Origin of the sequence: Leeia oryzae DSM 17879, assembly GCF_000376945.1 — a bacterium.
GTDB lineage: Bacteria > Pseudomonadota > Gammaproteobacteria > Burkholderiales > Leeiaceae > Leeia > Leeia oryzae.
The window spans coordinates 57672-115342 of record NZ_AQXU01000014.1 but is presented as its reverse complement, the minus strand read 5'-3'; the positions used below and the strand labels follow the sequence as shown (position 1 = coordinate 115342).

General features: G+C 52.8%; 56 protein-coding genes and 2 tRNA genes (2 of these 58 cut by a window edge). 27 read left to right on the top strand and 31 right to left on the bottom strand.

The genetic code is table 11. The features are described 5' to 3' along the window. From flgA to F552_RS0102710, 3 genes are all read left to right on the top strand, one after another. Positions 1 to 192, top strand: partial view of a flagellar basal body P-ring formation chaperone FlgA gene (gene flgA / locus F552_RS18315; protein ID WP_018150180.1) — the 3' end only. Its footprint begins 543 nt before the window's first position; the window shows 192 of its 735 coding nt (coding positions 544–735); its start codon lies off the left edge, out of view; its stop codon occupies positions 190 to 192. Positions 193 to 373: 181 nt separating this feature from the next. Beyond that, a complete protein-coding gene (flgM, locus tag F552_RS0102715; RefSeq protein WP_018150179.1) occupies positions 374 to 703 on the top strand; it encodes a flagellar biosynthesis anti-sigma factor FlgM in 330 nt (109 codons plus the stop codon). Position 704: 1 nt separating this feature from the next. Further along, positions 705 to 1175, top strand: a complete 471-nt coding sequence (locus F552_RS0102710; RefSeq protein ID WP_018150178.1) for a flagella synthesis protein FlgN — start codon at positions 705 to 707, stop codon at positions 1173 to 1175. 42 nt (positions 1176 to 1217) lie between these two features. Here F552_RS0102710 and motD read toward each other — a convergent pair whose 3' ends face one another. After that, a complete protein-coding gene (gene motD, locus F552_RS0102705; protein ID WP_018150177.1) occupies positions 1218 to 1997 on the bottom strand; it encodes a flagellar motor protein MotD in 780 nt (259 codons plus the stop codon). A 336-nt stretch (positions 1998 to 2333) separates the two neighbouring features. Here motD and trxB point away from each other — a divergent pair, with 336 nt between their 5' ends. After that, positions 2334 to 3287 carry a thioredoxin-disulfide reductase gene (gene trxB / locus F552_RS0102700; RefSeq protein ID WP_018150176.1) on the top strand — a complete coding sequence of 318 codons (954 nt, stop codon included), beginning with the start codon at positions 2334 to 2336 and terminating at the stop codon, positions 3285 to 3287. Between the two features lie 54 nt (positions 3288 to 3341). Then, the gene (locus F552_RS18310) at positions 3342 to 3875 is read left to right on the top strand and encodes a Smr/MutS family protein (protein WP_033374566.1); all 534 of its coding nucleotides are present in this window, start codon (positions 3342 to 3344) and stop codon (positions 3873 to 3875) included. An 8-nt stretch (positions 3876 to 3883) separates the two neighbouring features. Here the strand turns inward: F552_RS18310 and F552_RS0102690 are convergent, their stop codons facing one another. Continuing rightward, complete coding sequence (locus F552_RS0102690; protein ID WP_156802207.1) at positions 3884 to 4330, bottom strand: hypothetical protein; 447 nt, start codon at positions 4328 to 4330, stop codon at positions 3884 to 3886. A gap of 98 nt (positions 4331 to 4428) precedes the next feature. Here F552_RS0102690 and ygfZ point away from each other — a divergent pair, with 98 nt between their 5' ends. Next, on the top strand, positions 4429 to 5460 hold the full coding sequence (gene ygfZ, locus F552_RS0102685; RefSeq protein WP_018150173.1) for a CAF17-like 4Fe-4S cluster assembly/insertion protein YgfZ: 1032 nt from the start codon (positions 4429 to 4431) through the stop codon (positions 5458 to 5460). Further along, positions 5457 to 5768, top strand: a complete 312-nt coding sequence (locus F552_RS19900) for a DUF4936 family protein (RefSeq protein ID WP_051078244.1) — start codon at positions 5457 to 5459, stop codon at positions 5766 to 5768. The genes ygfZ and F552_RS19900 overlap by 4 nt, the downstream gene beginning before the upstream one ends. An 87-nt stretch (positions 5769 to 5855) precedes the next feature. On the opposite strand, the gene F552_RS0102675 is transcribed toward F552_RS19900, so the two are convergent. The 6 genes from F552_RS0102675 to rluC all read right to left on the bottom strand — a co-directional run bounded on the left by F552_RS0102675 (position 5856) and on the right by rluC (position 9692). Further along, positions 5856 to 6065 carry a hypothetical protein gene (locus tag F552_RS0102675; protein ID WP_018150171.1) on the bottom strand — a complete coding sequence of 70 codons (210 nt, stop codon included), beginning with the start codon at positions 6063 to 6065 and terminating at the stop codon, positions 5856 to 5858. Positions 6066 to 6122: 57 nt separating this feature from the next. Further along, positions 6123 to 7088, bottom strand: a complete 966-nt coding sequence (locus F552_RS0102670) for a S49 family peptidase (RefSeq protein ID WP_018150170.1) — start codon at positions 7086 to 7088, stop codon at positions 6123 to 6125. A gap of 75 nt (positions 7089 to 7163) precedes the next feature. After that, entirely contained in the window at positions 7164 to 7544 is a 381-nt protein-coding gene (locus F552_RS0102665) for a Rieske (2Fe-2S) protein (RefSeq protein WP_018150169.1), read from the bottom strand. 5 nt (positions 7545 to 7549) lie between these two features. Next, a complete protein-coding gene (locus tag F552_RS0102660; RefSeq protein ID WP_018150168.1) occupies positions 7550 to 7936 on the bottom strand; it encodes a VOC family protein in 387 nt (128 codons plus the stop codon). 36 nt (positions 7937 to 7972) lie between these two features. Beyond that, complete coding sequence (locus F552_RS0102655) at positions 7973 to 8647, bottom strand: HAD-IA family hydrolase (RefSeq protein WP_018150167.1); 675 nt, start codon at positions 8645 to 8647, stop codon at positions 7973 to 7975. Beyond that, on the bottom strand, positions 8637 to 9692 hold the full coding sequence (gene rluC / locus F552_RS0102650) for a 23S rRNA pseudouridine(955/2504/2580) synthase RluC (protein WP_018150166.1): 1056 nt from the start codon (positions 9690 to 9692) through the stop codon (positions 8637 to 8639). The genes F552_RS0102655 and rluC overlap by 11 nt, the downstream gene beginning before the upstream one ends. Positions 9693 to 10794: 1102 nt before the next feature. Between rluC and F552_RS0102645 the strand changes: the two genes are divergently transcribed. Beyond that, the gene (locus F552_RS0102645; RefSeq protein WP_033374527.1) at positions 10795 to 13680 is read left to right on the top strand and encodes an Rne/Rng family ribonuclease; all 2886 of its coding nucleotides are present in this window, start codon (positions 10795 to 10797) and stop codon (positions 13678 to 13680) included. A 162-nt stretch (positions 13681 to 13842) separates the two neighbouring features. On the opposite strand, the gene F552_RS0102640 is transcribed toward F552_RS0102645, so the two are convergent. The 6 genes from F552_RS0102640 to F552_RS0102610 all read right to left on the bottom strand — a co-directional run bounded on the left by F552_RS0102640 (position 13843) and on the right by F552_RS0102610 (position 20142). Next, a complete protein-coding gene (locus F552_RS0102640) occupies positions 13843 to 15249 on the bottom strand; it encodes a PAS domain-containing protein (RefSeq protein ID WP_083917408.1) in 1407 nt (468 codons plus the stop codon). A gap of 393 nt (positions 15250 to 15642) precedes the next feature. Next, positions 15643 to 15727: transfer RNA gene (locus F552_RS0102635), tRNA-Leu, on the bottom strand. A gap of 64 nt (positions 15728 to 15791) precedes the next feature. Continuing rightward, entirely contained in the window at positions 15792 to 16784 is a 993-nt protein-coding gene (locus tag F552_RS0102630) for a bile acid:sodium symporter family protein (RefSeq protein ID WP_018150163.1), read from the bottom strand. Positions 16785 to 16868: 84 nt separating this feature from the next. Further along, entirely contained in the window at positions 16869 to 18356 is a 1488-nt protein-coding gene (locus tag F552_RS0102625) for a GGDEF domain-containing protein (protein ID WP_083917407.1), read from the bottom strand. Positions 18357 to 18607: 251 nt separating this feature from the next. Then, the gene (locus F552_RS0102620; protein ID WP_018150161.1) at positions 18608 to 19372 is read right to left on the bottom strand and encodes a dimethylarginine dimethylaminohydrolase family protein; all 765 of its coding nucleotides are present in this window, start codon (positions 19370 to 19372) and stop codon (positions 18608 to 18610) included. 137 nt (positions 19373 to 19509) lie between these two features. Next, entirely contained in the window at positions 19510 to 20142 is a 633-nt protein-coding gene (locus F552_RS0102610; protein ID WP_156802205.1) for a hypothetical protein, read from the bottom strand. A 446-nt stretch (positions 20143 to 20588) separates the two neighbouring features. Between F552_RS0102610 and F552_RS0102600 the strand changes: the two genes are divergently transcribed. From F552_RS0102600 to F552_RS18300, 6 genes are all read left to right on the top strand, one after another. Continuing rightward, entirely contained in the window at positions 20589 to 21014 is a 426-nt protein-coding gene (locus F552_RS0102600; protein ID WP_018150157.1) for an Hsp20/alpha crystallin family protein, read from the top strand. Positions 21015 to 21126: 112 nt separating this feature from the next. Continuing rightward, positions 21127 to 21342 (top strand): DUF3820 family protein, encoded by a 216-nt coding sequence (locus F552_RS0102595; protein ID WP_018150156.1) that lies wholly within the window; start codon positions 21127 to 21129, stop codon positions 21340 to 21342. Between the two features lie 118 nt (positions 21343 to 21460). Next, positions 21461 to 22039 (top strand): helix-turn-helix domain-containing protein, encoded by a 579-nt coding sequence (locus F552_RS0102590; protein ID WP_051078243.1) that lies wholly within the window; start codon positions 21461 to 21463, stop codon positions 22037 to 22039. Positions 22040 to 22068: 29 nt separating this feature from the next. Beyond that, positions 22069 to 23376, top strand: a complete 1308-nt coding sequence (locus tag F552_RS0102585) for an NAD(P)/FAD-dependent oxidoreductase (RefSeq protein ID WP_018150154.1) — start codon at positions 22069 to 22071, stop codon at positions 23374 to 23376. Positions 23377 to 23408: 32 nt separating this feature from the next. Continuing rightward, positions 23409 to 24353, top strand: coding sequence for a LysR family transcriptional regulator (locus F552_RS0102580; RefSeq protein WP_018150153.1), 945 nt, complete (start codon positions 23409 to 23411; stop codon positions 24351 to 24353). 138 nt (positions 24354 to 24491) lie between these two features. Further along, the gene (locus tag F552_RS18300; protein ID WP_018150152.1) at positions 24492 to 25115 is read left to right on the top strand and encodes a LysE family translocator; all 624 of its coding nucleotides are present in this window, start codon (positions 24492 to 24494) and stop codon (positions 25113 to 25115) included. Positions 25116 to 25183: 68 nt separating this feature from the next. Here F552_RS18300 and F552_RS0102565 read toward each other — a convergent pair. The 4 genes from F552_RS0102565 to rlmF all read right to left on the bottom strand — a co-directional run bounded on the left by F552_RS0102565 (position 25184) and on the right by rlmF (position 28777). After that, positions 25184 to 25268: transfer RNA gene (locus tag F552_RS0102565), tRNA-Tyr, on the bottom strand. Between the two features lie 97 nt (positions 25269 to 25365). Continuing rightward, positions 25366 to 25746 (bottom strand): cytochrome b562, encoded by a 381-nt coding sequence (locus F552_RS0102560; RefSeq protein ID WP_018150151.1) that lies wholly within the window; start codon positions 25744 to 25746, stop codon positions 25366 to 25368. A gap of 117 nt (positions 25747 to 25863) precedes the next feature. Further along, positions 25864 to 27606: a diguanylate cyclase gene (locus tag F552_RS19895; protein ID WP_169333558.1), complete on the bottom strand. Its 1743-nt coding sequence runs from the start codon at positions 27604 to 27606 to the stop codon at positions 25864 to 25866. 196 nt (positions 27607 to 27802) lie between these two features. Further along, positions 27803 to 28777 (bottom strand): 23S rRNA (adenine(1618)-N(6))-methyltransferase RlmF, encoded by a 975-nt coding sequence (rlmF, locus tag F552_RS0102550; RefSeq protein ID WP_018150149.1) that lies wholly within the window; start codon positions 28775 to 28777, stop codon positions 27803 to 27805. Positions 28778 to 29093: 316 nt separating this feature from the next. Between rlmF and F552_RS0102545 the strand changes: the two genes are divergently transcribed. Further along, positions 29094 to 29756, top strand: coding sequence for a class I SAM-dependent methyltransferase (locus tag F552_RS0102545; protein ID WP_026182331.1), 663 nt, complete (start codon positions 29094 to 29096; stop codon positions 29754 to 29756). A gap of 43 nt (positions 29757 to 29799) precedes the next feature. Here F552_RS0102545 and F552_RS19890 read toward each other — a convergent pair whose 3' ends face one another. Next, positions 29800 to 31713, bottom strand: coding sequence for an ATP-binding protein (locus tag F552_RS19890; RefSeq protein ID WP_018150147.1), 1914 nt, complete (start codon positions 31711 to 31713; stop codon positions 29800 to 29802). A gap of 2 nt (positions 31714 to 31715) precedes the next feature. After that, positions 31716 to 32360, bottom strand: a complete 645-nt coding sequence (locus F552_RS0102535) for a glutathione S-transferase family protein (RefSeq protein WP_018150146.1) — start codon at positions 32358 to 32360, stop codon at positions 31716 to 31718. A gap of 291 nt (positions 32361 to 32651) precedes the next feature. Here F552_RS0102535 and F552_RS18285 point away from each other — a divergent pair, with 291 nt between their 5' ends. Continuing rightward, entirely contained in the window at positions 32652 to 34268 is a 1617-nt protein-coding gene (locus tag F552_RS18285) for a methyl-accepting chemotaxis protein (protein WP_018150145.1), read from the top strand. A 95-nt stretch (positions 34269 to 34363) separates the two neighbouring features. Here F552_RS18285 and F552_RS0102525 read toward each other — a convergent pair whose 3' ends face one another. Together F552_RS0102525 and F552_RS0102520 are read right to left on the bottom strand one after the other, a co-directional pair. Then, a complete protein-coding gene (locus tag F552_RS0102525) occupies positions 34364 to 35353 on the bottom strand; it encodes a cation diffusion facilitator family transporter (protein WP_018150144.1) in 990 nt (329 codons plus the stop codon). Beyond that, on the bottom strand, positions 35353 to 35655 hold the full coding sequence (locus F552_RS0102520) for an ArsR/SmtB family transcription factor (RefSeq protein WP_245546645.1): 303 nt from the start codon (positions 35653 to 35655) through the stop codon (positions 35353 to 35355). The genes F552_RS0102525 and F552_RS0102520 overlap by 1 nt, the downstream gene beginning before the upstream one ends. 162 nt (positions 35656 to 35817) lie before the next feature. On the opposite strand from F552_RS0102520, the gene F552_RS0102515 reads away from it, so the two are divergent. Together F552_RS0102515 and F552_RS0102510 are read left to right on the top strand one after the other, a co-directional pair. Beyond that, the gene (locus tag F552_RS0102515) at positions 35818 to 36510 is read left to right on the top strand and encodes a DUF1345 domain-containing protein (RefSeq protein ID WP_018150142.1); all 693 of its coding nucleotides are present in this window, start codon (positions 35818 to 35820) and stop codon (positions 36508 to 36510) included. A 134-nt stretch (positions 36511 to 36644) separates the two neighbouring features. Then, complete coding sequence (locus F552_RS0102510; RefSeq protein ID WP_018150141.1) at positions 36645 to 37781, top strand: type III PLP-dependent enzyme; 1137 nt, start codon at positions 36645 to 36647, stop codon at positions 37779 to 37781. A gap of 108 nt (positions 37782 to 37889) precedes the next feature. Here F552_RS0102510 and F552_RS0102505 read toward each other — a convergent pair whose 3' ends face one another. The 5 genes from F552_RS0102505 to F552_RS0102485 form a co-directional block, all read right to left on the bottom strand. Further along, entirely contained in the window at positions 37890 to 38663 is a 774-nt protein-coding gene (locus tag F552_RS0102505; protein ID WP_018150140.1) for an ABC transporter permease, read from the bottom strand. Further along, entirely contained in the window at positions 38663 to 39475 is an 813-nt protein-coding gene (locus F552_RS0102500; protein ID WP_018150139.1) for an ATP-binding cassette domain-containing protein, read from the bottom strand. Before F552_RS0102500 ends, F552_RS0102505 begins: the two co-directional genes overlap by 1 nt. 36 nt (positions 39476 to 39511) lie before the next feature. Further along, a complete protein-coding gene (locus F552_RS0102495; RefSeq protein WP_026182330.1) occupies positions 39512 to 40120 on the bottom strand; it encodes a glutathione S-transferase family protein in 609 nt (202 codons plus the stop codon). A gap of 34 nt (positions 40121 to 40154) precedes the next feature. Beyond that, entirely contained in the window at positions 40155 to 40562 is a 408-nt protein-coding gene (locus tag F552_RS0102490) for a DUF3224 domain-containing protein (protein WP_018150137.1), read from the bottom strand. A gap of 156 nt (positions 40563 to 40718) precedes the next feature. Beyond that, the gene (locus tag F552_RS0102485; protein WP_018150136.1) at positions 40719 to 41621 is read right to left on the bottom strand and encodes a LysR family transcriptional regulator; all 903 of its coding nucleotides are present in this window, start codon (positions 41619 to 41621) and stop codon (positions 40719 to 40721) included. 98 nt (positions 41622 to 41719) lie between these two features. On the opposite strand from F552_RS0102485, the gene F552_RS18280 reads away from it, so the two are divergent. The 6 genes from F552_RS18280 to F552_RS0102450 all read left to right on the top strand — a co-directional run bounded on the left by F552_RS18280 (position 41720) and on the right by F552_RS0102450 (position 48138). Further along, complete coding sequence (locus F552_RS18280; RefSeq protein ID WP_018150135.1) at positions 41720 to 42940, top strand: MFS transporter; 1221 nt, start codon at positions 41720 to 41722, stop codon at positions 42938 to 42940. Between the two features lie 353 nt (positions 42941 to 43293). Further along, entirely contained in the window at positions 43294 to 43917 is a 624-nt protein-coding gene (locus F552_RS0102475; protein WP_018150134.1) for a hypothetical protein, read from the top strand. Between the two features lie 89 nt (positions 43918 to 44006). Next, the gene (locus tag F552_RS0102470; protein WP_156802203.1) at positions 44007 to 45332 is read left to right on the top strand and encodes a hypothetical protein; all 1326 of its coding nucleotides are present in this window, start codon (positions 44007 to 44009) and stop codon (positions 45330 to 45332) included. 235 nt (positions 45333 to 45567) lie between these two features. Next, a complete protein-coding gene (locus tag F552_RS19885; protein ID WP_169333557.1) occupies positions 45568 to 46320 on the top strand; it encodes a restriction endonuclease in 753 nt (250 codons plus the stop codon). Positions 46321 to 46695: 375 nt separating this feature from the next. After that, on the top strand, positions 46696 to 47406 hold the full coding sequence (locus tag F552_RS0102455; RefSeq protein ID WP_245546644.1) for a restriction endonuclease: 711 nt from the start codon (positions 46696 to 46698) through the stop codon (positions 47404 to 47406). 78 nt (positions 47407 to 47484) lie between these two features. Further along, the gene (locus F552_RS0102450; RefSeq protein WP_018150129.1) at positions 47485 to 48138 is read left to right on the top strand and encodes an OmpH family outer membrane protein; all 654 of its coding nucleotides are present in this window, start codon (positions 47485 to 47487) and stop codon (positions 48136 to 48138) included. Positions 48139 to 48290: 152 nt separating this feature from the next. Here F552_RS0102450 and F552_RS0102445 read toward each other — a convergent pair whose 3' ends face one another. After that, positions 48291 to 49346, bottom strand: coding sequence for an RNA methyltransferase (locus tag F552_RS0102445; protein ID WP_018150128.1), 1056 nt, complete (start codon positions 49344 to 49346; stop codon positions 48291 to 48293). Positions 49347 to 49506: 160 nt separating this feature from the next. On the opposite strand from F552_RS0102445, the gene F552_RS0102440 reads away from it, so the two are divergent. The 3 genes from F552_RS0102440 to fliD all read left to right on the top strand — a co-directional run bounded on the left by F552_RS0102440 (position 49507) and on the right by fliD (position 52405). Then, positions 49507 to 49917 (top strand): lysozyme inhibitor LprI family protein, encoded by a 411-nt coding sequence (locus F552_RS0102440; protein ID WP_018150127.1) that lies wholly within the window; start codon positions 49507 to 49509, stop codon positions 49915 to 49917. Positions 49918 to 49922: 5 nt separating this feature from the next. Then, positions 49923 to 51050 carry a hypothetical protein gene (locus F552_RS19880; protein ID WP_018150126.1) on the top strand — a complete coding sequence of 376 codons (1128 nt, stop codon included), beginning with the start codon at positions 49923 to 49925 and terminating at the stop codon, positions 51048 to 51050. 341 nt (positions 51051 to 51391) lie between these two features. Next, positions 51392 to 52405 (top strand): flagellar filament capping protein FliD, encoded by a 1014-nt coding sequence (gene fliD, locus F552_RS0102430; protein ID WP_018150125.1) that lies wholly within the window; start codon positions 51392 to 51394, stop codon positions 52403 to 52405. A 352-nt stretch (positions 52406 to 52757) separates the two neighbouring features. On the opposite strand, the gene F552_RS0102425 is transcribed toward fliD, so the two are convergent. The 3 genes from F552_RS0102425 to F552_RS0102415 form a co-directional block, all read right to left on the bottom strand. Then, the gene (locus F552_RS0102425; protein ID WP_156802202.1) at positions 52758 to 54461 is read right to left on the bottom strand and encodes an NACHT domain-containing protein; all 1704 of its coding nucleotides are present in this window, start codon (positions 54459 to 54461) and stop codon (positions 52758 to 52760) included. 69 nt (positions 54462 to 54530) lie between these two features. Then, complete coding sequence (locus F552_RS0102420; RefSeq protein ID WP_018150123.1) at positions 54531 to 55694, bottom strand: ribonucleotide-diphosphate reductase subunit beta; 1164 nt, start codon at positions 55692 to 55694, stop codon at positions 54531 to 54533. A 661-nt stretch (positions 55695 to 56355) separates the two neighbouring features. Then, a protein-coding gene (locus tag F552_RS0102415) for a ribonucleoside-diphosphate reductase subunit alpha (protein WP_018150122.1) crosses the window boundary here: on the bottom strand, positions 56356 to 57671 show its 3' end. 1585 nt of this gene lie beyond the right edge of the window; 1316 of the gene's 2901 nt are visible here — the last part of the coding sequence; the start codon falls outside the window, past its right edge; its stop codon occupies positions 56356 to 56358.

Sequence of the window (57671 nt, the reverse complement as noted above, 5' to 3'; positions counted from 1 at the left end):
GCGGCCTTTGCCGTTCTACAAAACCAGAGCGTGCGCGTCATTGCCCAAAACAGTGCATTTCGTATCGAGACCCAGGGCAAAGCGCTAAACAATGCCATGCCTGGTCAAGTCGTCAATATCCGCACCAGTAGCGGTCAGACGATTCAAGGCATCGCCCAACCCGGCGGAATAGTCCTGATCGAGATTCCCTGACCATGGCTTTCAAACGGGAAGCCCCCCAAACGGCCCATCCATGCGGTTTTAGGCCTAAGTCCTCGTAATAGATGATTTTTTTTTCAAAAACAGCTAAAGTCTTGTCATGTTTTGTCGATAAAGACTACGAGTAGTAGTGTTTTCGAAATTATGGCACTACTGCAAAGCTTGGAGAATCACCATGAAAATCGATAACTCGGGGCGTCTGACCGGCCAGATTGGCAACCAGACAACACCGGTTCGTGACCGTAGTGAGTCTGTCGACACCAAAACAACGAATACCAGCAAGACAAACTCTGTGCCGCAAGACACGGTCAGTTTGTCCCAGACATCGCAGTTGCAATCCGTCAACAAGAACCTGGCGAATGTACCTGTTGTGAATGCTGATAAAGTAAAAGAGATCAAAGAAGCGATTGCACAAGGGAAGTTCAGTGTTAACCCCGAAGCAATTGCAGATGGTCTGATCGACAGTGTTCGCGACTTGTTGGCGGACAGAAAAGCCAACTACTGACATGACCGGTAATCAAAAAGAACTGCTAGCCCGCCTGCTCCAAGAGCAGATCAGTGGGCTACAGCAGCTTGTATCTACCTTGCAGCAAGAACAGCACATGCTGGTGACACACGATGGCACCGGCCTGGAAGCCATTTCTGCTGGCAAGTCCGCACAGATCAACGCCTTGCAGTCGCTGAGCGAAGCCTTCAGACAACAGCTTTGCAACCTCTGTGGCAGCCAGGATATTGATGCGCAAAAGGCTTGGCTGGCATCGAACTTGTCGGATGATCCTGACTGGCAAACATGGAACCAGCTTGCCCGCCAGAGCCAGCAGCTGAATGAGCAAAACGGCAAACTGATTGAGCAAAGCCTTCAGTTTCAGGCACGCCAACTGGCGGTGCTTGTTCCCCAGGAAGAAAACAAGCTTTATAACGCCACCGGGTTTGCAGACTTCAAACCAACCCTGACCCGCAAAAGAGACATCGTCTAACGCCTGTCAGCGGGCTACACACCCGCTGATTGACTGGCCAGATCAGAATGCCGGCATGGATGCCGTCTGCTCCGGAGTTTCTGCCAGAATAGTCACCTGAACACGGCGGTTTCTGGCACGACCTGCTTCTGTCGTGTTATCGGTCAGCGGCCGGTTTTCTCCATAACCAATGGCAGACAGACGTGACTGGTCTACACCATGCTCCATGAATAACCTGACCACACTGCTTGCACGGGCTGACGACAACTCCCAGTTGGACGGGTACTGACTGGACTTGATCGGTACGTTATCGGTATACCCTTCAATCTGGACCGAATTTTTCTCTTTGGCGAGCAAATCCGCTACAGCCCCAAGTGCCTTGGTAGAACTGTCTGCCAGCTTGGCATCCGCTGGAGCAAACAACACACTGGCATTGATCTCCACGGCAATCCCCCGCGCCGTCTGATTTACCCTGACCTGACCTTCATCCACCAAGGGTTTCAGAATATCCTGCAAATTACCCGCCAAGCCACTCATATGCTGTTTCACGGCCTTCGCCTGCGGCGTCTCTGACGCTGGCACCGGAACAATCTTGACCTTGCCTTCCACTCCTTTTGCCGACTGGCCTCCCGGTTTTTCTATCGTGATAATCCGCATCGGACCACCATCGTTCTGAAATGCCTGAACCAGTGAGTCTGAAAGCACCCGGTACTTCCCTTCATTCACTTGGGAAATCGCATACATGACGACAAAGAAAGCAAATAAAAGCGTAATAAAGTCTGCATAGGACACCAGCCATCTTTCGTGGTTTTCGTGCTCTTCTTCTCTGCGACGACGAGGCATGGCAGCTCTCTCCAGAACGTATTTTTATGGCCCCATTATAATGTGGTTAAGGATGCTCAGGCAGTATTGTCAGTGTTTTATGCGCAGGAAACATGCAATACACCACATCTAATTAGTAAAAAGCTATCGCATGCATTAACACAATCGATTGCAACAATACCGCAAACAAACTAAGCTAAAGTGCTAAAGAAATTGCCCCAAGACTGTTAAAATATGACCCGTATGTGACAGGCCAGATAACGGATAAGCGCTTTTTTGCGCGCATCTCCATCGCAAGTACTACCCGAATTCATTGCTGGCCGCACAATAAACCCATCGCTCACAAGGTATACCTTCATGTCCAATACTGCAAAACATGTTCCGCTCTTAATTCTTGGTTCTGGCCCCGCCGGTTACACAGCCGCGGTTTATGCTGCACGTGCCAACCTGAAGCCGGTCCTGATTACCGGCATGGCACAAGGCGGTCAGTTGATGACAACAACCGAAGTGGATAACTGGCCAGCCGATGCCGATGGCGTGCAAGGTCCGGAACTGATGCAACGCTTCTTGCAGCACGCAGAGCGCTTTGGCACAGAAATCATTTTTGACCACATCCATACAGCCAAAGTCACTGAGAAACCGATCCGTCTGATTGGTGACGCCGGTGAATACACATGCGATGCATTGATCATCTCTACCGGTGCATCAGCACAATACCTTGGCCTGCCTTCCGAAGAAGCCTTTATGGGCAAAGGCGTGTCCGGATGTGCCACCTGCGACGGATTCTTCTATCGCAACCAGAAGGTTGCCGTCGTTGGTGGTGGCAATACAGCAGTAGAAGAGGCGCTGTATCTGTCCAACATTGCCAGCCATGTCACCCTGATCCACCGTCGTGACACCTTCCGTGCAGAGCGCATCCTGATTGACCATCTGATGGAGAAGGTTGCCGAGGGCAAGATCAGCCTGGAACTGAACCACACGCTGGACGAAGTGCTGGGCGATGCAACTGGCGTAACCGGCGTGCGTGTAAAACACAACAACGGCGAAACCAAGAACCTGGAAGTTTCCGGCTGCTTTATCGCCATTGGCCATAAGCCGAATACGGATTTGTTTGTTGGTCAGCTGGAACTGGAAAACGGTTATATCGTCACCCAGGGCGGACGTAACGGCAATGCAACAGCCACCAACATCCCCGGCGTGTTTGCCGCAGGTGATGTGCAAGACCATATCTACCGCCAAGCCGTTACCAGTGCTGCGTCCGGTTGCCAGGCCGCGCTGGATGCTGACCGCTATCTGCAAAATCTGCGTTAATCCCTAGCAAGGATGGCCAAGCCTCGATTTCTTCCGCATACAGTCAGACGTGCATTGACTGAGGAAGAAATCGAGCTTTTCCGCCATACGGTATCAGATGTCGCCCCGCTGGCAACCGAAGCCAGACACAACCTCCAGCGCAAGCCTGCGCGAAAAATCATTCCGCCCCACGTACTACCAGACGAACCGGACTTCCCCATGCATGGCCTCAGTGCGCCGGAATGGCTGGATGTTGACAGCCTTGAAGGTCTGATCAATTATCGTCAGCAAGGGGTGAGCCAACGTTTGCTGGCAGAGTTACGCCGCGGGAACTGGTCTATCGGTGCAGAAATCGACTTGCACGGCATTACCCGCGATGAAGCGCGCCTGGTATTGCATGCCTTTGTGGTTGAGGCCGGACAGCGTGGCATCCGCTGTATCCGGATTATCCACGGCAAAGGGTATCGCTCGCCCAACGGCCAATCCATCCTGAAGCATCAGGTCCGCCATTGGCTCACACAACTACCTCATGTACTTGCTTATTGTGAAACCAAAGCCGCAGAAGGTGGCAGTGGTGCCGTCAAAGTACTGTTAAAACGCGCTATCTGACGCCAATATTATTGGGGCACCGCTTCCCCACCCCGTCCCCAGCCTGCTTTCAAGGCGCACAGTAATGCAGACCATTCTGCCCGGGCACATTCCAGCACACTGAAATACAGACTGCCACGCACACCGTCTTCGTTTTCCAGGTGCAGGATAACCAGCCAGCTCCAGCATACGCTGTCAGGCAATACTAACCAGCGGGAAGCGCCACCCGTATGGTCAATCGCGGTTAGCATTGTTTCATTCAGGACAATCGACACGGGCAACGCACTTTCCCGCCAGATGGCCTTCCGATACCCCCAATAAGCACTGGCAGCAGTAATCACAAACAAGACCGACAGCGCGCCATACCATGGCCAAAAGGGTAACAGGGCAATGGCGGTACCCGCCAGTAACCCCTGCAATAGGGCCAACCAGCGCCACATGCGATGTGGAAAAATAGATAACAAAACAGATGGCATCCGGTACAATACCCTACTAATTTAATCAAGGATTATGCGTATAGTTAAGCTATATTAAACTATTCGCCGCCATATCACTTTGCTATAAAGGTCAAAGCATGAATCCAAACTGGCAATCATTTCTAGCAAGTCAAGGTGCTGTTATCGAAAACGATGTCGTGAATCACTTTGGCGCATCGCCTACCCTAGCCTCCCTTGATGAAAACACAACCTACCTGTGCGACTTGTCCGGATTTGGACTGATTCATTTTACAGGCGACGATACCGCAACGTTTCTGCATGGGCAATTATCCAGCGATATCAATAACCTATCCCCAGACGCCAACCAGTACAGCAGTCAGTCCACGCCCAAAGGCCGTGTACTGGCCAACTTTCTTGTCTGGCGGCAACAGGATGGCTACATGCTGCAATTGAGTGCTGACCTGACAGCAGGCGCCCAGAAGCGGCTCTCGATGTATATCTTGCGTTCAAAGTCCAAAGCAACCGATTTGCCCGCCTCACTGGTCATGCTGGGCCTGACCGGCCCCCAGGCAGCAGAGCTGATTGCTTCGCTGACCAACGGTCAAACCATGCAAGAACACAGTACGCTGCACCATGACGGACTCACCATCCTCCGGACCACCGCAAACCGTTACCAACTGGTGGTTAATGCAGAACAGGCGCCCGCCCTTTGGGATGCGCTGGCAAAAACAGCCACGCCTGCCGGATTTGCAACCTGGCAACTCAGTGAGATCACGCATGGCACACCATGGATCACCACGCCGACACAAGATGCCTTTGTGGCCCAGATGCTGAATCTGGACAAATTGGCAGGGGGCATCAGCTTTACCAAAGGCTGCTATACCGGTCAGGAAATCATTGCCAGAACCCAGTATCTGGGCAAACTGAAACGCCGCACCTATCGCCTGCACGCCGATCAGGCCATGCAAGCCGGTGACTCGGTATTCAGCCCGGAAATGCATGGTCAGGCCAGCGGAACCGTAGTGAATGCCGTCCAGACAGCGACAGGCTGGGAGGCACTCGCTGTCGTGCAAAGCAGCAGCGTACCGCTTGGTCTGCATTTGGCAGATGCCAATGGCCCCGTCGTCAGCGTGCTTGACCTGCCCTACTCGCTGGAAACTGCCGCGTGAACCTCTATGTGTATTACCGGATACAACCGGCAATGCATGCAGACGGGCGGCAGATGGTAGCGCAATTGTTGCAGCAGATGGCACCTTATTGTGAGCGAATGCAACTGGCACACCGGGTGGATGACCCGGACACCTGGATGGAAGTGTACGAAAACATCGGGGATAGAGCAGAATTTAGCCGAATCATGGCCAGTTGCCTTCAAACCATGAATCTGGAGTCCTGCCTTGTAACCATACCGGGCAAGGCAGCCAGAATGGAAGAATGGTTTCAGCTGATGCCTTGCGAGACGCCAAGCGTAACGGATTGACGCAATAAAAAAACCACTCGAACGCGAGTGGTTTTTTTATTGGATAAACAAGCAGGCGACCTTTGGTCTGACCCTACCGCTCGTCAATTATATTTTGATATCAATATTCTGACCCAGATTATCCGGGTTGACATACTGTGGCGCTTCTTGCGCTTGCGTCTGTGTCGAGCCAGATGAAGATGGCAAGCTTTCCAGCAGCGTCTTAACCTGGCTGGCCGATGCGGCTTCAGCCTGCTTGAACGCATAAATCTGGGCTGCGCTTTGGACAGTGCCCAAGTCAGCAGTAATTGTACTCATAGCCGTAACTCCATCGGGTATAACAGTTCTTGCCTTTAGTCTAGCTCAAAGACAATATTAACGCAAAGTCCGTTGGTCGGATAAACTCTGTACCCCTTGACTGAACCTTACCCCAGCCTGTTTGGCCAGGCGCGCAGCCAGAGAGTCCTTTGGCGTGTAATCCACCAGATCAGCCGCCTTGATCACATCGCGCGATACCGATCCCACATTCCCCAATCCGTCAGCCAGCCCAAGCTCGATACTCTTGGCACCATTCCAGACAAGGCCACTGAAAAGCTGAGGGTCGTTCTTGAGGCGATTCCCTCGTCCTTCTTTCACAACCCCGATAAACTGCTGATGAATTTCCGCCAGCATCTCTTTGGCATACGTCTGCTGTTTGGCACTCAAGGGCGAAAACGGATCCATGAACCCTTTGTTTTCACCTGCCGTAATCAGACGACGCTCTACGCCCAGCTTATCCATCGTGCCCGTGAAGCCAAAACCGTCCATGAGCACGCCGATGGACCCGACCAGACTGGCCTTGTCGACATAAATCCGGTCTGCAGCCACTGCCACATAATATCCGCCCGACGCGCAGATATCTTCGATGACAGCATAGAGCGGAATCGCCGGATGCAATTTGCGCAAGCGCAGGATTTCATCATGAATCATTCCCGCCTGTACCGGGCTGCCGCCTGGGCTGTTGATCTTGAGAATCACCCCTTTGGTATTGGGTGCATCAAATGCTTTTTGCAGTGCCTTGCCAATAGACTCTGCATTGGCCTCTTCATTGGCGGCGATCACCCCATCCAGCCGGACAACCGCAGTATGTGCCTTATATGTCACCGGCGCATCCGAGTCTGACATGGCACCAAACACCATTAACGCAATCAGCCCCAGAAACCCCAACCAAACCAGCCGAAAGAAAATCGACCAGCGCCGTTTGGCTTTTTGCTCTCTGACCAGGTCCTGAACCAGATTTTCCAGGACTTTACGCTCCCATGACGATGGCTGACCTTGCTCAGGTGTTTGTTCATTCAACATTGCGTCTGTTTTTCCCGATATCCAAATAGGTTGTTTTAACAGCGATGATCTTGGTCATGTCATGCCAACCGCTGATCAGCAGGCAGTTGCATGGTCTTCCGTCACTTCCCACTCACAATAAATCTGGCCGTCTTCTTTTTGCAGCACCGGCACCTGTATCAAACGTGCGCCTTTGCAAGGCCCCATGATGCACATGCCGCTATCGGGCAAATAACCGGCACCATGCATGGAGCACACCAGCGTCGCGTGATCCAGTCCCCAGAACTCGCCCAACTGCCAGTCCATCTCCACAGGCTGATGGGCGCACTGGTTCAGGTAGCCGTACACTTGCCCATGGTAGCGAATCACAAAAGCAGGCTTGATTTTCCCCTGGTAAGCCACCATAAACCGGACGGCCTTACCCTTTTCCTTGACGTCTTCCGACAGACACACAACGTGCAAAAAAGATTCCGACATACGCATTACTCAGGATGATGGCAAACCACTTCGATATTGTGGCCGTCCGGATCCAGTACAAAAGCACCATAATAGTCTGGATGATAATGGGGCCTTAAACCAGGCGCACCGTTATCTTCGCCACCAGCAGCCAACGCAGCAGCGTAAAACGAATCCACTTGCAACCGCGTTGCTGCGGTAAAGGCAATATGGATTCTTGGTGAATTCGGCGTCCCTTGGCTGATCCAGAAGTCGGGTTTGGGCGGTTCGCCAAAACCGGCCACATCTGTATGACCAGTCACCGACTTTGGAAACTCCATCAGCAAACGGTAGTGAATCGGAGCTAGCGCCTCCTGATAAAACAGTTTGCTGCGCTGCAGATCGCTGACAACAACACCGGTATGATCAATCATGGCACGCCTCCTTTGAATATGGTTAAGCTGCGCTGTTCAACCCGGGCGGTAAGCCTTCAGCCACTGTTGAATGGCAGGCAGATCATCCAGTATGGCCAGATGTGGCACAGCTTGCAATGCCGCCAGATCATGCGCACCATGCGTTAATCCAAGTGCAGCGGTTCCCGCAGCTTCTGCCATGCGCAAATCGTGGGTCGTATCCCCAATCATGATCGTTCTGGCAGATGACACACCCACCCGGTCCATGACATCAAACAGCATGGCCGGGTTGGGTTTGGAAAAGCTTTCATCTGCACATCGCGTGGCATGAAACCGGTTCTGCAGCCCGCTCACCTCAAGTGCTTCATTCAGCCCGCGACGGGACTTCCCGGTAGCAACCGCCAGATAATAGCCCTGTTGCTCCAGCTCATCTAATAGTGCGTTAGCCCCATCGTACAACACCAGAGTTTGCGAGGTTGCAAAATAGGCTTCCCGATAATGCACCGCAATCTGCTTGTGGTCTGTCTCGGCCAGGGCAGGTGCCAGATAAGCCATGGCATCAATCAGCCCCAGTCCGATCACATGCTGGCATGCTTTCTTCTCCGGTACTGGCAGCCCCATGCGCTCAAACGCAAGCTGCAATGCCTGCACAATGGCGGCTGTAGAGTCCATCAGCGTGCCATCCCAGTCAAAAACGACCAGATCAAAAGGACGATGCGTATCAGCCGGCATGATGCTCCTCTTTTGCACGGTCGAGTTTATCGACAAAACTTTGTAACTCAGGCGGCAAGGCAGCCTGGAACACCATCGGCTCTCCGGTGACCGGATGCTTCAGCTTCATTTGCCATGCATGCAGGAACATGCGTTTCAGCCCCTGTTTTTGCAATTGCTTGTTCAGGGTGAAATCGCCATATTTGTCATCCCCGGCGATGGGATGCCCTTCGTGCTGCAAATGCACCCGGATCTGGTGCGTACGGCCGGTTTTCAACTCGGCCTCCAGCAATGCAAAATCGGCCCACTTCTTTTGCAAGCGAAACACAGTATGGGACGCCTGGGCGCCAGCCTCCACCCGAACCCTTCGTTCACCGTTCGGTAACAGGAACTTATGCAAAGGTGCTTTGACATGGACGGTCTGCTTTTGCCACTGGCCGATCGCCAGTGCAAAATATCGCTTGTCGGTTTCGCCCTGGCGAATCATCTCGTGCAGCTTGACCAGCGCAGACCGCTTTTTGGCAACCAGCAAGATACCGGATGTCTCTCGGTCCAAACGATGCACTAGCTCAAGGAATTTCGCCGTCGGGCGTTGCTGGCGCAGTTGTTCGATCACGCCGCGGGAAATACCACTGCCACCATGCACGGCCAGGCCAGCCGGTTTATTGATCACCAGCAGCGCCTCGTCTTCATAGAGGATATCAAAATCCACCGTTGCCCCGGTATGCTCGGCCGGTTTCTGGCCAGGTTCTGCTACGCGCACAGGCGGAATCCGTACCTCGTCTCCCTTGGCAATGTGGTAACTCACATCCGAGCGCTTACCGTTAATCCGCACCTCGCCACCCCGGATAATCCGATAGATACGGCTCTTGGGCACGCCCTTCAAACGCTTCATCAAAAAGTTGTCCAGACGCTGGCCAGCTTCTTCCTCGTCGACCACCACATGGGAGACCACAAGGTTTTCTTTACGCGGTAATGACTTATTGCTTATACTATGGTTCGCAACAGTTTTCGGTTTATCCGCCTGTTTGCGACGCTCTTTGATTTCTCGACTGGTATTAGCCATTTATATTTCTTGAAATGTCTGCTGTAAAATTGGGGACAGTATACAACTGAACCCATGTAGTGCCTTAGGTAAAATTTGCCATTTTGCAAATAACAGGCTGATGATTTTCGCGATTTGTCGGTTCATCCCCCTGCAGCTCAGGTTCTTATAGCTTGGAAATCAGGAATTTTAAATTCGCTAGGCCAGTAGCTCGCACGCTGCTAAACGAGCATCGTCTCGAAGACCAGAAGTTTTCAGAGACGACCCCAACCGGGGAATACGCATGCAAGGCTAACGTCACTCGCCTGCACTGATTGAAGTAGTGATCGTAATATTTTGCGCGCTAACGCACCCGCGATAATTCATTGCGCGGTTGATGGTCTGGTTGAGACACCAAGCGCATCATGGGCATGTTTGGCCTATGGTTTAGAGTTGTTTAAATTTTTCTCTACTAAATAGAGACCAGCCGGTTTACCGGCCTGATCCGATCTTGATTTCAAGACCTGTTTGTTCATCTCCGTGTTGCTCTGCGCCGGAAAAAGACAAGCAATGATGTCAGGCCCTGCCCTCTTGCAGGTAAATCGAGCATGGCTCGAACAAACGGCCACACTGTGGTGACGGATACAGGTTGATTGCTGTGGTATAGCGCCCTGTGAAAGAACAAAGAGAAAGATACACTCCGAAACTGGCCCCTGCAGCTCTGGCGATGTCCTTTTGCCGCCAGAACGGCTTGATCATGTTTCAATTGCCGGTTGTTCCAGTCTCTGGAAAAACCGGTACATGATGTGTTCTCGTTAAAGACTGACAACCGCAAGACTGATGCAACTCAACCTGTCCATCAGTCATGCATTGCTGCTTCGCTACACCTGAATGACAAGACCGCTGCGCAACATCACTTTGGTGATTGTCCTGCCTTCGCGTACATGCATCAGCCTGATACGGCATCGCTGCCGGATTGTTGTGTAGGGAATGACAGATACCAGGATTGTTATCACGTTTTATTTGATTGTCGTGCCGCGATACGTGGCACCGAGTCTGGTTGTCGGTAGTGCCAGTTGCCTCTGCAACGGCCAGAACAGTCGGTAGCAATCCGCCCGTGCAAGATTAGCGCGCGGGGAAACACATGAAAAGAATGTTATTTAACGCAACGCAAGCTGAAGAGCTGCGCGTTGCCATCGTTGACGGTCAGAAACTGATCGATCTTGATATTGAAACCGTTGGCAAAGAACAACGCAAAAGCAATATCTACAAGGGTGTTATCACCCGCATCGAGCCTAGTCTGGAAGCTGCATTTGTAGACTACGGTCAGGAACGCCATGGCTTCCTGCCATTCAAGGAAGTGGCCCGTTCGTATTTCCTGCCAGGTACAGATCACCGCGCCCGCATTCAGGATGCCTTGAAAGAAGGCATGGAAGTCATTGTCCAGGTGGATAAGGACGAGCGTGGCAACAAAGGTGCCGCACTGACGACCTTTATCAGCCTGGCCGGCCGTTATCTGGTCTTGATGCCTAACAACCCGCGTGGTGGTGGTGTTTCCCGTCGTATCGAAGGTGAAGAGCGCAACGAGTTGCGCGCCTTGCTGGATCAGCTGGAATCACCAAACGGCATGAGCGTCATTGGCCGCACTGCTGCCATTGGCCGCAATCTGGAAGAACTGCAATGGGACTTGAACTACCTGCTGCAATTGTGGAGCGCCGTTGAAGGTGCCGCCCATGCCCAGAGCGGCGCATTCCTGATTTATCAGGAATCCAGCCTGGTTATCCGTGCGATTCGTGATTACTTCCAGCCTGAAATCGGCGAAATCCTGATTGATACCGAAACCCTGTACGAACAGGCGCGCCAGTTCATGAGCCATGTCATGCCTGGCAATGTGAACCGCGTCAAACTGTACAAGGACGACGTCCCACTGTTCTCCCGTTTCCAGATCGAACACCAGATTGAAACCGCGTATCGCCGTGAAGTGAGCCTGCCGTCTGGCGGCGCCATCGTGATCGACCATACCGAAGCACTGGTATCGATTGACGTGAACTCTGCACGTGCAACCCGTGGTGGTGACATTGAAACCACCGCGCTTAACACAAACCTGGAAGCGGCAGACGAGATTGCCCGTCAGCTGCGTCTGCGCGATTTGGGCGGTTTGATCGTGATCGATTTTATCGACATGGAAAACCCGAAGAACCAGCGCGAAGTCGAAAACCGCCTGAAAGATGCGCTGCATCATGACCGTGCCCGTGTGCAATACGGCAAAATTTCCCGTTTTGGCCTGCTGGAACTGTCTCGTCAGCGTTTGCAGCCAAGCTTGGGTGAGTCTGCACACATGCCTTGTCCGCGCTGTCATGGTACCGGCTTTATCCGTGGTACCGAGTCTTCCGCACTGCACATCTTGCGTATTCTGCAAGAAGAGGCCATGAAGGAAAACACTGGTGCCGTGCATGCACAAGTACCCGTTGATGTGGCTACCTTCCTGCTGAATGAAAAACGCGCCGAGATCTATGCGATTGAAGCCCGTTTGAAGGTCAATGTGGTGCTGATTCCGAATACGCACCTGGAAACGCCAAACTACAAGATCAACCGTCTGCGTCATGATGACCTGAACCATACAGACGATGATCTGCCAAGCTACAAACTGATGGAACGCCCATCTGAAGACGTAGAAGCGCCAGTGAGCCAGAAACAGAAAGTGGAAGCTCGCCAACAAGCTGCGGTACAGCACTTTGCACCAGACCAGCCGGCCCCTGTAATGGCTGACCGTGCTCCACGTGCAACTGCCAGTGCTGCTGCCACGCCTCAGAAACCAGGCTTCTTTGCACGTATCATTAACTGGCTGAAAGGCGAAACGGCTGCCATTCAGGAAACCAAACCCGTCGCCAAACAGGCTGAACCAGCCCGTCGTGGCCGCAATAATGGCGAACGTAACAACCGCAATGGTCGTGGTGAACGTGGTGACCGCAACAACCGTGGCGAACGCGGTGAGCGTGGTGAACGTGAAAACCAGAATGCGGGTGGGCGTAACAACCGTCAGGATGAGAACCGCAATCGTCAGAACGATGAGAATCGTGCCAATAAAGGCGAAGAAGGCAATAACCGTCGCCGCGAACCTCGTGCAGAACAAAACACTGACCGCGAAAATGCGGGTAGCGGTAATAACCGTAACCGCAATAATCGCCAGGATCGCGAAAACCGGGATCAAAAACAGCAACAACAGCAGCAAGAAGCCGCTAATGCCAAAGTGGCAATAGACGAAACGGCCATTGCCCAAGGTAATGAAGCCGGTCAGGCCCAGCAGGATCAGGAAGGCCGTACCGGAAGCCGTCGCCGCCGTAACCGTCGTGGAGATCGCAAGGATCGCCCGGCAGAAGGTACGACAGCCAATGTACAAGCATCTGGCAATGAAGCACCTGAAGTGCAAGCAGCAGAAGCCCCTGCGCCCGTTGTCGCCGCGCCAGTGGTAAAAGCAGTGACAGAAACTGTCGCCGCAGAACCGGCCAAAGCCGCTGAAGTGGTTGTGTCCGAGGTAACTGCCGAGGTGGTTGCCGTGCCTGCAGAAGCCCCTGCACCTGTAGTTGTAAAAGCCGAGCCAGTGGCAATGCCTGCACCAGTCGTGGTGGATGAAACCCCGGTGGTTACCGAAGTACCTGTCGCTGTGGCTGTACCTGTTGCAGAGGTTGTGGCAGAAACACCGGCGGTAACGGAAGCGGCTGCACCAGTTGCTGAAGAAGTCGTGACAGTAGCATCTACCGTGGCAGCTGAAGCAGTGGTTGCAGAAGAAGCGCCTGCCAAACCTCGTCGCACCACAACCCGCCGTCGCCCACAGAAACCGGCTGAACCGGTAGCAGAAAGCCTGCAACTGGTGGAAACCGATACGGCGAAGAAAGTTGAAGTGGTTGAAGAAGTTGTGGTGGTGCCGGTTGCCAAACCTAAAACACCACGTCGTCGCCCTCGCCAGCCTAAAGCCGAACAGGATACGACACTGCAGCAAGTTGAAACTCAAGCCGGTGATGATGCCTGATTGCTAAGAGCACCAGATTTGCCACTGGGGGTTTGCCCCCTTGGCTGATCTTGGTCAATTGGCACAGACAATACCGAGCATGAACAAAGGCCTCCCGGATATCCGGGAGGCCTTTGTTTTAGGGCTTACTTCAACAGCGTGTAGCGGCAGGTTTATCTGCTATTACCAGATAACAACATGATGCAGCGGCATACCGTTTGCGTCCGAAATTACCCGGATGGCAGGCTCCCTGACGATGTGTTCCTCTTTGGCCAACAGGTTTGCCACACTGGACACACTCGCACCCAGCACCCTGCCGATATCGATGTTCACAAGCTGCTCAAAACGGGGGTTAACGGCAACGACAATCTTGTCTGCGTCGGCAATTGCAACCGGATCACTGGTGGTCTCGAACAATAACGCGGCGAGTGACAGCTGCTCATTCAAGGCGCGCTGCTTGGTAACCTCCTGAAATGTACCTATGACTTTGACAATGCGGTTGTCACGCCACTCAGGCGCACCGGTTACATGTAACCAGTTTCCTTCTACCTGTTCCTTGACCAGTTTCAGGTCCATCTCGAACGGAGTACCCTCGGTCATGCACCGGTTGACTAGATCGGTAAATTGCCTTGCATGCCGGGGTTCATAGAACAGTTCGGCACATGCGAGCGAAGGAATGATGCTGTTGCTTGCCAATCCATGTAGCTGATACGTCATGTCATCCCAGAAACCGTTTTCCAGGCTGGGGAACAGCAGCCATGAACCTATTTTGGTTAATTTCTGAATCTGCCCCATCATCCGCAGACGTTGTGTCGATTCGGTGATGTCACGAATGGAAATCACCACTCCGTCCATCTCGCCGTTCATGCTGAATGAAGGGGTAAACCGGATATCCAGACAACGTGAGCCCAAACGGTTGATTTCATTCCAGCTGACCACGTGCTGCGAACTCCCGGCATAAACTTTGGTCAGCGCAGCCTGAATCTGTTGCCAGGCATGCTTGTCCAGCCATATGTCTTGCAATGGCAAACCGATAATTAACTGGCTAGGTTGCCAGAACATACGATCACATGCCCGGTTGGCAAGACAAATCTTTTGTTCTTTATCCAGCAACATGACCGCATCTGTAGAGGCCGAGGCCAGCAAATGACTGCCTTGCATGCGCGCCTGATCGGCTACGCTTCGCTCCACAGGGCGAATCACGGTTAAAAAGGATAAGGGTTCTGCTACCGAATCGGATGTATGCAGCTCGGCATACATTTCATACCAGCGCGCAGCCTGACCTTCTGTCATGCACGAGATCAGCCGGGTGGGCTGGTTTTGCTTATGCTTGACGCACAAGTTGCCAGGCAATAGCTCTTTGCTCAGGGCTCGACCTACTTCATCTGTCAGGAAGGTATTGGGCGGGAAATCTGCTGACCCCACAATGGCAGAAACATGATTGCCGAACCATGCAGTGGCTAACTGATTCCAGGCATACGCGGCACCATGTGCGTCCTGCAGAATCATCCCAAGGCCCAGCTTGTCTCCACTATCAAACATTTCTTTGCAACTGTCAGGGTACGTCATTACCGGTTCAACCTGAGTCATATACACGCCTAATTATCCTCTGAGGATATCCAATAAATACACAAGGCGCGCAATCTCACACACCAAAGCCCTATTAGATATAGCACACCCAATCAAGATTACCGGATATTTTTGGAGGGAGTATGCGCTCGCTCAAACATTGAGCATATCGGCAGTCTGGGCTAGTGATTGGCTGCAAATCCGTACCTTGGCAAGGCCATGCTCGCCCTTGCCAAGCCAGGCAAATGAGAAATGCAGGTACAAGACTTTTTATGGGGGCTAGTTAGCGGAAACATGACATCAGATGACACATGTCAGGAACGGCACCATCGAAGCACAAAAGTAAACCAGGCGTAATGACAGAACAGGGTAGAAAGACAAGCAGAGGAGCTTATTGAAACAGGCGTGAATCCTTGGTGCGTCTGGCCGGAATCGAACCGGCACGGCCGAAGCCGAGGGATTTTAAGTCCCTTGCGTCTACCTATTTCGCCACAGACGCCCAAGACCGCGGATTATGGCAGAAAGGGGCAGGACGGTCTAGTCCCCTGCCCCATATTCCGCGTCTACTCTGCGTCTTGTGCAGCTGGCCGCTGCGCGTATTTTCTGGCCAGCATGGCGCAGAGAATCAGCTGAAGCTGGTGGTAGATCATGATTGGCAGCACGATCGGGCCAAGCGGCATGGCACTGCCAAACAGCATTTTGGCCATGGGCACACCATTGGCAACACTCTTTTTGGAGCCACAAAAAACAGCGGTAATTTCATCTTCTTTATTGAACTGCAAGCGCCGGGATAACCAGGTTGTGAGCGAGATCACCAGTGCCAGCATGATGCTGGCAAGCAGTGCAGCCTGTCCGACCAGATAAAACCCTTGTGCCTGCCACAGGCCAGAGAGGGTGGAATCACAAAAGGCATTAAAGACAATCAGCACAATGACGGTCTTGTCGATTTTGTTGATCCACTTCATCCATGGCTTGAGATAAGGCAGCAGCAATGGGCGCAACACATGCCCGACCACAAACGGTAACAGCAAGTTGGTGGCGATGGCGAAAAAAGCATGACTGATCGAGAAATGCGTAGCACCGGTTTGCACATAAAAGCTGACAATCACCGGCGTCAGCAGCATACCAAGCAACGTGGAGAGCGTGGCATTGAAGACAGCACCGGTAATATTGCCTCTGGCAATGGTGGTCATGGTGACAGATGACGAAACCGTGGAAGACAGGGCACACAGATAGATGACACCCAGCATCAGGTCTGACGGTATCCAGCGGCCCAATAGCCAGGCAATCAACACCCCTAGTAGCGGAAACAGGCCATAAGTACTCAGTTGTACAAACGCATGCAAACGCCAGTTAAGTGCGCCGGCTTTCAGTTTGTCTGTGGGCAACAATGCACCATTGAGGAAAAAAACCAGCCCTACCCCCCAGGTCGTTACCTGATCCATGTACAAAATGCCATGGCTGGCCCCCAGCGAAGGAAACACGGCAGCGAGCAGGATAGCCCCCAGCATGGAGGAGATAAAGCCATCAAATGGCCATTTGCGCAGAATAAGCATAATGGGGATGATCTGGTTGTTATTGGCGTATGGGTGGTAACTTACTGCCGGAGATGCTCCGGCCCAGTCGTATTGTACGCCAATTTAGCAGGAAGCTTTATGAACCCGGTTGCGCCCTTCGGATTTGGCCTGGTACATGGCCATATCGGCACGGTGCAATAACTTATCCAGACTCTCTCCGGGTTGCAACGCGGCCACGCCGATACTGGCGGTGATCGGTATAAAGCGATACAGTACGACGGCCGGATTCTCTGCCAGCAAAATACGGATACGTTCAGCCAGGATAACCCCTTCTTCGATGGTGGTTTCCGGCGCCAGAATGACGAACTCTTCGCCACCGTAACGGGCAATCGTATCACTGGACCGTGCCGCCGTATTCAGTAGCTGGGCAAAGTGGCACAGCACCTGATCTCCGGCAAGATGGCCATACAAGTCGTTGATGGACTTGAAATGATCCAGATCGAGGAGCAGCATGACCATCGGATGCGGATAGCGTCCGCTCCGTTCGCACTCCCCGAGCGCAATTTCATAAAACGCACGCCGGTTGTATAGGCCGGTCAGTGCATCGGTTTTGACAAGCCTGGATAACTCGTCGTTAGCCTGATTCAGGGCATGGGTGCGATCTGCCACTCTGGATTCGAGCTTATAGGCATTTTCGCGAATCTGGCTCATCAGCGCAGAGAACACCAGTGTCAGAATGCTGATCATCAGGATGAACTCTTGGCCTAGCATCAATTCCTCAGAGGAAGCCAATCCGCCAAAAGGTTTATGGCCTTTGGCAATCAGAATCGCAACAATAATGGCAGCAAAGCAGGTTGCGATCGCTGAAAAAACCGGCCGGTACCGGACGGCAACATACAACAGGGGAGGTAACAGTAGCGTGGGCGTGACAGACACATGATAGATACTGCCAGCATGTGCGAAGGCCAGTAGCACAAGCACGGCACAGGTATAGAGCCCCATCATGATGGTCGGTGTTCGGCTAAACCAGACATTAGGCAACATCTCACGCTCGTCCTGCATCACAAGGAGGAGCATCAGCGGAGTTACCAGCATCATGCCCAATGCATCGCCAAACCACCAGATGCGCACCAGCGCCTGATATGGTTCGTGTGCGAGATCCAGCAAGGTCAGTGCGGCGCCCCCCATCAACCCGCCCAGCAAGGTGGCCAATACCGGGCCAGCCAGGATGTATCTGGACAGATCATTCAGGGTAACCAGTGGCAGTTTAATTTGCATGCGCCGGATGAGCAGATAGGCAATGGTTGCCTCGGCGACATCGACCATGCCGAAGATGGCACCTTGCCACCAGTTATAGTAGGGCCAGTCACCGACCGCCTCTGCTGCAATCGCCAGCAAGGCAAACCGCCAGTACCCTTTCCCCTGATAAATCAGCAACATGCCCAGCACGATGGCATTGGGTGCCCAGATGACCGCCATGCCTTCGGGTGAGGTGGTGAAGGCTCCGCCGAATTTTGCGGCGACAAAATACAAAATGGGCAACAAGAGATAGGCCTGCCAGCCTGGCGCCTGAGATACGCGCATAATCCTGTCGCTAGCGTCCTTTGACATGCTTATCCAGTCTGCCTGATCACCAAGGCCCAGTCACCGGCCTTGCCCCTTGGGAATATTAAGATAAAGTACATGTCTTGCCTGAGATTGGCCTGTACGCTGCGGCCCTTTGGCAAGCCATGAATTGAAAGACTATATCAACAGCATAGCCTATTTATTTTGAGATTTTATGAAAATCATGCGATTGCATGAATAATTTTAGGCGTACGGCATACTGTCGCCCGGCCACTGAGACCGGGCGCGGGGGGAGATTAGCGGGGAACGACCAGGCTCATGCAAGTCAGTCCGGCTTCCATTTTCATGAATTCGCTGATATCGGCACTGTGGACGTCAAACCCGGCCGCGCGCACTTTTGCCTGGGTTTTCTGGCTGGCAGCATTCATCACGATTTGCTGGCCCAACCGCAGGACATTGGCAGCCCATGGCTCATCCGGCTCTGCCATGATATGCGTAAAACCTGCAAAAGCAGAGACATCCAGCCAGGCCGGGTTTACCAGCACGGTTTCATCATCCAGCGCCGTAATGCCGGTTTTCAGATGCAGGCACCCGGTGACCTCGACTGGAATCACGGTATAACCGTACTCTGACAAAATGGCAGCCAGCTGCTCAATACCGGCCTGGTTGGTCCGGGTAGTCAGTCCGACAAACACCAGTTTGTCGACACGCAGTACATCACCACCTTCCAGCGTGGCTGGTGCTTCAATACGGGCGACATTGCCCAGTGCCTGCAGTTCCTGCTCGATCAACGCGACTTCTGGCTGGCGCGAGATGGCCCCCGGGCGTGTCAGGACAGAAACTTCCGGAAACAAGACGGCTACGTCTTCCACAAAAATACTGTCGGGCAAATGATCGGCCGTCGGCAAGACCTTGACCTCATGCCCCAGGCTGGCCAGCAGCTCGCCATAGGCTTGGTGCTGTTTTTCTGCCTGAACCGGATCCGGGCTGTCCCTGTCGACAAAGGTCACTTCAAAGCCACTTAACTCTTTTGCGGGCTGGCGGGTAAAAATCAGGGACATACAAGCTCCAACGTTGACGGAAAGACATGATCGTGCCACAAAACCCGTTCAAGGTGGCAGAGATGCACATGGAATGGCGCGATGTCGTCAAAGCATGTCGTCTTTCGAAAGCGCATGCCTCTGGCTAACGCTTTCGCTTATTGCAGATCGTCGGGCAAGGGGTAATCCGGATAGGCTGACTTGAAACGTTGCAGGCTACTGGCGACTTCCTCCATGTGTCCGGCTTGTTTCAAGGCCTGAATGTCACTGAGCCATTGGTCTGCAGGCAGTTTTGCATCTGCTGGTTTTTCTTTGGGCTTATGGTCCTGCACATTAGCTGGCGCTGAGGCAGGGTCAGCGACAGGCGCCGCAGAAGCAACCGCCTTATCAGGTGCCGGCGTCACAAGTGGCGTGACATCCGGTGCGGTTGAGGCAGCGGGTTGACTGGCGATAGGTGGCGTTTCTTTTTGCAACAGCACATCCGGGCTGCTGGCCACGACGTCCGGCGGATTGTTATCCAGCCGGGTATCCAGTTTGTAGGTTTCTGGTACGGCCACCGGTTTTTTGACTTGTGGTGACATATGCACACGGGCAGGTAATGGTGCGGAGGCTGCCGCCATACGTCGCATTCTGGCCAGGTCTTCCGGCATATAAATCTGGGCACGGTTTTTCTGTGTCGTCTTCAGGACAAAACCGATGCCAATGGCCAGCAGTAAGGCCAGAATGAGCAGCAATGGCCCTAGCCAGCCATTTTTATGAGGCGCACTGGAAACAGCGTTATAAGTCAACATGACAATCATGGCCCCTGATAATCGGGCAACAGGCCCGCATACGCATCTGATTACCGATTAAATTACACGTCCTGCATCCCGCTTGGGCATGGGTTGGATCCCCGGCCAGATCAGCATTCTCGTTATAGTACATTTTGACCGGACTGCTGGTAAAAGCAGCGGCCTGCCTGCTGTCTGGCTGGCAGAAAATGCCCTGCTCGCCCGGTTGACGGACGCACAGCATCATTGACCAAATATGATTGATACATGTCAAAGCAAGGTCATATCCCTCTTGAAAACCGGGTTGACTGATCTCATTATTTTCATCAGGTATGGACATCTGATGGCCATACATTGTCAAGGACGCTCTTCCCGGATTTTCCGTTGCATTTACTTTGTTCGAGCATCCTTTATGTCTGTATTGCACGTGGCAGTACAGTAAATAACCATACAAAAGGAGCATGTAAATGAGTACGTTTCCCGCCCGCCAAAGCCTGTTTGATGATCTGTTTCGCGATTTTTCGTCTGGCTTTTCGATCAAGCCCCTGCATGGTGATGCACTGCCTGCCAGTATCACGGTAGATATCAAGGAAGCCGCAGACAGCTATACCGTGCTGGCAGAATTGCCCGGTGTCGCTCGGGATGACATTCACGCCACGATTGACGGCTCCACCGTTACCATCAAGGCGGAAGTCAAACAGCACGACAGTGAAAACAAGGATGAAAAAATCTTGCGCAGTGAGCGCTATTACGGTGCCGTCTCGCGCAGCTTCCAGTTGCCTGTCGATATTGATGAAAGCAAGGCCCAAGCCAAATTTGAAAACGGGGTATTAAAACTGACCCTGCCAAAACGCACCGCCAATGCGACCAACACAAAACTGCGAATAGACTGATGCCTTGTCCGGGAGGAGCCCCCTCCTCCCGCTACACCGGAGCCTCTGTGCTGGAACCGGCTTGCCGAACCCGTTAAGATATCGTCTTGTATCCGCCCCGGATGATGTCTGCATGCAATTAGAACACCTCGAAAAACTCCTGACCTGGACCATGCCTTTTGGCAAATACAAAGGACGCCTGATTGCCGACCTGCCGGGCCATTATCTGAACTGGTTTGCGCGTGAAGGATTTCCGCCCGGGGAACTCGGCAAGCTGCTGGCGTTGATGCAGGAGCTGGACCATAATGGCCTTGGACATTTGCTGGAACCGCTTCGAAAACAGCGTTGATTACACAGGGTTTTTAGGATTACCCTTTCACTCACTTTCACGCAAATGAAAATTTAGTTGATTTTTTTCATTTGGTGCGTCACCATGTTTAGCAAGACTGATACAGGTGACGGCCATCATGCATTCCGAAATCCATGAAAACACCCCGCAAGACCCGGTCTGGCTAGGCAAGCAGATTCGCGACCTGCGCAAAATGCGCAAGCTGTCTCTGGAAGACATGCAACAGCTCACGGGGCGCTCTGTGGGGTTCTTGTCACAGCTGGAACGTGGCAAGTCGCAGGCGACCGTAACCGACCTGAGCAAGATCGCATCTGTGCTGAACGTCCCTTTCAGCGTGTTTTTCAGCCAGGCACCCGCGCATGAGCGTGGTGTGGTGGTCCGCCAGCACCAGCGTCCCCAATTACAGTACGCCAACGGCGTAACAGATGAACTGTTGTCCCCCGGTTTTGATGGTGGCCTGCAGCTGATGCTGACAACATTTGCCCCCGGTGCGAGCTCTGGTGCACAGCCCTTCGAGCACGGCGGAGACGAGTCCGGCATGGTTATCAAAGGTCAGCTGGAACTCTGGATTGGCGATAAATGCTACCTGCTGTCAGCCGGAGACAGTTTCAGTTATGCCAGTGACCAGCCCCACCGCTATTGCAACCCTGGCAGCACAGATACCCAGGTCATCTGGGCTTATACCGTCAGCAATTAACCCCCCGACAGGCATCGAAAGGACAGCCCATGTTTGAATCCGACAGCCAGTATCCTGCCACCTGGTACGCAGACTCATGCCGTGAAAGACAAATCCACCGGCCGGCGCTGGAAGGCGATCTGGATATTGACGTCCTGGTTATCGGGGCCGGTTACACCGGTTTGTATACTGCCCACAATCTGGCCGACAAACAGGTGAATGTCGCGATGATTGAAGCCAGCCGGGTCGGCTGGGCAGCCAGCGGGCGTAATGGTGGCCAGATCATTCTGGGCTTTTCCTGCGACATGCCACCAATTGAGGCACAGTTGGGTACTGAACGCGCCCGACTCATCTGGGATTTGCTGCGCGATTCTGCACAGGAAATCCGCCGTAAAATCAGCCAGCACCAGATTGATTGCGAACTGGCAGAAGGCCACCTGTGGACCTCGGTCTTATGGCAGCGTATCAAGATTCTGGCTGACTGGCAGGAAGAAGCAGCCCATAAATGGGGCTATGAACATCTGGAGATGATTAACCGTAAAGACCTGCCGGGGTATGTCGGCTCCGACCGGTATGTGGCGGCGCTATATGACCGCGAAGGGGGGCATCTGAACCCGCTGAAATATGTGCTGGGACTGGCCGCTGCTGCAGAGCAGAAAGGGGTACGGATTTTCGAGCAGACCAAAGCCCTGTCTTACCAGAAAACATCTGACGGCTATCTGGTCAGCACCCCCAAGGGGCAGGTACGCTGTAAAAAGCTGGTATTCGCCACCAATGCCTACATCGACAAACTGGATACCCGCCTGTCGCGCCGGGTCATGCCGGTGGGCACCTACATGATTGCCACCGAGCCACTGACAGAAGCACAGGCCAGCCAGATTCTGCCGACCAATGCGGCGGTCTCCGACAACCAGTTTGTACTGGATTACTTCCGCCTGACCCAGAACCGAAGCCTGCTGTTTGGGGGCAAATGTACCTATTCGGGTAAAACGCCTGCCAACCTGACGGAAGGGATGCGCCAAGACATGTTGCGTGTCCTCCCGCAGTTGAAAGACGTGAAAATTACCCATACATGGGGTGGACACATTGACATTACTGTCCACCGTACACCGGATTTTGGCCGGGACGGCAATCTCTTTTGGGCCCAGGGATTCTCGGGTCATGGCGTGGTACCGACCTGCGCCGCCGGCCGGGTGGTTGCCAATGCCGTACTGGGTGATACCCACCTGATGGATATGTTCATGGAACTGAAAACCCCGCCGTTCCCGGGTGGCGAGATGTTCCGCGTACCATTGCAGGCGGCCGGTATGGCCTACTACCGTCTGCGGGATTATGCAATTCCGGGCTTAAGCTATTAAACTGACGGCTTTACCCCGCCGGAAGCCACAGCATGTCTGAACAGCATTTTGACCTGAATCTGCTCCGCATGCTGCATGTGCTGCTGGATACCCGCAATATGACCCGGACGGCAGAAATGCTGGGAACCACCCAGTCTGCCGTCAGCCGGCACCTGGCCAAGGCCCGTATCAGTATTGGCGACCCGCTGCTGGTACGCGAAGGCCACACCTACCTGCTGACGCCCCGGGCGCAACAGCTGCAGTCCCGTCTGAAAGACATGCTGCCGCAGCTGGAAAACCTGCTGGAGCCGGATCTGTTTAACCCGGCCAGCTGCCAGCGAGAATTTGTCTTTGCCAGCTCGGACTATATAGCCGAGTACATGTTGCCAGAGCTGGTTGCCGCCATCACGCCGCAGGCCCCTTTGCTGAAAATCAACTACCTGCTATGGCAACCCGGGCAATATCAGGTGCTGTATCAGGATCAGGTTGATGTCATTACCACCATTTCTGATACCATTCCGGCCAATTTGCATGGCAAAAAACTGGGGGAAGACCAGCCCGTCTGCCTGATGCGTGCAGATCACCCGCTGGCGAGCCAAGCGTTAACGCTGGACGACTATGTCAAAACGCCGCACGTCCGCATTACTGGTGGTAGTGACAAGGATGGGCGTATCGATGCCCAGCTGCAGCGCCAGGGATTACAGCGACATTTCCAGGTCCAAGTCCCCTTCTATACCGCTGCGCTGAATATTGCAGCCCAGTCAGACATGCTGCTGACGGTGCCTCAGCATATTGCGATCAACTTTGCCAGACATCACCCGGTCATCTGGCAGCCCATTCCGCTGCAAGGACTCCCCAACTACCAGTACTGGCTGTTGTGGCATGAAAAGAATCATCACGATGCAGGCCATCAATGGTTTCGTAACCAGGTTTTTGTCATCATCAATTATTCGATTCATGGTATTGGTCATTATCTGGAAACCCAGCCCGGTCATTGACCTCTTTGCTTCAGAGACTACGACCTACCGCTGACCATGCAATTTTGCATAGCCAGTATGTCAAAGCATGCATTCACCGCATAACCCATCTCCCCTACACTGGTTCCATTCTTCTCCAGCACGACAGAAAGGGACATCATGGAACTGCATCAGTGGCTGTTATTGGCGGGCACATGCCTTCTTGGGGCAATGACACCGGGCTTGAGTCTTGCCATTGTCGTGCGGCATGCCAGCGACGGCGGCAAGCGCAATGGGTTCGCAACTGCCTTTGGGCATGGTTGCGGCATTTTTGTGCATGCATTGGCGTGCGTATTGGGTATTGCTCTGCTATTGCAAACTTATCCGCTGGTTTTCCAGATGATGTCATGGGCCGGCGCCCTGTATTTGATCTGGACCGGCAGCCAGATCTTGCGCAGTCTGAAACCCGCGGCGCACAGTGCCGGGCACACCGATCAGCGGGCAACACAACGCACCAGCTACCATTCGTTTCTGGACGGGTTGATGGTGGGGTTGCTTAACCCGAACCTGATCCTGTTTTTTCTGTCGCTCTTTAGCCAGTTCATTCATCCGGGCGCCAGCCAGCTGGTCAAGGCAGAACTGGTACTGACGCCACCGATACTGGATATTGCCTGGTTCATGCTGGTCGTCGTGGTACTGAACCATCTGCCTAAGGGCGATGGCATGCAAAAACTGAAACGCCCGCTGACAGGGCTGATGGGACTGGTCCTGATCACGCTGGGTAGCAGGCTGTTTTTCATGTAGCAGACAGGCGGAGAGTCGATATAAACAAAAAGCCGGCGAGTCTTGCGACAAGCCGGCTTTTTTAATACTGGTGGAGGGGGAAGGATTCGAACCTTCGAAGGCAGTGCCGTCAGATTTACAGTCTGATCCCTTTGACCGCTCGGGAACCCCTCCATAAGAGAGGCGCATCATATCGGGGTTTGTGCATGGACGTCAAGGTAAATTCGCAAGACAGCCCATGCATGCCGCTATTTCACGCAATCGCTGAGGGTTAAACCTTCAGCTTTTTGTGATATTCCTTCATCAGCGGTTTCAGCTTGTCCAGCTCGGCTTTTGCTTCTGGCAGCTTTTTGGCGGCAACCAGCTGGTCAATGGCGTCCAGCTGGGTAAACAGCTTTTTCATACCTTCTTCAAAGGTCTGCTTGTCTGCAGCGCTCATCTTGGCAGGTACCACGGTTTTGGCTTTTTCTGCAGATGCGCGGAAATCTTTCAGGTCTTTCGCCATGGCAGCTGCATCGGTATCAGCCACTGCACTCTTGTAACTGCGTTTCATGTCTTTCATGGCACGGCCAAGGTCATTTGCATGCGCAGCAGAGCCCAGCAAGGCCAGTGACAGGGTGATCGAAGATAAAATTGCCAAACCTTTTTTCATTTACGTCTCCATTAGACAGGGGGGTTGGGGTTCAGAACCTGCAAAACTTATTCACGTGGCCAGTATAGGGGGCGATTCTTAAGCGAGACTTAAGAGTGCCTGAAACCGCATGAAAGCTCAGATGTCCATCCCGTCATAGAAGTGAGGTTCGACTGATGCTTGCAAATCTGCAGCTGGAAACCGGCCGTCTTTGGAGAAAATGCTGTTACGCCCCTTGCCCTTGGCCATATAAAGGTATGCATCAGACTCGGTGACCAGTCGTAACGGGTTTTCACCGGGGACCGGGATGGCAGTCGTTACGCCGGCACTGATCGTGACATGAGATGCAACGCTGGAGGCCGCATGCGGAATGGCCAGATGGTTCACATGGGACTGCATCCGCTGGGCAATCCGCAGCGCCCCTGGCAAATCTACCTGAGGCAGAATCACCACAAACTCCTCGCCACCGTAGCGGGCGACTACGTCATCCTGACGTACAGCCCCCGTCAGCAGCGCCTTGGCCAGTGCCTTGAGACATTCATCCCCGGCCTGGTGGCCGTAGTAATCGTTAAATGCTTTAAAATGATCCACATCCACCATGATGATGGACAGGGGCTCATGATTTTGCAGACATTGGTTCCAGGCCTGCAGCAGGGACTCGTCAAATAAACGCCGGTTGGCCAGCCCGGTAAGCGCATCTTTCAGACTGGCATCCACGGCCAGATGGCGCAGGCGCTCTGCTTCTTTTTCTTTCTGTTTGGCACGGTCACGTTCTTCGGTCCGCTGATGGATCAGGCTGGCAGCCGTTTGCATGGCACAGGCAACATCCTTGACCTCCGATATGGCCAGTTCGGGCTGCATTACGGGTTTCCCCTCGCCTAACGTCACTGCCATGGGTACCAGAGACTGCACCTCACGGGAAATACGTCCGCCAATCAAGCGGCTCAGCAAAAACCCGATCAGCAACAATACGGCATAGCCCAGGCAGAAGAACCTGATCAGCGACCAGAGATTGGCATGTAAAACGGACACGGGTGCCCCGACAATCACCGTCCAGCCTGCCAGTGTGGTTTGCTGATACACCCCATAGCTGGAGATACCTTCCAGCGTGGTCGTGGTCAGATCACCATTGGGGCTTTTCTGCATTTGCTGCAACAAAGGCAGGACGGCGCGCTTGCCAATGAATTTGTCGGGGGAGACAGAGCGAGAAATAATGAAACCCTGCTGATCGAGAATGGCACCGATATAACCTTCCGGCACCTTCATGGCATTAAACAGATGATTGAAATGGTCTGGCTTGATGCCAATACCCAGGTTGAACTTGACCTTGTCGCCATCCATGACCGGCACATCGATACTGACAATATTTTTGCCTAGCTGGCTGGAATAATAAAGTCCGGAAATAAAGGAGCGGCCGGTCTTGAAGACCAGATGCAGCTGCGCCGGGTTATCCACCTGCGGCAACGAACTGCCAAAGGGTTTCAGGGTAGAGATCAGCTCTTGTCCGGTGGCATCCGCAATGTACAGGTATGTATCCGGGTTGATCTTTTCCAGATCTTTTGCCCGCTTGTAGGTATGGACAAAGTCGCCAGCAGCCAATGAACGAGAACCGGCATAGGACTCAGCTGAACGTTGGTGGATCAGCAAATCCCGGTCGAGCACCTGAGCGATGCCATTTACCAGATGGGCCAGCGAACGCTGCTCTTGCAGTGTTTGATCCTTGTACAGATAACTGGCGAACAGCGGAATGCCAATGGCGACCGGCAATAGCGACACCACAATCAGCAAATACAGAGAGGCACGGATGGTTTTGGGAAAACGGAAAAGCCTGCGCAGCCTGCTGGTCAGCGCAGAATTGATGCTTTGTTCTGTCTGGCTCATGTCATCCATGCTTGTCCCAGTGGTTAAAAAGCTATCTCATCAAATGAATGATACGTCATTTAACCATGGAAACAAGCCAGATGATGCTGACATCTGAGATAGATCAACCCTGAATCTGGTGATAGCAGCCCAGAATAATCTAACGGCATAAGCCGGGATACACATCTGATGTACGTACCCCGGATACCGGATTGGATTAGTCCTCAAACACGACTTCGAACCGCCAAGCCACAATGCGGCTTCGTTTTTGGCCTTGTGCCATGTCGATCACCCGGATTTCTGCCGCCCCCGCCTGCTGCAAAGCGTACTCGACGGCAGGCAGGTTCTCGGAACGAGACAACAACGAGGTAAACCAGCGGCAATGCGTAGCAAAATGCACGCTTTCTTTGGCCATTTTCTGCAGAAAGGCCACTTCACCGCCCGGGCACCATAACTCGGCACCTTGCCCGCCAAAATTCAAGACAGGGGTTTCTGCCTTGCCTTTTTGCGGTTTGCCCAGATTGGACCATTTGCGCTGCGTTCCCGCAGTGGCGTCTTCAATCGACGCATGAAACGGTGGATTACAGATGGTCACATCAAAACGGTCACCCGCACGAATCACGCCCTGGAAGATATGATCAGCGTGTTTCTGCTGGCGCAGGTCCACGGCTTTATCCAACCCGGGATTGGCTTCCAGAATGAACTTGGCATTCTTTAACGCCGTCTTGTCGATATCCGTCCCCACAAAACGCCAGCCGTACTCCTTGTTGCCCAGGATCGGATAAATGGCATTGGCACCGACCCCGACATCCAGCACCCGAACCGATGTACCTGTCGGCACTATGCCCTGGTTTTCGCTTGCCAGCAGGTCGGCCACATAATGCAGATAATCCGCACGCCCGGGAATGGGCGGACATAAGTACCCTGGCGGAATATCCCAGTAGGTAATACCGTATTGGGTCATTAGCAAGGCCCGGTTCAGCCATTTGACTGCCACCGGATTGGAAAAGTCGATGGTTGGCTCGCCATTGGGGTTCTGGATCACCAGCGGTGCCAGTTCCGGGCAAGCGGCTGTCAGTACGGCAAAGTCGTAGCGCCCCTGATGACGGTTACGGGGGTGAACATCGAAAACAACCCGCTTGATACCGGGGTTTTCTTTTCCTTTGCGGCGATTGCCTTGGGGTTTTTGCATGGGACTTTACCTGACAGTGAGAACGGCTTCTCCGGCAAGATGGCCGGAAAACAGGGCATTATAAAGCGAAGTGTGGCATATACCCACCCAAGTCTCCATTAATTATGGCAGCAATGACAAAAGCACTGGCTGCCTTCGAGCCCCAGGTGATACTCTTGGAGTCATCAGATGGCGGATGTTTTATCCAGCCTTCCTGCCACGCAAGTGCCCTTTTCCTGCCTGCATCTCCCTTCTCCAGAAGTGTTGTGCCCGTTCGATTAGAACATTTCTTACAACACCCACGATGTTTGCAAACATCTTCTTGAGAAGACATGCCATGCCCGGCTATCAGACCAAATGCGAAACCGTCACGGTTGGCGGTAAAGACTATCAGATACGTTCCTTGCTGGACCAGATGCAGTTTGCCGACCCGGATGGCGAGGCTGAGCGTGCGGGGATTTCATCAGCGACCTGGCCCCTGTTTGGCTTGTTATGGCCCTCGGCGCGGGTACTGGCGCAATTGATGGATACCTTTGACCTGGCAGGCAAGCGGGTACTGGAAATCGGTGCGGGTCTGGCCTTGGCCAGCATGGTGGTTCATCGCCGGGAAGGTGATGCCACCGCAACGGACTGGCACCCCCTTAGCCCGGTGTTCCTGAAAGAAAACCTGCTGCTCAACCAGTTATCCCCCATGAAATACCAGCGCGGCAACTGGGCAGGCGAAAACCCCGAGCTGGGACTGTTTGACCTGATCATCGGCAGCGATGTCTTGTACGAACGCCAGCAACCAGAACAGTTGGCGCACTTTATTGATACGCATGCTGCCCCCGTGGCCCAGATCATCATCATTGATCCGGACAGAGGCAACCGCGTTGGCTTTTGCCGGGCCATGGCCGGGTTAGGCTACCAGTTCACCATGCAGCGCGCCCCCGGTACGCTGGAAAATGGCACCCACTACAAAGGCCGCATTCTCCGTTTTACCCGCCCGCTGGCGGCATGAATCAGGCAAGCTGCACTCGGCACTTCCCAAATGCCCCCCGGCATCAGGTTGATGCCGGACACCAGCCACGAATCACCGTCATCAGGTCTTGTATCTTGACCGGCTTGGCCAGATAGTCGTCCATGCCGGACTGAAGGCAGCGATCACGGTCTTCCTGAAACGCATCGGCCGTCAATGCCACAATCGGCAAGTGCCGACCATCTCCAGCCTCTGCTTCCCAGTGACGAATGGCCCGGGTAGCTTCAAAACCATCCATGACCGGCATCTGACAATCCATCAGGATAATATCCGGCAGAGCACCGGACTGAATCCGCTCAACCGCCTCCTGGCCATTTTCAACCGATTGAATCTCCATGCCGTGCTTGCGCAGCATGGCTTCGATAACCGTACGGTTAATCAGGTTATCGTCGACCAGCAATACCCGGATCGCGGATGCCAAGGCCGGCATCACGCTGGCACTACTACCTGGTTGTGCACCAGAAATCATATTCTCCCCTTCAAGCATGCAGCCCACCCGGATGCGGAACCAGAAACACGCCCCTTGTCCAAATGCACTTTTCACGCCGACACTGCCTTGCATCAGCTCTGACAAGCTCTTGACGATAGACAAGCCAAGTCCGGTCCCGCCATATTTGCGTGTGGTAGAACTGTCGCCTTGAGTAAACGGTTTAAACAGCATGCGGGTCTGTGCATCTGACAGGCCAATGCCACTGTCTGTCACGGAAAACTCAAGCAAGGCCGTCTGGCCATCGGACTCGACTTCCTGCACGTTCACCCGGATAAAACCCTGATCGGTAAATTTGACCGCATTCCCGACCAGGTTAGAGAGCATCTGCCGGATCCGGTTTGCATCCCCCCGGTAGCGGGCAGATGCAGCGCCTGCCCAGTGACACTCGTACTGCAAGGCTTTTTTCTTGATGCTTTCGCGGAAAATCCGGGAGGTATCATCCAGCAAGGCGTGAATTTCAAACGGAGCGTCTTCCAGCTCCAGTTTGCCTGCTTCTACCTTGGAAAGGTCCAGAATCTCGTTCAGCAAGGTCAAGAGGGTCTGACCAGAACTGAGAATGACCCTTGCGTAGTCTTTGCGCTCTTCAGCAGACGTATTGTCATCCAGCAGCAGTTGCGCCATGCCGAGCACCCCGTTCATCGGAGTACGGATTTCATGCGACATGGTGGCCAGAAAACGGCTTTTTGCCAGACTGGCGGTTTCGGCCGCCTCTTTGGCCAGGCGAAGTTCGTATTCAACCTGTTTCAGGTCGGAAATGTCCCGCGCATTGATCAGGATGACCGGTTGGCCGGTCACCGGGTCTGTGACTTGCCTCGCATCCAGACCATGCCAGACAATGCCTTGCAGCGTATTGAGCTCTACCTCGGCGCTGAAGTCCTTGCCTGCCTGCAATGCGTTCAGGATATCCCGTGCGATGGCAGGCGGCGCAAACAGACGCTCGAAGGCGTCATTGGCGTTATTGTGTCCGACCACCCCGAAAGCACTGACGGCCGCCGGGTTACGCATCAGGCAACGTCCTTGCAGGTCATACAGGCATATCCGGACGTTGGTGTACTGGATAGCCTCGATGCCGCGCAGTACGCTAGGTTCATAGGTATCCGGTACCGGAATGCCCTCGTACAGAATACCGGCACGCCCATCCGGCAATAACACCCCAAATCCATGGGCCGTGATGGTCATCGGCTTGCCCTTGGGGTACAGCGTCCATTGCTCCCGGGTGGTTTGCCCGTTGGCATGGGTCGTCATGTCGGCTTTTAGCCGTGTCTCGGTAGTCTCGGAAATATCAGAATAATCCCGCTTTTGCAGCTCCTGCAAAGAACTCGCATTCCAGGCGCTGATAGCGGCAGCATTGGCCCAGAACATTTTTCGCTGCCCCAGATCAAAACACCACATGGGGGTATCCAGCCACTCATAGGCCGACAGGGCAGAAAACGGGATTAATCCGGACACGATCAGGACCCTGACAAAGCCGCTTTTGCAGCGTCGATGACCTTGGCGACCGACGGCCGCTGGCTGACCGCGGCATACCAGCGGCTCAGTTTTGGCATGTCGCGGGCTTCGTCAACCGGCCGTCCATGCGCACCGGACAGCATCACGATGTACACATAAGACAGGGCAAAGCTGGCATCGGCCAGCGTAAACTGCTCGCCAAGAAAATACGGTGCGGGCTCAATCTGGCTTTCCAGCAACGCCAGCAGTTCATACAAACGGTCTACTTCTTGTCCGAAACCGGGCTGCTGCGCCCGGCCATCCGACAAGGCAACATATAATGTCGTCAGTTGCGGCCCGAGGTACAAATCATGAAACCGCGACAACCAGCGGGATTTTGCCCGCTGCCTGACATCCACAGGCAGCAGAGCCGGTTCGGGATAGGCGTCTTCCAGATACTCGGCAATGACTTCCGACTCCCCTAGCCTGACATCACCATCCACCAGAAACGGCACTTTACCGAGCGGATTCACGGCCAGCCCCTCAGGGGAGCTTGGCCAGGCAAAGGTAATGGCTGGCGCTTCAAACGGGATGCCCTTTTCCGCAAGTACGATTTTGACTTTGGAACTGTAATGGCTGTAGGGGAGCTGGTAGAGGGTAACGGTCATCAGGCTTATCCATGAAGGTGGTCAATCGTATTTTAGATGATACGCACACTCAACCGGCGATCATTTGTGTTTGATCAGCGTTTGTACTGATGCTCAAGCATAGTAAACACAGACGGTTTCATCCAGGCACCCTTGATATGCATAGGAATTACCTGCTTGGGCAAATGTTTAAATAGTGTTAAATCAGATATCTGACTGGCCGGTTAGTTGTAATTCCGGATTTTAACCGCTATAAACAAGTCACAAAACACATCATCGTGTCGAAACTTGTATTACATCAGGGGTTGTCTCATGAATATCGCCAAAAGAACCGTCATTTCGTTTGCCATTGCCTTGGGCGGCATGGTGGCTGTCGGTGTTACCGGGCTGACTCAAATCCATCGGATCAGCGGTGAACTGGATAATACCTTTGAAAACACCATTCCCAGCATCACGCTGATCAACGATGCCAAAGCAGACTTGTTACAAGTACGTACCAATGTACTCAACCATATCATTTCTACTGACCCCGCAAGCAAGCAGCAATATGAAAATGCCATAACAGGCTTCAATGATGAGCTGGATAAAAACCTCAGCGTTTATCGTGACACCATGGTAACGGACCCGAAGGATAAGGAGATGGTGGAAGCAGATATTGCCACCGTCGCCGCATACCGGACGGTCATGCGCCGTGTGCTGGATGCCTCCAAAGCCGGGGATAATGCTACCGCGCAAAAGATAGCCTCTACAGAAGCACCACCCAAAATCAAGGCGGTGATAGACGCTTTTAAAGCCCATATTGAATACAACAATGAATTGGCCAAAAAGGATATGGTCGATGCAGACAATGCCCAACGGTTTGCCACCATCCTCACGCTTAGCCTGATTGTTGCCGCCCTGCTACTGACCAGCTTTTTTGCCTGGCGCCTCTATAGCATCATCCGCAATGGCCTGAACTCGCTCCGCACCACGGTGGACACGGTCAGCCAGTCGCTCGACTTTACCCAACGCGCCAAAGTGGAAAGCAACGACGAAGTGGGCGATACCATCACGGCGCTTAACCGCCTGCTTGAACGGATGCAAGGCAACCTGAACAGCATCATGCAGGGCGCCAGGGATGTCGCCGAGAATGCCCGTCAGATGGCGGATAACGCCAGACAGGTATCTACTGCTTCCAATGCCCAGAGCGAAGCATCGGCCAACGTGGCGGCGACGGTCGAGGAAATGACGGTCAGCATTAATCATGTTGCCGAGCAAGCGGGTGAAACGCTGCTATTGGCACAAAACTCCGGCGAGCTGGCAGACAGCGGCTCGCGCACCATCAGTAGTACCGTGGCCGATATCCGGCAAATTGCCAGTTCCGTGACGTCGACGGCCAGCAAAATCGAAGAACTGGATAACCAGAGTACACAGATCAGCAATGTGGTGGCCGTGATCAAGGAAGTGGCCGATCAGACCAACCTGCTGGCACTGAATGCCGCCATTGAAGCGGCGCGGGCCGGTGAGCAGGGGCGCGGTTTTGCCGTGGTGGCCGATGAAGTCCGCAAACTGGCAGAACGTACTGCCAGTTCCACGCAAGAAATTGCCACGACGATTGCAGCCATGCGCCAGTTCTCGCAAGAGGCCAAACAGCAGATGGAATCCGCCGTCAATATTGTGAATACCAGTGTTGTCCGCGCGGATGATGCCGACCAGGCGATTCAGCAAATCGGCCAGTCAGCCGGCAATACGGCCGGCAAGGTACAGGATATTTCTAACGCCATCAGCGAACAAAGCGTGGCCAGTAACAATATCGCCGTGCAGATAGAGCGTATCGCCCAGATGACCGAAGAAGCCAGCGCCGCCGCGAGCCAGACCGCCGCCACGGCGTCTACCCTGGACGAACTGGCCAACCGGCAAATCAGCATCCTGCAGCAATATAAGCTATAAAGAAACGATAAAGGCACCCTGCCCCGTTACCCCCGGTAAAACAGCCCCGAAGTCGTATAGTCGGGGCTGTTTTGCGTCTGTGATCAGCAGGGCATCTAGTGAAGGTGATCCACTTTGGCATGACTAGCCGCATGGGCTAACAGGGAGCATTCATGCTGGCGTGTGCCCTGTTCGATTTGCAGGGTGGCATGATGAATCGTAAAACGCTGTTTCAACGCCGCGGCAATATCATCCAGCCGGTCATCATTCAGCTGCGGGTCGGCCATTACCAGATGAGCCGTCAAGGCCGTCTCCGTCGTACTCATCCCCCACACATGCAGGTCATGCACCCCGGTAACACCCGGATATTGCAGCAAAAAGGTCTCGACATCCGCAATCTGCAGATGATCCGGCACGGCATGCAAGGCGAGGCGCATGGATTCTTTTAGCAGCCCCCATGTGCCTGCAATGATTACCAGTACAATGACCAGACTAATGGCCGGGTCTAGCCAGAACCAACCGGTTTGCAGGATCACCAGCCCGGCAATGACCACGCCGAGCGAGACAGCGGCATCCGCCAGCATGTGCAGGTACGCGCCGCGAATGTTCAGGTCACCCTTGCTGCCTTTCACAAACAGCCAGGCAGACAGGCCGTTAATGACAATCCCGACCCCGGCAACCAGCATCACCGTCCCCCCCGCCACGGCAGGGGGTGCATAAAACCGCTGTGCCGCCTCCCAGGCAATGGCGCCACAGGCAAATAGCAGAAACAGCGCATTTGCCAGCGCGGCCAGAATGGACGAACTGCGCAAGCCATAGGTATAACGGTGATTAGGCACTTTCTGCGACAAGCGGTCTGCCCCCCATGCCAGCACCAGCCCCAAGACATCAGACAGGTTATGGCCCGCGTCGGCCATCAGCGCGGTCGAGTTGGCCAGTACACCATAAGCAAACTCTACCGCCACAAATAATGTATTGAGCGTAATGGCTAGCGCAAATGCCCTGCCAAACTGCCCGGGGCCTGCATGGTGATGATGATGTGCATGCCCATGGTGCGCATGGTCATGTTGGTGGTCATGCGCATGATGATCATGGTGATGTGCCATCAGACTTCCTCCCCTGCCGGTTCGGCAATATGCGCCAGCATATCTGCTAGTACGCCCGAAATATGCTGGTCTGCCGCACTGTAAAAGACCTGTTTGCCCTGTCGGTCCGCCTTCAGGATTCTGGCTGCGCGCAATAAGCGCAAATGATGGCTCACCAGCGAACTGCTCAACGCCAACCGGGTCGCAATGTCATTGACGGCAATGGGGGCATCCAGACATGCCAGCACGATACGCAGGCGGGTCGTATCGCCCAGCAAGCGGAACAGGTCTGCCAGCAGCATGATGTGATTTTCTGAGGTCATGGTCATAACTTAACATATGAATATATGTTCATATGTTAAGTTATATTGCACCCATATACAACCAGGACTTGCACCATCCGGCAGTACACGTATTTGCATGCAGGATGCTCATCTGCTTGATAGACTGGCAAGGTTCGCCCTTTGATGACAGGTTACGCCTTGATGACCACTATCAACCATACAAACCGCCCTCACCGTTTATTGCTGTGGCGACAACTGCGCGCCCGCCCCAGATTGTGGATATCCGTCCTTGCCGGCACGATGGTCACCCTGCTGCTACCCAGAGCGCTGGCCCTGCACGACGTTACCCGTATGATTATTGGCTGGAACAGTGGCGCCATACTGTACCTGCTGCTGGCTGGCAGGATGATGTTTTACTCATCGCATGAAAAAATGCGCAGCCGGGCAAGACAGCAGGATGAAGGCCGCTGGGCCATCCTGATTCTGGTGATGATTGCTGCATTGGCCACGCTGGGGGCCATTGTTGCCGAGCTGGGTGTCGTCAAAGACATGCATGGCACATTGCGCGTTAGTCACGTGCTGCTGACCGCGCTGACCATTGCAACCTCGTGGGCATTTACCCACCTGATGTTTGCACTGCATTACGCGCACGATTACTACATAGCCATTGGCAAAGGTGAATCTGGCGGATTATCTTTCCCCGATACAGACACCCCGGATTACGGAGATTTTTTGTATTTTGCCTGTGTGATCGGCACCAGCGGCCAAACAGCAGATATCAGTTTCACTTCTGCCCGCATGCGCCGCATTGGCCTGCTCCACTGTGTTCTGGCCTTCTTTTTTAATACGACCTTGCTGGCATTAACCATCAATATTGCTTCCGGTCTGATCTAGGGTTTTGCACACTAACCATCGCATATCAAGTGCAGACGAACCCTGAATTGAAAAAATCATTGCTTTTTTTCATGAAAATTGTTATAAATTTTTTCACAAACTAACTTGCATTTGCTCATCAGACAGGAGTAATCATGGGCCGGGTATTTGATCCAACCAAAGAAGTTCAAGCGGATTTTGCACTGGTGAAAGACGCCCTGCGCAATGGCTACCAGAACCCGTTCCTGTTCATCGACAGCAGCGTACTCCGAGAAAAAGTGCGCCGCTTTAAGGATGCGCTACCGCGCGTGCGTCCGCACTTTGCCATCAAATCCAACCCGCATCCGGAAGTACTCACCATCCTGCGGGATGAAGGTGCAGGTTTTGAATTTGCCTCCCCGGCAGAGCTCCGGCAAATGCTAGACCTGGGCGTCCCCGCCCGCGAACTGTTTTACAGCAACCCGGTCAAGGCACAAGAAGCCATCCAGGCCGCCGTCGCGGCTGGCGTGCAATGGTATGTGATTGATTCGGTAGAAGAACTGCGCAAGATTCATCAACTGGCACCCAATGCCTCTTATTACCTGCGTCTGCATACCAGCAATGAAGGCTCGACCGTCAAGCTGTCTGGCAAGTTCGGTGCGTTTCCGGAAGACGTCACCCGCATCATTACCGAGGCCGTCAAACTGGGGGCCGATCTGGCCGGCGCCACCTTTCACGCGGGTTCACAGTGTCTGAACCCGGACAACTGGAACATTGGCATCAACGCCGCGCTGGAAACCTTTGCCCAAATGCGCGCCGCCGGGCTGACACCCCGTCTGCTTAACCTGGGGGGCGGTTTCCCGGTAGAGCATACCGAAGCCATTCCGTCCATCTGGGCCATTGCCAAAGAAATCGAATCCTCTCTGGCACAAGTACCGGCAGACATCCAGATCATCGCCGAACCTGGCCGGTTTCTGGTTTCTGACGCCGGCTATCTGGTCTGCAAGGTCATCGGCATTACCTCGCGTCAGGGTAGCCGCTGGGCGTATCTGGACTGCGGCGTCTTCAATGGCCTGCTGGAAAGCATTACCGGCATCGAATACGACTTCCGCACCGATAAAACCGGTGCCATGACCGAATGGACGGTCGCAGGCCCCACCTGTGATTCAATGGACATCTGCACCCGTTCGCAACAACTGCCGGAAGATCTGGTCGAGGGGGATATGGTATATGTCCGCAATGCAGGCGCCTACAGCAATGCCTGTGCCGGCACCTTCAACGGCTTTCCGTTACCGGATGTCCTGGTTGTTTGATCAGCCGTGGCCCCACTAGTGTCATGAATCAAAAGACGATCCCGGCATGCACGTGCCGGGGTCGTCTTTTTGCGTGGTGGTAGTGACTGGGAAACCGGCCGATATGCCTTAACGTACCAGCCCCGGATACAACCGGGATGCCACGCCCAGCAACACCAGAAATACCGTCACCATCACGCCAAAGCTGATGACCACCGGGTAATTGCTATGCCCGCCCGTAATCATGAAATGCCGAAGCACATCGACCAGATACGTCAGCGGGTTCATGATGGCAATCAGTTTCAGCCAGTGCGGCATGATCTCGATCGGATATATGGCATTGGAGGCAAAAAACAGCGGCATGGTCAGCACCTGCCCGATGCCCATGAATTTTTCACGGGTTTTCACCAGACAGGCGATCATCAGCGAAAACGTCGAAAATATGCATGCGCCCAGGAAAACCGCCGCCGCGACGCACAGCATGGCGTCCAGATCCCAGCGAATGCCAATATGCAGTGCAATGGCGACCAGATACACCACAATGGCCTGCACCAGCCCCCGGGCGCCCGCTGCCAGCGCCTTGCCCAGCACCAATGTCACTCTGGGCGCCGGGGTCACCAACAGCTTATGGACAATGCCCATGTCGCGTTCCCAGATGATCGCGATGCCATAGAAGATAGAGGTAAACAAGATGCTTTGTGCCAGAATGCCCGGGGCCATGAAGTCCAGATACGCCAATCCGCCAATCGGGATGCCCTTTACCCGGCTAAATACCTGCCCGAATATCGCCAGCCACAAGACGGGTTGTACGGCCCGCGAAAATAGCTCGGTCGGGTCGCGCATCAGTTTGCGGATTTCGGTATTGGCAATAGCCAGGGTCGAATACACATAACGATTCTGCATTACCCTAACCTTTTGGCTGTGCCGCGCGTCAGCCGGATATCACTGTAATGGCCACCCTCCTCCAGCGTAACACCGCTGTGCGCAACAAATACATCGCTCAGCGTTGCCTCCGGCCCGATCTGCTGTTTGAGCATTGCGGGTGCCCCGATCACCCCCAGCTGCCCCTGGTGCAAAATCGCCAGTTCATCGCACAGAAAATCTGCCTCTTCCATGTCATGTGTCGTGATCAGGATCGTCATGCCGGTCGATGCCTTCAGGGCTTTCAGCCGGTCCCAGACTGTCCTGCGGGCCACAGGGTCCAGACCAATGGTAGGTTCATCCAGGACCAGAATCTCTGGCTGGTGCAAGGTCGCCTGCGCAATCTCCAGCCGGCGTATCATCCCGCCAGAATACGTCTTTACCAGATGATCCGCCGCGGCCATCAGCCCTGAAAACTGCAAGGCATCGTCAATACGCTGTTTGCGCACGGCGCCACGCAAACCATACAGACTGGCAGACAGCGTCAGATTCTCAATCGCCGTCAGTGCGCCATCTGCCGACAGCATCTGGGGGACGTAGCCAATACGGCGGCGCACCTCGACAGGCTGGGACACCACATCAAAACCGGCAACAGTTGCAGCGCCACTACTTGGTGCAAGCAACGTCGTCAGCATTTTGATCAGCGTGGTTTTGCCTGCGCCATTTGGCCCCAACAAACCAAAGATGCACTGCGACGGGATTTGCAAATTCAAATGATCCAGCGCACAAAAACTGCCAAAATTCCGGGTAAGACCCTTGGTTTCAATGGCAAACTCAGTGACTGCATGCACCATGAGGTTGGACTTTCATCATGAAAGGGTAAAGCCGGGTCAGGCGGTAGGCAATAGTGCCTCATCCGGATGCGCCCAGCCCGGCAATTGCCGGATTGCATGTAACCAGCGTTCAACATGCGGATAATCGGCAAGCGTCAAACCAGCTTCATGCAACCAGAACAAATATGCGGAACAACTGAGATCAGCAATGGTCAGACCGGACGGGAGCAGAAACGCCTGTTGTGACAGTGCTTTGTCCAGCGCGCTCAAGTCCGCCTGTGCTCTGTTCTGCAAATAGGTTTCAACATCGACAGGCTGAGGCTCCCACCGTTTGGCATACCGGAGATTCGGCACGCTGAACCCGATCCGGTTAGACTCCCAGCAAAGCCATTCCAGCACCGTTTGCCACTCATCAGCATGGCCACCGTATTGCCCGGTTTTACGTGCCAGATACATCAAAATGGCATTGGACTGGCACATGGCATGACCATCATCCATCAGTACCGGCACCTCGCCAAACTTGCTGGCCATCAAAAAGTCCGGCCGTCGCGCATGCCGGGGCAGATCAAGATCAACCCAGTGATATACATGGGGGATATCCGCCAGCAATAAAAAGGACCTTACCTTGAACGAATGTCCCGAACCTGTGCCACCATAGAGTTGCATGCTTCCCTCCCGGAAGATGACTGCACAAACCGAATCACCCTTTAGTCGGCAGCACGTAGTCAAACTGGTAACTGTGCTGACCATCAGTGATGCTGATCACCATGGCACCTGTCAGCCCCGTCAGCCGGTCGGTGCCAGAATCCGGCACCACCGTAATGGATTGCGTCGGGATGCCATGATCCATGGTGGAACTGTGCTGCAGCACAAAACTACCCGTCAGGCCACCCAGTTTACCGGTCACCTTTTCTAGCGCCACATACCCCGCCGAGCCTTGCACATGGGTTTTGAATGCCAGCATTTCGCCATGGCTTACCGCCTCCAGCTCGCCATGAAACACCTTGTCGAGCGACATCCGTCCTATACCGGTATGCACGGCCGCCACGCTCAAGGGTTCCGGCTGAAGTTTTACGTCAAATAGCCCGGATGCATGCAGGGTCGCCATCGTTTCTGCTCCTGTTGGTTTTATGCCTTCAGATTCAAACTCTAGCATAATGACGAATCATTACCGGGGTATCTATGACAATATAGTGCTAAACCCGCCTGTACGCTGCGATCCCCCTGCCCCGGCTGATATCGATACTCGCCATAAGTCCCCGGTTTAAGCAACATCCGGCCTCAGGGTTCTGGCCAGCTCGCGTGCCGCTTCAATCAACAAGGTTTTTGCAGGCAGCATGGTTTTGCCCGGGCGGTACGCCATCATGATTTGCCAGTACCAGCGGGGCAAATCCGTTACCGGCAACCGTACCACCGTCCCGGCACGGAGTTCGCGTACCACCGTGACCTCCGGCATGAACGAGATAAAACCCTGCTCCAGCACCAGCGCACGGGCCGCACTGGCCGGTGCAACGCGGTGCAGGGGCATGGCTGCCGTTCTTAAACTGCGGATGGATGCCAGCAAGGCATCGCATTCATCATCGCCCCAGTCCTGCGGCGCCAGACGATACCCCGCCACCTCTGCCAGCTTTAATGACTTGCGGCCCGCCAGCGGGTGCCCTGCTGCTGCCACACAGATAATCGGGCTTTTCCACAGCATTTCCAGCTGCAAACCGGCAATGGCCGGTGCATCCAGCACAAACCCCACCTGCACACTGTCATCCAGAATCTGGCGCATGATTTCATTGGAATGCCCGGTAGTACAGGAAATTTCGATGGGGGCATCGGCCAGTTTGGCCAGCAAGGGAGAAAACATGGTGTGCGCCAGCGACGGCAAGCTGCCGATGGTGACCTTGGGTGTGGTCGGTGCACCACGCAAGGCCAGACGTCCGTTTTCGACTTGCTCTAACGCCCGTTGCGCGTAGGGCAGCAGGACCTGGCAGGCAGATGTCGCCGTTACCCCGCGCCGGTGCCGTTCAAACAGGGTTGCCGCAAAATAGGCTTCCAGCTGCGCAATGCGTATGCTGATCTGAGGTTGCGAACAACTCATGTTGGCTGCGGCCTTGCTAAAGCTGCCCGTGCTTGCCACCTCTTGCAGCAGACGCAAATCATCCAGCGAAATAGTCATACGATTTCTTTATAGAAGATATAACAGTAATCCGTATAGATAATATCTTAACTCCTCCCTACACTGACAACTTAATTAATCAGCATGTTGTTAAGCTCATGAAGCAAGAACCCAATACCAACCTACCCAACCTGGTCCGCAAGCGCGCCCAATGGCTGGTCCTGATCGATAACCTCTTGGTCATCATCGGTTTCTATCTGCTGTTCCCGATGATCACCGTCCATTATGTCGATAATCTGGGCTGGTCCGCCGCGCTGGTCACAGCGGGCCTGGCCTTGCGCACCTTCACCCAGCAAGGGCTCACCGTGCTGGCAGGGGCCTATGCAGACCGGATCGGCGCCAAACCGCTGATTACGGCCGGGCTGGCGCTACGTGGTATTTCTTTCCTGATTTTTGCCCATGCAGACTCCATCTCCCTGCTCATGCTCTCCTGCCTGGTCGCCGGGCTGGGTGGCGCCTTGTTTGATTCGCCCAAGAGTGCAGTCATCGTCAAGCTGACCCGTTCTAAAGAACGTGCGCATTTCTATGCCCTGCTGGGCACACTTGGTACCGTAGGTACCTGTAGTGGCGCAGCACTGGGCGGATGGCTGCTCGCCTTCGATTTCCGCTGGGTCGCTTACGCCGGTGCATGCAGTTTCTTTATTGCTTCGATCCTGACACTGTGGCTGTTGCCACCCTTCCGTGTCGGTGTCCGGCAAGACGACCTGCTGGCCGGTTTGCGTCAGGTCTGGAAAGACAAGAATTTCGTGATGTTCTCGCTGGCCGGGTCCGGCTTTTGGCTACTGTGGCTGCAAATGATGTCCACCCTGCCGCTGCTGGTCACACGCATTACCGGGCACCAGTCATCCGTCGCCTGGATGTACACGCTCGAAGCCATCCTCACGCTCAGTCTGCAATACCCGATTGCCCACTGGAGTGTCGGCAGATGGTCCAGCGAATCCCGTCTGCAAACAGCCATGTCCGCCATGATCCTCGGCCTGTTGCTGACCAGCATGGCCAGCACGCCAGCCCTATTGTGGACATCCCTCGCCATCTTTACCGTTGGTGTGGTTATCGGCGACCCCGCCCTGCAGGAATCCACCGCCAGACGCCTGGACCCGCGCCTGCGCGGCGCCTACCTCGGCTTTAACAGCATCGGCATGGCCATTTCCGGCGGGCTTGGTTACATGATCAGCGGCTGGCTATACCAGACAACGCTCGCCTGGGGGCATCCATCCCTCGGGTGGATCGGCATCGCCAGCATGGGGATTGTCTGCCTCGCCTACCTCAATCGCGCCATCAACCCGCCCGCCCCGCGCATGCTCCGCTCTCAAGCCTGATCAGGCTCTCCGGATGGTTACGTCAAAGCAGAAACTGACGTAACCACCATCTCATTCGCATTGCCCGCGCAATATACCTGCCCTTCCACTACCGTCTGGTGGATATGGCTACGCCCCCCTGCCTCAGCGCACGCCATGTTGAAACAAAAACTAAAACTGAAGCTGAACAACTACCAATTGGATCAATGGTCCCCATTTTCTACACATCATTTGCAATCCAAATGTAACCCTTAGGGTAGATGGAGCGTAGCAACATCCATCAAACATGACGTAAAACACCCTCAAAATATGTCTTTGACATTCACATTACCCCGCATGTAATATCCGCACACCCAATATGAAAATATCATAAAATGTACAAAACCGCCTTCGCCACACAACATACCAAGCCTCATTTACAGCTTCTGGCTCTCGCAACACTGGCAATACTATCAACTACGCTCAGCGCAGCCCCTAAGGCCTGCGAGGCAATCATTTATCCGTTCGAAGCCAACGAAGTCGTTATCCCCAATCAACAAAAAGATTTGGCCATCCTGGTCAAAAATGACAATTCCGCCTGGTTTACAGATACAAATACCGTACACAAGCTAAAGATCTCCCGCTTTACGACAGATAGCACGATACGCTACCTGATAGGTCCTCACGGGAAACACATCGTCAACCAGGGGCATCTGTTTTATAAAGCCCCGGGCGGTTTCGAGAAAAATACATTCGGAAAAGTCATTTCATACATAATCGACGTCTGCAGCCACGACCATTACAGCTGTCTGATCAAGCATGATACAGAGCAGAACTCAACAAACGGAATTGAGCTCCACCCCATCTTGTCCTCCAGAGGCCCACTAGAAATCACTGGCTCAACCCTCAATTCAGCATCTGGCGTTACCTATCTGATTGACGCTAGTCTCAATAGTGTCATCAAGGTCCGCATCGATGATCTTATTAACTGCAACCACTTGCAATTGGTAAGCCCATGAACTCATCCAAAGAACTACTACAAGCACTACTTGCTATCGGATATGGCACAGAAGGTTGATACGCCTCCTACTCGCTTGCACTAGCAGGCATGATGCCTTCACAGCTCTTGGCAGGACATAGCTTGCACCCTGCCGACAACAGTGGCTATTCGGTAGGATTGTTACAAGTCGATCTTGGGCAGAGAAATGACGAGGTAGCCCCGTTGATTGCCGCATATCAAACGTGGGCACGTAACGGGCATGCAATACCCTTATCATCTCAGGCAGAACATCAAGCCATCACAGACCTAAAACGAAACGGTAACGAAATAAGAGCACAGCATGGAAAACCCTTGAATCACGATACCCATTTAAAATTGGATTCATTTCTCAAATCAGATAGCGGCCAACAATACATCAATAATGGAGCCATTACACATATTGATAAATTGACATATCAAGCTCAAGCCATTCACAACAGCCCAGCGTTGCAACACGCAACAGTTGAAGACAGAATGATATTTGAATCTGCAGTTATGAAGGTATACAACCAAAATCCTGCTGTTGCCCATCATCTAATCCAGGATATCAACCATGGTCATGTGCAGACAATTTCACAATTAGATAGTTGGGTTCAGCAACAGCCACATTACTTTCATGATGCGTATGCCAACACAAAAACCGGTGTATATCATCTTATCGAGATTATGCAGGACCCAAAGCTGGCACCACTCAAAGAGGTGATTACCAACACCCCCCTTGAAAGCCTATCTGGCTCACTAACAGGCAATTATCTGGCCAACAAATTCATCCATCGCACAGGTTTTGCCGATTACCGCAATGACCCTGACAAAGCTATCGAAGCCGGTAATCTTGAATTCCAGAAACGGGCATTGGGTGTGCATCCTGATCCACAACATGGCCCCGATGCAGGCAGAATCCTCCACTCAGAAAACCAAATCACTGCAGTTGTCACCGATTTTTCCACTCTGAGCAAATATCAAGGTTGGGACAAAACAACACAAGATAGCTTTACCACATTCGGTTTAAAAACCAATACTTCTGCACTTGATGTGGAACAGATACTGACTCGTGACAAAAAACAGTTTGAGTCGGATGTCCCTGACTATTTGAAACCCCTTTATAAACAAGTAGATACTCAGATAGGCAAATCCCTGACTGTATTATCCGAGGCTGAAAAACATAATCTGATCACCCATGTTGCTCAACAGGCGTACGACCTGAGAGCCAACAAAATTGACTACCTGATTCTCAATCCTGAAAAGGGGCTCATTTTAGGCCAGTGTGATGAGTTCAAGGATATTCGGCTAAAAGTGGAAGATGCGATTAAACCCGTCACAGAGCCAGTGCAACCTGTAGAACCTCAGCAGAAGCCATCCTCCCCTGCGCATGCAGCACCAGTTCGCAATATGTAATTTCACCCACACACCAGATCTGTCATTCGATAGCACCGCATGTATCATTTTTTTATGACATTTGAAAATTGCTATTGGCATTTTTTCAAAACATGTACCAAAATGAAAATGTCATTAACCTATTTTATTTTCTGACATGATCATAACGTCTCATTCACGTCTTTACGCGGTAATCCGGTATCTCGCCAGACAAGCTTGGCTATCCAGCCTCATCATTGCAATGGTCAGCTACTTCATGCTGCATCGCTATTATCTGGCAGTAGTACCATCAGATACGACGCCTGCCACGTTCTGGCAACAAACGGCCTATATGGGCCAGTACCTGGTACCTGCCTTCTTTGTCATTCAGGCAGTCGCTTTGCTCCTGCGGGCAAAGGAGCCAGCCAAGGCGGTTTCCCTGCCAATGGCGACCAGATCGCCAGACAAGGAGGCGCTGAGTAAATTATCCTGGTGGGTTTTCGAGCACATGTGTACCTCGCTTTACAACAGCCGGGGCTATCAGGTCTGTGCACCAGAAGAAACCAATACAAATGAAGGAACCACACTCAGGTTAAAAAAAGGGACAAATGTGTATCTTGCGCAAAGCAAGCACTGGAAAACCCGCCAGATTGATCTGGCTGAAGTTAACGAACTTTCAGACGCCATGACCGCAGCGGGCGCTATTGGCGGGTTTATTGTCACGCTGGGGCAATTTACGCCGCTGGCCAAAACCCTGGCCAGAAGCCGACATATCGAGCTGACGCCTGTCAGCGAAGTGTTTGGCATGGTCGGAAAGCGTGTACCAGATCCCAACCAGTCAGCCATGGTCTCTACCCCTTATATATGCCCTGCCTATATCCCGCCAATTTCTACCGAAACAAACAGCAATGCCACCCACGTGGCGGGATCATGCTGGCAATGTGGCAAGTTCTCTACCTGCAACGGTACAGAAGATGCAGCACCAGACACACGAAAACTGATGCTGGTTACTGGCCAAAAGCAACCGTGACACGCACGTTAAACCAGGCCAATTACACAATAACATTCGCTTTGTCACAGTTTCTGGTGGATGGCACAACGTGATAGCCACCAGAAACGTACTAATTCAGCTTCCTTCCAGATCAAAAAAACCAGATCGCGCAAGAAGTACATCAGCATCCTTTCATGACAATTGATAATTGTCATTGGCATTTTTTACAGTCATAAGCCAGAATGAATGTTTAAACATGCGTATCCCCTGCTTATGCCAAGAAGAAACCACGCCTTACTGGATGAGTTGCTATCTGTCGCCATCAAACTGCCCTGGCAAGTCAGCCTGCTCATCACCCTATTGAGCTACTTTATCCTGCATCACTATGCAGGTACGCTCGCAATACCTACGCCAGTGGCAACCAATGCAAAAGGGCTGCCTGATATTTCCGGCATGCTAACCCACTCGCTACTCAGCATCTTCGTTTCTATCGGACAATACCTGATCCCGGCAGTATTCGGACTTGGTGCTCTGTTGTCTCTCATACAGCGCAAAAAACAAAGCAGCCTCTCTACCCATTTAAAAGGTGCCCCAACCAAAGAGACGCTGGACAACATGTCATGGCGAGAATTTGAGCACCTCTGTGCAGCGCTCTTTCGGGAGCAAGGTTATAAGGTGGATCTGCAAGGTGGCAATCAACCCGACGGCGGGGTTGACCTAAGGCTCTCTATGGGTAAAGACCTTTATCTGGTTCAGTGTAAACACTGGAAAACCAGAAAAGTAGGTGTCGCAACCGTACGTGAGCTCTTTGGCGTGATGACTTCGCAAGGAGCCGTTGGAGGGTTTGTCGTTGCCTCAGGTGGTTTCACACAAGATGCACATGATTTTGCGGAAGGCAGATCAATCAAGCTCGTCCCGGCGGATAAGGTATTGGCTATGGCCGGCAAACCAATGCCCAAGATTGTGGTTCCGCAAATACAAGCCAACACAGATGAATCGCCAGCCTGCCCGGTCTGTAATAACAAGATGGTATTACGCACCGCCAGCAAGGGTGCCCAAGCCGGTAAACAGTTTTGGGGTTGCAGCCTGTTTCCGGGTTGCAAAGGGGTGCGAAAGCTGGGGTAACGTGTCCCGGTATCTTCCTGCATTGACCCTTACCCTTTTGTTATTACCTTCATCCTCTATCACCATGAGTACACAAAGATGAATCACGCCACTTTTAAAACCAGCCTTCTGATTTCAACCTTGTTGCTTGGCCTCTCGGGCTGCAAACTGGATAAACTGACCGCCACTGAACCCGCACACCCGTGGGTAGTTGTCGACAGATACAAAATCGACAATCTGATTAACACCGCGATCAAGAAGAACAACCCTTACCCTGCAGAAATTGGAGATGATGAAGAACTGATGCGTCAGCGTATGGAACTTCAGCGCATTCAGTCTCAGGCAGAGTCGGTGGCCAGAAGCAAATGTACGCCAGAAATCAACCGCTCAACCTCATCCACCCTGTCTCTGGATGAAAACGCGGGGCAAGCCTCCATGCAAAAATACCGTGACATGCAATTGTGCATGCAACAAGCCAACAATGATCCGCTGGTAATGCAAATGCGCGAGAAAATGATGGCGCTTAACAAATTGTCAGAAAAGAAAAGCCGCTTCGACATGGATTTGAGAACCATCTCCAAAAATGCCATGGATAAGGTCATGGAAGCATTTGCCAAAGAAAAAGGCTACAGACTCATTTTGTCCAAAAACAATGACAGCATTCTCTTTAATGCCGACATGCAGATACTGGATGTAACAGACGAACTGGCCAACTATATCGACCAGCATCCCATCCCGAAAGACCCGCAATAGCTCTGGCATGTGCGTCAGAAGCTGTAACGTGCAGAACCGAAGAAGCAGGCCCAACGGGATGGATCCACTGGCGCAAAATCGCGAGTGCATGGCGAAAGAAACAGCCCAATACCCACCAAGCACCGTCAGTCTGGCAAGCCTTTCGGTACGGTTTACTCCGGAGGCTGAGCACTCACTCGTTTCCGCAGCCTACTCGTATCTACCACACCAGCCGCTCTGGCACGCAACTGGCCACAACCGCCGTCAATGTCCTGACCGGCTGAATCACGGATTTTGGTCAACACGCCACTATCGTGCAAGTAGCGCTTCATGGCATCAATGCGCTCGCTGGACGGGCGCTGGAAGCTGTCTTCTTCCTGGCTGTTATAAGGAATCAGGTTCAGGATGCCATAGCGCCCTTTCAGCAAACGGATGATGGCATCCATTTCTTCCTGGGTATCGTTAATGCCTGCCAGTAGCGTCCATTGGTATTGAATGGGATAACCGACTTGCCGGGCATTGGCATCCCCCTGCTCTATCAAGTCGACAGGGTCTATGCGCGGTGCACGCGGCAACAACTGGGCACGCAGATCTGCACGAGTGGTATGCAGCGACAATGCCAGCGCAGGTTTAACCCGTTGCTGTGGCAGACGCTCGAACACGCGCGGGTCGCCTACGCTAGAAAACACCAGATTTTTGTGGCCGATATTGCCATCCGTCCCCAGCAGATTGATTGCATCCAGCACATTGTCCAGATTGTGAGCAGGCTCACCCATACCCATGAACACCACTTTCTTGACCGGACGAATCCGCCGGGCAAGCACGACTTGCGCAGCAATCTCCGCACTTCCCAACTGCCGCAGCAGGCCGGATTTTCCGGTCATGCAGAAGGTGCAACCAACGGCACAACCGACCTGACTGGAAACACACAAGCCATCGCGCGGCAAGAGTACGCTCTCTACCATCTGCCCATCCCCTAAGGCAACCAGCAAGCGTAGCGATCCATCCACCGCCGTATGCTGCGAATGAATGCGCGCCAAGCCCTCCACTTGCGCCACGATCGGCGGCAAGCCATGGCGTACTGACAGCGGGAAATAGTCCTCACCCTTCTGGTACCGGGTTCCAGTATCCAGTGGCAGGCCTTTGAGCCATGCCCGGTTAATGCGTCCGATATGGCAGGGACGTGCGCCGATATCAGCAAGGGATTGATGGAGTTCCTGAATACGCATATGCAACTTCTAAAGACAGTCAGAAACGTATGGTACCGCAAGCGGCTGATTTGATGAATCAGCTCGCTACACGGCCGCTTCCCATATCAATGACATTGACATTTTATGCTTATGACATTTAGAATCCGGTTCCTATTTTATATCCGGACTCACTTTTACCATGCTGACTTCAAAACACATCCTGGCAGGCATCTTTTGCCTTGCTACCACCACCATGTCCTTCGCGGAGTACACCCCGTATCAGAACCTGCCCACAGCCGACAAACTATGCGGCGGACGCAATGATCAGGCCAACTGCCTTGAGCAGCAAATAAACCGTTACCAAAGCAAAATGCAGAACACCATCAACAAGCTGAACAAGGTCGTAAAAAATAACCCGACAGCGCTCAAAGGCGTTCGCAACGGGCAAGCCAGCTGGGTGGCTTATGTGCAGGCAGATTGCTCCGCCAATGCAGAGGCATTTGGTAGCGGGTTTAATCAAGGTATCCAGTATGCATTCTGCCAACTGGATCGCAGTATCCTGCGTGCCCATGACCTGCAAGACCTGTATGACTACTTCACCCAGGATTAAGCCCCATGAGCAAACACTTTACGGAAGCACAACAAGACAAGCTCTGGGAAGACTATAAACAGGTGATGTCCCTGAATGAAGCTAACCCGCAGCAGGCCGCCCGGTTCAGCTATGCACAGAAGGCCAACAGCACTTACAGCTTTGGTATGGCACAATATGATGTTGGCGCGCATGCAGACGCTCGCAAATTTCTGAAAACACATGACTTTACCGACCACGATATCAAGGCACTCTCGCAGCATGGCGGTCTGGACAAACACCAGCTTTCAGCACTCAACCATAAACTCAGCCAGATCCCGCAGGCAGAGATGGAAACCTTTTCCAGACAGCAATTCGACAAACAGATGCATAGCCTGGAACAGTTGATTGGTAACGTAGATAAGAAAAATCCGGTGCATGCAAGCACCATCCGCCAGGACAACATGCTGGCTATGGCTCTGATCGACTATAAAAACCAATATGGCTCCTTTGGCCCCGGTTTTACCGCCTATGTGTCAGGCGAGAGTTACCACAGCAGCACCACCGGTAAAACCATCTCCGCAAGCGATACACTGGATATTGATGACATCAAGCATTTTCGCGACCATACCAAATATGGTGTTAAACATCGGGATGATAGCGACAGACGCATCCACAACATCAAGCAAGTGTTTAACGCTCAGGACCTCATCCACGCAGAGAATACCCCCCCGCACCAAGAGAAACCGCATTCAGAACCCGCGGCCAAACAGGCATCCGCTACCAGCCTGCAGCGCCATCCCACTGCACTGGCGCATGCCAGCGAGAAGACCCCGCACTTGCCGCCGGTGCCCGAAGGTCTCCAGCACCTGTACCAGCAAGTGCATGATTTGATGCACAAAGACCTGCCAACGCTGCATCCGGCAGAAAAGCACAATCTTATGATCAATATCACCCAGCAAGCGCACGACATGGGCGCCAAGAAGGTCGACTACCTGTTTACCAACCAGGAAAAAGGCCTCATCCACGGACAATGTGACGAGTTCAAGGATATTCAGATCAAAATTGCTGATGCGGTCAAACCGCCCATGACAAACAACCACCCGGATCAGGCGCACATGCACGCCCAGCCGCCATCATTACAGCAGCAACCTACCCCTCACCGGAGCCTGTAAGTCGGCTCTTCGCCCAAACCGGTTTGCCATGGTGCATGGCAAACCGGTGCTTGCCCCAAAATTCGCAGTGTAACGACAGAATTTACGCCGTCTCATCGATAAAAAACATGTAGGGGGATGAGCCAGACCGGCAGTTTTTGCCGGTTGCCGGGTAGCGGGTTGGTTATAACCAAACAACAAGCGTGTAAGGCCATCCGGAAGCGCCGTCCTGCCTTGAATGCAATCCCGTAGTGCGGTACTGGTGCAATTCTTGCTTAGATCAACAGTACCAAGAACGTCCACACACCGTCACTTAGGCAATACGGTCGGGACGAACATTCCCTCTCCCTCAGGAGACCATCATGTCGAACAACAACATCACGGATTCCGGCATCACCCGGTTCCTGCTTAATCGTCTTAACAACGAGAAGCTTTCGAGCCTCACCGCCGGGGCGGCAAGCACCAACCCACAGGTGAGCTTTGCCGCTTACATGGCCGGCATCCAGTCTCAGGTCATGGGGCAGCTCACCGGCTCGTCCTCCGCCGACAGCAGTGGCATCGATGCGATCACCGGAGCCCAAACCTCCACCACACAGACCAGCGCGACCAACTTGCTATCTATGCTCAACCACGTCAACAACGTGCATGGTCTGCTGGCACCAGGTCGCATCAAGACACTCAAAGATCCGGAATCTGGTTACCAGATGATGAGCATCATCAACCAGGCTTCTGTTCAATACAAAGCTCAGTTTGCCGAGCTGGACCAGATGAAGACCGCCATTGGCCAGTTGCAGCAGCAGGTTGCGGGCCTGAGCGGCATAACTACCAGTACCGACAACGCCACTATCAAGAGCAATCTGCAGGCATGCGTCGACCAGTACAACAACTGGGTGGACCGGTTTGGCCCAGATGTGAAGAAAGGTGGCGTACTGGCCAATGTCCAGGCGGCTGAAGTGGCACTGAACGGGCTGAACCACACATTGAAAGACCGCTTCTACGGTGCTTCCGATGGACTGCATGGGCTGAGCGATCTCGGGCTGACCATCGACCCGCAGACCGGCCACGCCAGCCTGGATACGACCAAGCTGGATGCAACGTTGACCAACAACAAGCAGGGGACCGTTGATGCGCTACAGGCATTTAGCGAACGGTTTGACAAGGTATCGGACCGGCTCACCGCCGATCATAACTTCCTGTCCAATCGAATGGATAATCTCAACCGAGCTATCCAGTACATTGATGACCACCAGACGGACCTCGCTGCCGAGTTCGGGACCGGAGACACCGCAGCTCCGACGGGCGCGCTCGCCGATGCCCTGGCCTGGTACCAGCAGCATTATGGCAAGCCGCTACCGGTGACGGATCAGACCACTTGACGTTCTACCTGCGGTTTGTTCAAATGCGCACCTCGTCGAAATAGGCAGCCCAAAAGGTTAACAACTATTCACAAATCGGGGAAAAGATGAGTCTCATTCACTGACAATGTGACGAGTTCAACGACATTTGGATCAAGATCGCAAATGTAGTAAAACCACCAATGGTATACCCCTGAGCATGTTCAATAGCCACCACAGCAATAGGTGGCCCCAGACAGGGGTTTATAAGGATGTTCACTTCCAAATCTGGTTTACTAAGCAAGGTAGCAAACCAGATTTATATTTGTAAATATTCAGCTTTAACTGAAAAACATGACACAATCACATATCAAGTATTGAGAAAAATTACAATCTATCTATCTCTCCCCCCCCCATTTAACATCTCAAGAAGTGCCATGTTTCGCTTACCATTTAAACGAGCATTTTCCTTTATACTAGCATTTAACTCATTTATATAATCTTGAATATATCTTACCGACAACTTCTTGTCGAACTCATAAGAATAAACCCCATTATTCTCCACATGCTTTGCATAAGCCAATACTGCAACAAGCATTTTAAACTTCAAAGGATTGTCAATTTTTTTATGTATATTAAGAAAATCTTTAGCAATAAAACCATCAAAAACATTATCAGGATCATCCAAATTAAATTCTTCTGAAAGCCGATCAAACCAATAAGAAATATAATACTTATAATACCTCTCAGAATCAATAGACTCCAAAAACCTCAAAACCTGATCAAACTTAGCAAACCGATCCAAACTATCAAAAGATTGATAAAACCTCATAACAAAATCTTCATTTTTTGAATGCGATATAAAAAAGGCACAAAAAAACTCTTGTATAGAAGTGTGAATAAATGTCAAATATATACCATCTTTAACCATCAAACAAAGAGCATCAACCACATCAGTTCTAAACCCTGGCAAAGTACAATTTATACCAGATATAGATTTTGCCTTATTAAATGCATCAGAAAATTTATCTAAATCCAAAGAATTAGATGCACATTCCATCGATGCATAGCAAAAGGTCTCAAATAGGGTATTTATTTCTTCAGGTGTAAGTGACGTTGCCCACTTACGGACGAACCCAGGTTTTAGACTGTCATGCATATATGAAAGAACATGCAACATTTGTCGATAAAAATCTGGGATATTGTCAGGTATCTTCTGATGACATCCATAAACATTCACAAGCAACGTCAACATTAGTGGAGTATCAACAACTGTCCTAACTTTGTTATTTGCATTAGAATTCAAAGATGATATCAACTTGTTTGCAACACCATCATCAGTACCAATTTTATTCAAAAATCCTAAATAATCTTTTGGCTCTAACTTTGCAATTTCAAAACTTGTAAAATCGGGAATCGAAGAAAGTCTTTCCAAAAGGACACCAGGCCTTGAAGTAACCAATATTGTTACCTTAGGATACTCCACAGCCAATATTGAAATATCACGTAACAACTCATGAAAAACATCCAAAGAAACTTCATCTAGCCCATCTAAAAATAACTTAACATAACCGGAAGCCATTAACTCTTTAAAAAAATCCTCATCAACAACCCTAACTCCCATAAAAGCAAGCCCTTGCTTTACCAGGGAAAATAAGCCTACCTCTTCTTTAATATCACGCAAATTCAGAAACAAAGGCATACACTTTGGATCATCAAACTCATTCAACCAAAGATATTTTATTAAAAATGATTTACCTTGTCCTGCCACACCGGTTAGAGCAATTCGCTTTCGCGATGAGTATTCCTCAAGCTCACTCACCGAGTCAATGACAAGCCTCTTCTTATTAACAATAATTTTTGCTGGATAATAAACTTCTTTTAAATTTACTTTACTTTGGCTTGATATAGTCCTAACCTTACCCGCCTCATCAATGCGTGCATTAATTTCTGGAATTTCATTAGGCAAAATTATTTTCGTAAAATCTTTAATCTTACCGCTCAAAAAATCAATCACACTTTCTATTGGCTTTTTTATTAATTGAGCTGAGATTACACTTGCAGCTTGATCAGCCATTAGGGTTTGAATATCCATCATAAATTCCCTTAAAAAAAAGGTGAGCCTCATTAGCTCACCTTTTATAACCATATCAAGATATAATGATTATTAATCCCAGTTCAACGCACCGCCAGACTGGTATTCAGTCACGCGGGTTTCAAAGAAGTTTTTCTCTTTCTTCAGGTCGATCATTTCGCTCATCCATGGGAACGGGTTGGTTTCGCCAGGGAATAGCGGTTCCAGACCAATCTGCTGCATGCGACGGTTGGCAATAAAGCGCAGGTATTCTTTGAACATGCCGGCGTTCAGACCCAACACACCGCGTGGCATGGTGTCTTCAGCGTAGGCGTATTCCAGATCTACCGCTTTGCGGAACAGGTCTTCCAGCTCGGCCTTGAAGCTGTCGGTCCACAGGTGCGGGTTTTCCAGCTTGATGGTGTTGATGAGGTCGATACCAAAGTTACAGTGCATGGATTCGTCACGCAGGATGTACTGATACTGCTCGGCAGCACCGGTCATCTTGTTCTGGCGGCCCAGTGCCAGAATCTGTACAAAGCCAACGTAGAAGAACAGGCCTTCCATGATGCAGGCAAACACGATCAGGGACTTCAGCAGTTGCTGGTCGGTCTCTGGCGTGCCGGTTTTGAATTCCGGGTTGGTCAGTGCATCGATGAACGGGATCAGGAATTCGTCTTTGTCACGGATGGATTTGATCTCGTGGTAAGCGTTGAAGACTTCGCCTTCGTCCAGGCCCAGGCTCTCTACGATGTACTGGTAGGCGTGGGTATGAATGGCTTCTTCAAAGGCCTGGCGCAGCAAGAACTGGCGGCACTCTGGTGCCGTAATCTGACGGTAGGTGCCGAGTACGATGTTGTTGGCGGCCAGACTGTCTGCCGTCACAAAGAAACCCAAGTTGCGCTTGACCAGACGGCGCTCGTCGTCTGACAGGCCGTTCGGGTCTTTCCACAGCTCGATATCGCGCTGCATGTTGACTTCTTGTGGCATCCAGTGGTTTGCACAAGTTGCCAGGTATTTTTCCCAGGCCCATTTGTATTTGAACGGCACCAGCTGGTTGACGTCTGTCTGACCATTGATGATGCGTTTGTCTACCACGTTAATGCGACTTTCGCTGGCAGCCACTACACTGCTGGCAGGGGTAGGCGCACTAGCATATACCGGTGCAGGGTCTGCGCGGTACGCTTGCGGTGCGGCGGCCTGCGGGGCTGCTGCGGGTTGGCTTTGGGGTTTAACTTCGTCGTCCCAACTTAACATGGTATGGCTCCTGGTATATGTACCCGTACGGGTTAGACCGCGTACGGGGAAATTCGATTCACGTTTTATGTGGATTAAGTGCACCGCAGTGCTGCGGTTGGGTCGCCCAGATGCTGTGAAAGGCATGCGACCGGTTTGTTGCTGTGTGATGTGTTTGGTGGATGTTTTGATCCACACGGTCTGCCGGGCTGCGCATCAGACGCACACCCAGACTACATCACGACCTTGGCCATCAGGCACGGAACCTGCCAGATAGTACTTATATCCAGCCGGCAGCTTCCCAATGTGTTGCAGCAACCACCTGAACCTTGTCATGCCTAGCATTCAGGTGATCGGTTTCCTGCTATATAAACCTTAAAACTCAACGCCTGAACCAACACCACCAGCGCTGCCACCATAATCGGGGCCGGGGTGGTGATGCAAGAGTGGCACTGCCAGTCTCGTCTGTCTGTGTTACCGGGGGTGGCGCATCATGCGGCATGCTGGCCACCCTATCCATGTCGGCAGATACTTGGGCAACAGGGTCGGTCATGTCCGCACTCGTTGCTTCAGTTTCCGTGACTACCCCGGTGTGGATATCCACATGGTTCGGGGCGGTATTTTCCAGTACCTCAGCCAGACGGGGTGGCTCGGCCTCCCCTTCTGCTTCCGGGCGATCAGTTCACTGGCAGCTTTCGCAGTCCGGATTGTCGATGCTGCAGAATTTCACATCGCTTGCCGGTTCTGCTGCAGCAGCGGCTGCGGCAGCACCCGCCAGCACGGTTGCGGTTTCTGCAGCGGCAGAAATACCACCAGAGACAGGTACCGCATTCAGTTCACCACCACGGCCTGTTGATTTCTCGGCAGAGGTTGCAGCCAGTGTACGCAGGTAATAGGTGGTCTTAATGCCTTTTACCCAGGCAAACTTGTACAGGTCATCCAGTTTCTTGCCGGACGCACCCGCGACATACAGGTTCAGCGACTGGCCCTGGTCAATCCATTTCTGGCGACGGGAAGCCGCTTCTACCAGCCAGCGTGGATCGACTTCAAACGCGGTAGCGTACAGGTCGCGCAGGTCTTGTGGTACGCGGTCGATACGGCCCAGTGAACCATCAAAATATTTCAGGTCGCTGACCATCACTTCGTCCCACAGACCGCGGGCTTTCAGATCACGCACCAGATAGTCGTTAGCCACTGTGAACTCGCCAGACAGGTTCGATTTCACGAACAGGTTCTGATAAGTCGGTTCGATAGAGGCAGATACACCAATGATGTTGGCAATAGTGGCGGTCGGCGCAATGGCCAGACAATTGGAGTTGCGCATGCCATGTTGCTGGATACGGGCACGCAGTGCGTCCCAGTCCAGGGTACGGCTGCGGTCTACGTCCAGATATTCGCCACGGGCTTCGGCCAGCAGGTCGATAGAATCGATTGGCAGAATGCCGCGATCCCACAGGCTGCCTTTGTAAGTGTGGTAACGGCCACGCTCTTCGGACAGCTCTGAAGACGCCCAGTAGGCGTGGAATGCAACGTGCTCCATAGAACGGTCAGCAAATTCAACAGCCGCTTCGCTACCGTAAGGGATGCGCAGCTCGTGCAGGCAATCCTGGAAGCCCATGATGCCCATCCCGACCGGACGGTGACGCAGGTTAGAGTTGCGTGCCTTTTTCACCGGATAGAAGTTGATGTCGATCACGTTATCCAGCATGCGCATGGCGATCTTGATGGTGCGCTTGAGCTTGTCGGTATCCAGTACCTTGCCGCCGTTGCCATCGCTCTTCAGGTGGGCGACCAGGTTCACAGAACCCAGGTTACACACGGCAATTTCGTTGTCGTTGGTGTTCAGGGTAATTTCTGTACACAGGTTGGAACTGTGCACCACACCAACATGTTGCTGCGGGCTGCGCAGGTTACATGGGTCCTTGAAGGTAATCCATGGGTGGCCTGTTTCGAACAGCATGGTCAGCATCTTGCGCCACAGGGTCAGGGCCGGGATTT

Coding starts and splice junctions, on each gene's coding strand:
- flgM (WP_018150179.1), top strand. CDS start 374: ATGAAAATCGATAACTCGGGGCGTCTGACCGGCCAGATTGGCAACCAG.
- F552_RS0102710 (WP_018150178.1), top strand. CDS start 705: ATGACCGGTAATCAAAAAGAACTGCTAGCCCGCCTGCTCCAAGAGCAG.
- motD (WP_018150177.1), bottom strand. CDS start 1,997: ATGCCTCGTCGTCGCAGAGAAGAAGAGCACGAAAACCACGAAAGATGG.
- trxB (WP_018150176.1), top strand. CDS start 2,334: ATGTCCAATACTGCAAAACATGTTCCGCTCTTAATTCTTGGTTCTGGC.
- F552_RS0102690 (WP_156802207.1), bottom strand. CDS start 4,330: ATGCCATCTGTTTTGTTATCTATTTTTCCACATCGCATGTGGCGCTGG.
- ygfZ (WP_018150173.1), top strand. CDS start 4,429: ATGAATCCAAACTGGCAATCATTTCTAGCAAGTCAAGGTGCTGTTATC.
- F552_RS0102675 (WP_018150171.1), bottom strand. CDS start 6,065: ATGAGTACAATTACTGCTGACTTGGGCACTGTCCAAAGCGCAGCCCAG.
- F552_RS0102670 (WP_018150170.1), bottom strand. CDS start 7,088: ATGTTGAATGAACAAACACCTGAGCAAGGTCAGCCATCGTCATGGGAG.
- F552_RS0102665 (WP_018150169.1), bottom strand. CDS start 7,544: ATGTCGGAATCTTTTTTGCACGTTGTGTGTCTGTCGGAAGACGTCAAG.
- F552_RS0102660 (WP_018150168.1), bottom strand. CDS start 7,936: ATGATTGATCATACCGGTGTTGTTGTCAGCGATCTGCAGCGCAGCAAA.
- F552_RS0102655 (WP_018150167.1), bottom strand. CDS start 8,647: ATGCCGGCTGATACGCATCGTCCTTTTGATCTGGTCGTTTTTGACTGG.
- rluC (WP_018150166.1), bottom strand. CDS start 9,692: ATGGCTAATACCAGTCGAGAAATCAAAGAGCGTCGCAAACAGGCGGAT.
- F552_RS0102645 (WP_033374527.1), top strand. CDS start 10,795: ATGAAAAGAATGTTATTTAACGCAACGCAAGCTGAAGAGCTGCGCGTT.
- F552_RS0102640 (WP_083917408.1), bottom strand. CDS start 15,249: ATGACTCAGGTTGAACCGGTAATGACGTACCCTGACAGTTGCAAAGAA.
- F552_RS0102630 (WP_018150163.1), bottom strand. CDS start 16,784: ATGCTTATTCTGCGCAAATGGCCATTTGATGGCTTTATCTCCTCCATG.
- F552_RS0102625 (WP_083917407.1), bottom strand. CDS start 18,356: ATGTCAAAGGACGCTAGCGACAGGATTATGCGCGTATCTCAGGCGCCA.
- F552_RS0102620 (WP_018150161.1), bottom strand. CDS start 19,372: ATGTCCCTGATTTTTACCCGCCAGCCCGCAAAAGAGTTAAGTGGCTTT.
- F552_RS0102610 (WP_156802205.1), bottom strand. CDS start 20,142: ATGTTGACTTATAACGCTGTTTCCAGTGCGCCTCATAAAAATGGCTGG.
- F552_RS0102600 (WP_018150157.1), top strand. CDS start 20,589: ATGAGTACGTTTCCCGCCCGCCAAAGCCTGTTTGATGATCTGTTTCGC.
- F552_RS0102595 (WP_018150156.1), top strand. CDS start 21,127: ATGCAATTAGAACACCTCGAAAAACTCCTGACCTGGACCATGCCTTTT.
- F552_RS0102590 (WP_051078243.1), top strand. CDS start 21,461: ATGCATTCCGAAATCCATGAAAACACCCCGCAAGACCCGGTCTGGCTA.
- F552_RS0102585 (WP_018150154.1), top strand. CDS start 22,069: ATGTTTGAATCCGACAGCCAGTATCCTGCCACCTGGTACGCAGACTCA.
- F552_RS0102580 (WP_018150153.1), top strand. CDS start 23,409: ATGTCTGAACAGCATTTTGACCTGAATCTGCTCCGCATGCTGCATGTG.
- F552_RS18300 (WP_018150152.1), top strand. CDS start 24,492: ATGGAACTGCATCAGTGGCTGTTATTGGCGGGCACATGCCTTCTTGGG.
- F552_RS0102560 (WP_018150151.1), bottom strand. CDS start 25,746: ATGAAAAAAGGTTTGGCAATTTTATCTTCGATCACCCTGTCACTGGCC.
- F552_RS19895 (WP_169333558.1), bottom strand. CDS start 27,606: ATGAGCCAGACAGAACAAAGCATCAATTCTGCGCTGACCAGCAGGCTG.
- rlmF (WP_018150149.1), bottom strand. CDS start 28,777: ATGCAAAAACCCCAAGGCAATCGCCGCAAAGGAAAAGAAAACCCCGGT.
- F552_RS0102545 (WP_026182331.1), top strand. CDS start 29,094: ATGCCCGGCTATCAGACCAAATGCGAAACCGTCACGGTTGGCGGTAAA.
- F552_RS0102535 (WP_018150146.1), bottom strand. CDS start 32,360: ATGACCGTTACCCTCTACCAGCTCCCCTACAGCCATTACAGTTCCAAA.
- F552_RS18285 (WP_018150145.1), top strand. CDS start 32,652: ATGAATATCGCCAAAAGAACCGTCATTTCGTTTGCCATTGCCTTGGGC.
- F552_RS0102525 (WP_018150144.1), bottom strand. CDS start 35,353: ATGGCACATCACCATGATCATCATGCGCATGACCACCAACATGACCAT.
- F552_RS0102520 (WP_245546645.1), bottom strand. CDS start 35,655: ATGACCTCAGAAAATCACATCATGCTGCTGGCAGACCTGTTCCGCTTG.
- F552_RS0102515 (WP_018150142.1), top strand. CDS start 35,818: ATGACCACTATCAACCATACAAACCGCCCTCACCGTTTATTGCTGTGG.
- F552_RS0102510 (WP_018150141.1), top strand. CDS start 36,645: ATGGGCCGGGTATTTGATCCAACCAAAGAAGTTCAAGCGGATTTTGCA.
- F552_RS0102505 (WP_018150140.1), bottom strand. CDS start 38,663: ATGCAGAATCGTTATGTGTATTCGACCCTGGCTATTGCCAATACCGAA.
- F552_RS0102500 (WP_018150139.1), bottom strand. CDS start 39,475: ATGGTGCATGCAGTCACTGAGTTTGCCATTGAAACCAAGGGTCTTACC.
- F552_RS0102495 (WP_026182330.1), bottom strand. CDS start 40,120: ATGCAACTCTATGGTGGCACAGGTTCGGGACATTCGTTCAAGGTAAGG.
- F552_RS0102490 (WP_018150137.1), bottom strand. CDS start 40,562: ATGGCGACCCTGCATGCATCCGGGCTATTTGACGTAAAACTTCAGCCG.
- F552_RS0102485 (WP_018150136.1), bottom strand. CDS start 41,621: ATGACTATTTCGCTGGATGATTTGCGTCTGCTGCAAGAGGTGGCAAGC.
- F552_RS18280 (WP_018150135.1), top strand. CDS start 41,720: ATGAAGCAAGAACCCAATACCAACCTACCCAACCTGGTCCGCAAGCGC.
- F552_RS0102475 (WP_018150134.1), top strand. CDS start 43,294: ATGTACAAAACCGCCTTCGCCACACAACATACCAAGCCTCATTTACAG.
- F552_RS0102470 (WP_156802203.1), top strand. CDS start 44,007: ATGATGCCTTCACAGCTCTTGGCAGGACATAGCTTGCACCCTGCCGAC.
- F552_RS19885 (WP_169333557.1), top strand. CDS start 45,568: ATGCTGCATCGCTATTATCTGGCAGTAGTACCATCAGATACGACGCCT.
- F552_RS0102450 (WP_018150129.1), top strand. CDS start 47,485: ATGAATCACGCCACTTTTAAAACCAGCCTTCTGATTTCAACCTTGTTG.
- F552_RS0102445 (WP_018150128.1), bottom strand. CDS start 49,346: ATGCGTATTCAGGAACTCCATCAATCCCTTGCTGATATCGGCGCACGT.
- F552_RS0102440 (WP_018150127.1), top strand. CDS start 49,507: ATGCTGACTTCAAAACACATCCTGGCAGGCATCTTTTGCCTTGCTACC.
- F552_RS19880 (WP_018150126.1), top strand. CDS start 49,923: ATGAGCAAACACTTTACGGAAGCACAACAAGACAAGCTCTGGGAAGAC.
- fliD (WP_018150125.1), top strand. CDS start 51,392: ATGTCGAACAACAACATCACGGATTCCGGCATCACCCGGTTCCTGCTT.
- F552_RS0102425 (WP_156802202.1), bottom strand. CDS start 54,461: ATGATGGATATTCAAACCCTAATGGCTGATCAAGCTGCAAGTGTAATC.
- F552_RS0102420 (WP_018150123.1), bottom strand. CDS start 55,694: ATGTTAAGTTGGGACGACGAAGTTAAACCCCAAAGCCAACCCGCAGCA.